Origin of the sequence: Streptomyces sp. Inha503, assembly GCF_047215865.1 — a bacterium.
Lineage (GTDB): Bacteria > Actinomycetota > Actinomycetes > Streptomycetales > Streptomycetaceae > Streptomyces > Streptomyces lycopersici.
Window position 1 is genome coordinate 1,547,181 of record NZ_CP178360.1, and the last position, 57,671, is coordinate 1,604,851.

At 71.2% G+C, this 57,671-nt stretch carries 30 protein-coding genes and 1 pseudogene (2 of these 31 cut by a window edge); 15 read left to right on the forward strand and 16 right to left on the reverse strand.

Going from position 1 to position 57,671, the window contains the following annotated elements; all coding sequences use genetic code 11:
* The 3 genes from ACJX2R_RS06430 to ACJX2R_RS06440 form a co-directional block, all read right to left on the reverse strand.
* Window positions 1–947 carry the start of an SDR family NAD(P)-dependent oxidoreductase gene (locus tag ACJX2R_RS06430; protein ID WP_413105782.1) on the reverse strand. Its footprint begins 4,543 nt before the window's first position, so the window shows 947 of its 5,490 coding nt (coding positions 1–947); it begins with the start codon at window positions 945–947; its stop codon lies beyond the left edge, outside the window.
* A gap of 120 nt (window positions 948–1,067) precedes the next feature.
* Window positions 1,068–7,643: a type I polyketide synthase gene (locus tag ACJX2R_RS06435; RefSeq protein WP_413099203.1), complete on the reverse strand. Its 6,576-nt coding sequence runs from the start codon at window positions 7,641–7,643 to the stop codon at window positions 1,068–1,070.
* 27 nt (window positions 7,644–7,670) lie between these two features.
* Window positions 7,671–24,119: a type I polyketide synthase gene (locus ACJX2R_RS06440; RefSeq protein ID WP_413099204.1), complete on the reverse strand. Its 16,449-nt coding sequence runs from the start codon at window positions 24,117–24,119 to the stop codon at window positions 7,671–7,673.
* Window positions 24,120–24,320: 201 nt separating this feature from the next.
* Between ACJX2R_RS06440 and ACJX2R_RS06445 the strand changes: the two genes are divergently transcribed.
* Window positions 24,321–25,919: a bifunctional 3-(3-hydroxy-phenyl)propionate/3-hydroxycinnamic acid hydroxylase gene (locus ACJX2R_RS06445; RefSeq protein ID WP_413099205.1), complete on the forward strand. Its 1,599-nt coding sequence runs from the start codon at window positions 24,321–24,323 to the stop codon at window positions 25,917–25,919.
* A 17-nt stretch (window positions 25,920–25,936) separates the two neighbouring features.
* Here the strand turns inward: ACJX2R_RS06445 and ACJX2R_RS06450 are convergent, their stop codons facing one another.
* A complete protein-coding gene (locus ACJX2R_RS06450; protein ID WP_413099206.1) occupies window positions 25,937–28,834 on the reverse strand; it encodes a helix-turn-helix transcriptional regulator in 2,898 nt (965 codons plus the stop codon).
* Window positions 28,835–29,470: 636 nt separating this feature from the next.
* On the reverse strand, window positions 29,471–30,100 hold the full coding sequence (locus ACJX2R_RS06455; protein ID WP_262700152.1) for a malonic semialdehyde reductase: 630 nt from the start codon (window positions 30,098–30,100) through the stop codon (window positions 29,471–29,473).
* Between the two features lie 242 nt (window positions 30,101–30,342).
* Here ACJX2R_RS06455 and ACJX2R_RS06460 point away from each other — a divergent pair, with 242 nt between their 5' ends.
* Entirely contained in the window at window positions 30,343–31,317 is a 975-nt protein-coding gene (locus ACJX2R_RS06460) for a zinc-dependent alcohol dehydrogenase (RefSeq protein ID WP_413099207.1), read from the forward strand.
* A gap of 46 nt (window positions 31,318–31,363) precedes the next feature.
* Here ACJX2R_RS06460 and ACJX2R_RS06465 read toward each other — a convergent pair whose 3' ends face one another.
* The 3 genes from ACJX2R_RS06465 to ACJX2R_RS06475 all read right to left on the reverse strand — a co-directional run bounded on the left by ACJX2R_RS06465 (window position 31,364) and on the right by ACJX2R_RS06475 (window position 37,428).
* The gene (locus ACJX2R_RS06465) at window positions 31,364–33,805 is read right to left on the reverse strand and encodes an Orn/Lys/Arg decarboxylase N-terminal domain-containing protein (RefSeq protein WP_413099208.1); all 2,442 of its coding nucleotides are present in this window, start codon (window positions 33,803–33,805) and stop codon (window positions 31,364–31,366) included.
* Between the two features lie 131 nt (window positions 33,806–33,936).
* A complete protein-coding gene (locus tag ACJX2R_RS06470) occupies window positions 33,937–35,544 on the reverse strand; it encodes a hypothetical protein (RefSeq protein WP_413099209.1) in 1,608 nt (535 codons plus the stop codon).
* 57 nt (window positions 35,545–35,601) lie between these two features.
* A complete protein-coding gene (locus tag ACJX2R_RS06475; protein ID WP_413099210.1) occupies window positions 35,602–37,428 on the reverse strand; it encodes a flavin-containing monooxygenase in 1,827 nt (608 codons plus the stop codon).
* A 232-nt stretch (window positions 37,429–37,660) separates the two neighbouring features.
* On the opposite strand from ACJX2R_RS06475, the gene ACJX2R_RS06480 reads away from it, so the two are divergent.
* The 5 genes from ACJX2R_RS06480 to ACJX2R_RS06500 all read left to right on the forward strand — a co-directional run bounded on the left by ACJX2R_RS06480 (window position 37,661) and on the right by ACJX2R_RS06500 (window position 42,459).
* Entirely contained in the window at window positions 37,661–38,242 is a 582-nt protein-coding gene (locus tag ACJX2R_RS06480; RefSeq protein WP_413099211.1) for a TetR/AcrR family transcriptional regulator, read from the forward strand.
* 135 nt (window positions 38,243–38,377) lie between these two features.
* Complete coding sequence (locus ACJX2R_RS06485; protein ID WP_413099212.1) at window positions 38,378–39,106, forward strand: succinate dehydrogenase; 729 nt, start codon at window positions 38,378–38,380, stop codon at window positions 39,104–39,106.
* Between the two features lie 2 nt (window positions 39,107–39,108).
* Window positions 39,109–41,076 (forward strand): fumarate reductase/succinate dehydrogenase flavoprotein subunit, encoded by a 1,968-nt coding sequence (locus tag ACJX2R_RS06490; RefSeq protein ID WP_413099213.1) that lies wholly within the window; start codon window positions 39,109–39,111, stop codon window positions 41,074–41,076.
* Complete coding sequence (locus tag ACJX2R_RS06495) at window positions 41,073–41,819, forward strand: succinate dehydrogenase/fumarate reductase iron-sulfur subunit (RefSeq protein ID WP_413099214.1); 747 nt, start codon at window positions 41,073–41,075, stop codon at window positions 41,817–41,819. The genes ACJX2R_RS06490 and ACJX2R_RS06495 overlap by 4 nt, the downstream gene beginning before the upstream one ends.
* Window positions 41,820–41,985: 166 nt before the next feature.
* Window positions 41,986–42,459 carry an SRPBCC domain-containing protein gene (locus tag ACJX2R_RS06500; RefSeq protein ID WP_413099215.1) on the forward strand — a complete coding sequence of 158 codons (474 nt, stop codon included), beginning with the start codon at window positions 41,986–41,988 and terminating at the stop codon, window positions 42,457–42,459.
* Between the two features lie 12 nt (window positions 42,460–42,471).
* Here ACJX2R_RS06500 and ACJX2R_RS06505 read toward each other — a convergent pair whose 3' ends face one another.
* Window positions 42,472–43,176: a TetR/AcrR family transcriptional regulator gene (locus ACJX2R_RS06505; RefSeq protein ID WP_413099216.1), complete on the reverse strand. Its 705-nt coding sequence runs from the start codon at window positions 43,174–43,176 to the stop codon at window positions 42,472–42,474.
* Window positions 43,177–43,283: 107 nt separating this feature from the next.
* On the opposite strand from ACJX2R_RS06505, the gene ACJX2R_RS06510 reads away from it, so the two are divergent.
* Entirely contained in the window at window positions 43,284–44,765 is a 1,482-nt protein-coding gene (locus ACJX2R_RS06510) for an FAD-dependent oxidoreductase (RefSeq protein WP_413099217.1), read from the forward strand.
* Between the two features lie 58 nt (window positions 44,766–44,823).
* Here the strand turns inward: ACJX2R_RS06510 and ACJX2R_RS06515 are convergent, their stop codons facing one another.
* Entirely contained in the window at window positions 44,824–45,336 is a 513-nt protein-coding gene (locus ACJX2R_RS06515) for a MarR family winged helix-turn-helix transcriptional regulator (protein ID WP_413099218.1), read from the reverse strand.
* Window positions 45,337–45,488: 152 nt separating this feature from the next.
* Here ACJX2R_RS06515 and ACJX2R_RS06520 point away from each other — a divergent pair, with 152 nt between their 5' ends.
* Window positions 45,489–46,697: an FAD-dependent monooxygenase gene (locus ACJX2R_RS06520; RefSeq protein WP_413105783.1), complete on the forward strand. Its 1,209-nt coding sequence runs from the start codon at window positions 45,489–45,491 to the stop codon at window positions 46,695–46,697.
* Window positions 46,698–46,716: 19 nt separating this feature from the next.
* Here the strand turns inward: ACJX2R_RS06520 and ACJX2R_RS06525 are convergent.
* Window positions 46,717–47,778, reverse strand: a pseudogene (locus ACJX2R_RS06525) (pectate lyase family protein); the annotation flags it as partial.
* Between the two features lie 335 nt (window positions 47,779–48,113).
* On the opposite strand from ACJX2R_RS06525, the gene ACJX2R_RS06530 reads away from it, so the two are divergent.
* Both ACJX2R_RS06530 and ACJX2R_RS06535 read left to right on the forward strand, forming a co-directional pair.
* Window positions 48,114–49,823, forward strand: a complete 1,710-nt coding sequence (locus ACJX2R_RS06530) for a glycoside hydrolase 43 family protein (protein ID WP_413105784.1) — start codon at window positions 48,114–48,116, stop codon at window positions 49,821–49,823.
* A 105-nt stretch (window positions 49,824–49,928) separates the two neighbouring features.
* Window positions 49,929–50,324 (forward strand): hypothetical protein, encoded by a 396-nt coding sequence (locus tag ACJX2R_RS06535; protein ID WP_262700167.1) that lies wholly within the window; start codon window positions 49,929–49,931, stop codon window positions 50,322–50,324.
* 40 nt (window positions 50,325–50,364) lie between these two features.
* On the opposite strand, the gene ACJX2R_RS06540 is transcribed toward ACJX2R_RS06535, so the two are convergent.
* Window positions 50,365–51,219 (reverse strand): hypothetical protein, encoded by an 855-nt coding sequence (locus ACJX2R_RS06540; protein ID WP_413099219.1) that lies wholly within the window; start codon window positions 51,217–51,219, stop codon window positions 50,365–50,367.
* A gap of 36 nt (window positions 51,220–51,255) precedes the next feature.
* Window positions 51,256–52,155: a LysR family transcriptional regulator gene (locus ACJX2R_RS06545; protein WP_413099220.1), complete on the reverse strand. Its 900-nt coding sequence runs from the start codon at window positions 52,153–52,155 to the stop codon at window positions 51,256–51,258.
* Between the two features lie 70 nt (window positions 52,156–52,225).
* Here ACJX2R_RS06545 and ACJX2R_RS06550 point away from each other — a divergent pair, with 70 nt between their 5' ends.
* Together ACJX2R_RS06550 and ACJX2R_RS06555 are read left to right on the forward strand one after the other, a co-directional pair.
* A complete protein-coding gene (locus ACJX2R_RS06550) occupies window positions 52,226–52,543 on the forward strand; it encodes a hypothetical protein (protein ID WP_413099221.1) in 318 nt (105 codons plus the stop codon).
* Window positions 52,540–53,286, forward strand: coding sequence for an SDR family NAD(P)-dependent oxidoreductase (locus tag ACJX2R_RS06555; RefSeq protein ID WP_413099222.1), 747 nt, complete (start codon window positions 52,540–52,542; stop codon window positions 53,284–53,286). Before ACJX2R_RS06550 ends, ACJX2R_RS06555 begins: the two co-directional genes overlap by 4 nt.
* Window positions 53,287–53,421: 135 nt before the next feature.
* Here ACJX2R_RS06555 and ACJX2R_RS06560 read toward each other — a convergent pair whose 3' ends face one another.
* The gene (locus ACJX2R_RS06560; RefSeq protein WP_262700172.1) at window positions 53,422–54,159 is read right to left on the reverse strand and encodes a class I SAM-dependent methyltransferase; all 738 of its coding nucleotides are present in this window, start codon (window positions 54,157–54,159) and stop codon (window positions 53,422–53,424) included.
* A 197-nt stretch (window positions 54,160–54,356) separates the two neighbouring features.
* Between ACJX2R_RS06560 and ACJX2R_RS06565 the strand changes: the two genes are divergently transcribed.
* Window positions 54,357–54,812: a DUF6010 family protein gene (locus tag ACJX2R_RS06565; RefSeq protein ID WP_413105785.1), complete on the forward strand. Its 456-nt coding sequence runs from the start codon at window positions 54,357–54,359 to the stop codon at window positions 54,810–54,812.
* Window positions 54,813–54,861: 49 nt separating this feature from the next.
* On the opposite strand, the gene ACJX2R_RS06570 is transcribed toward ACJX2R_RS06565, so the two are convergent.
* Together ACJX2R_RS06570 and ACJX2R_RS06575 are read right to left on the reverse strand one after the other, a co-directional pair.
* Entirely contained in the window at window positions 54,862–56,373 is a 1,512-nt protein-coding gene (locus ACJX2R_RS06570; protein WP_413099223.1) for an FAD-dependent oxidoreductase, read from the reverse strand.
* The gene (locus tag ACJX2R_RS06575) at window positions 56,370–56,870 is read right to left on the reverse strand and encodes a hypothetical protein (RefSeq protein WP_413099224.1); all 501 of its coding nucleotides are present in this window, start codon (window positions 56,868–56,870) and stop codon (window positions 56,370–56,372) included. Before ACJX2R_RS06575 ends, ACJX2R_RS06570 begins: the two co-directional genes overlap by 4 nt.
* A 150-nt stretch (window positions 56,871–57,020) precedes the next feature.
* Here ACJX2R_RS06575 and ACJX2R_RS06580 point away from each other — a divergent pair, with 150 nt between their 5' ends.
* Window positions 57,021–57,671: the 5' portion of a LysR substrate-binding domain-containing protein gene (locus tag ACJX2R_RS06580; RefSeq protein ID WP_413099225.1), read on the forward strand. The gene runs 267 nt beyond the window's last position; 651 of the gene's 918 nt are visible here — the first part of the coding sequence; it begins with the start codon at window positions 57,021–57,023; its stop codon lies beyond the right edge, outside the window.

Here is a 57,671-nt window from a genome sequence, read left to right on the forward strand (position 1 = left end):
CGCGCATGGGCCAGTGCCTGCCGGATGACACGCTGCTGCGACGGACCGTTCGGGGCGGTCAACCCATTCGAGGCGCCGTCCTGGTTCACCGCGCTGCCCCGCACCACCGCCAACACCCGATGGCCACGCCGCTCCGCGTCCGACAGCCGCTCCAGCAGCAGCACCCCCGCGCCCTCGGAGAATCCGGTGCCGTCCGCCGCCGCGGCGAATGCCTTGCAGCGGGCGTCGGCGGCGAGTCCGCGCTGGCGCGAGAAGCCGATGAAAGCCCGGGGTGTGCCCAGGACGGTGACGCCACCGGCCAGCGCCATCGAGCAGTCCCCCGCCCGGAGGGCGCGCGCCGCCAGGTGGAGTGCCACCAGGGACGCGGAACACGCGGTGTCGACCGTGACGGCGGGGCCCTCGAATCCGAAGGTGTAGGAGATCCGGCCGGAGAGCACACTTCCGGCGTCGGAGGTCATCAGATAGCTCTCCAGGGCCTCGGGCAGCTCCGGCAGCCCGGCCCCGTAGTCGCTGCCCGCGAACCCGGAGAAGACACCGACGTCCTTGCCGCGCCACGCGGTCGGGTCGATCCCCGCCCGTTCGAACGCCTCCCAGGAGAGCTCGAGCATGATGCGCTGCTGCGGATCCATGGTGACCGCCTCGCGCGGGGAGATTCCGAAGAACCCCGCGTCGAACTCCCCGGCGTCATGCAGGAATCCGCCCTCGCGGACATAGCTGGTGCCCCGGTGGTCGGGGTCCGGATGAAACAGACCCCCCAAATCCCAACCACGGTTCACGGGGAAGCCGGTGATCCCGTCCCGCCCGTGCAGCACCAGCTCCCACAGCTGCTCCGGGGACGACACCCCGCCCGGAAGCCGGCAGGCCATCGCGAGGATCGCGATCGGCTCCGTCTTCTCGGCCTCCAGCTCGCGGACCCGCTTCTGGGAGCGGCGGGCGTCCGCCAGCACGCGCTTGAGGTAGTCGCGCAGCTTCCCGTCATCTGCCATGAGTGTTCACTCCCGAAGGAAACGGTGGCGTCTGCTGGAGGGTCGGCGGCGTGTGGTGTGTCGTCGCGCGGGGCCGGGCGGTCACGAGGTACCGAACTCCCGGTCGATGAGCTCGAACATGGCCTCGTCGGTCGCGGTGTCCACGTCGAACTCCTCGTCCTGGTCGGCGGTTGTGGCGCCTGCCGCGGTCTCCCACTGCTCGACCAGCAGATGGAGGCGGGCCAGCACCGTGGCGTGGGTCGTGGCGTCGGGGGTCACCTCGGCCAGGGTCGTGGCCACGGTGTCGAGCTCGGCCATCAGCACCTCCGAGGTGTCGACCTCCTGGCCCAGTTCGGCCAGGAGGTGGCGGGCGAGGGACGCGGGGGCGGGGTGGTCGAAGATGAGCGTTGCGGGCAGCCGTACCCCGGCCCGGCGGGAGAGCCGGTTGCGCAGCTCCACGGCGGTCAGCGAGTCGAAGCCGATCTCCTTGAAGGGCTGGTCGGGTTCGATCAGATCGGCCGAGGCGTGGCCCAGGACGGCGGCGGCTTCCTGCTGGACCAGGTCGAGCAGGATCTTCTCCTGCTGGCCGGCGGTTGCCCTGACCAGCCTGCTCACCAGGTCGTCCGGGTCCGCCGCCGCGTTGTCGACGGCCCGGCGCGGGGTGCGGACGAGGGCGCGAAGCAGTGCGGGCAGCGAGCCGGAGGCGGCCAGGGTGCGCAGGGCGGCGAAGTCCATGTGCGCGGGGACCAGTACGGTGTCGGGGCCGCGCAACGCGGTGTCGAACAGCTCCATGCCCTCGGGTACGGAGAGTGCGAGCATGCCGCCCTGGGCCATGCGCCGCTGGTCGGAGTCGTCCAGGTGCGCGCTCATGTCGGTCACCTGCCCCCACAGGCCCCAGGCGAGGGAGGTGGCGGGCAGCCCGTTGGCATGGCGGTGGCGGGCGAGCGCGTCGAGGAAGGCGTTGGCGGCGGAGTAGTTGCCCTGGCCCGGGGAGTCGAAGGTGCCCGCCCCGGAGGAGAAGAGGACGAACGCGGCGAGGTCGAGGTCGCGGGTCAGCTCGTGGAGGTTGAGCACCGCGTCCACCTTGGGGCGGAACACCGTGTCCAGGCGTTCCGGAGTCAGGGTGGTGATCACGCCGTCGTCCAGCAGTCCGGCGGTGTGCACCACGGCGGTCAGCGGGGCGTCCTGGGGGATCGAGCCGAGCAGTGCGGCCACCGCCTCGCGGTCGGCGAGGTCGCAGGCCACCGTGCGCACGGTGGCGCCCAGCGCGCCGAGCTCGTCCTCCAGTTCGGGGATCCCCGTGGCGTCCCTGCCACGCCGTCCGGCCAGGACGACGTTGCGCATTCCGTGTTCGGTGACCATGCGCCGGGCCACCAGGCGGCCCAGCGAGCCGGTGCCGCCGGTGACCAGGAGGGTGCCGGTGGCGTCGGGGGTGCGGGGCAGGGTGAACACGTTCTTGCCGATGTGCCGTCCCTGGCTCATGTGGCGGAAGGCGGCCGGGGCGTGGCGTACGTCCCAGGTGTTCAGCGGCAGCGGGTGCAGCGCTCCTCGGTCGAACAGCTCGACCAGTTCGCTCAGCATCTCCCCGATGCGGTCGTTGCCCGCCTCGTAGAGGGAGAACGCCTGGTAGGAGACGCCGGGGTGAGTGGTCGCGACCTCTTCGGGGCTTCGCAGGTCGGCCTTGCCCATCTCCAGGAACCGGCCTCCTCGGGGCAGCAGCCGCAGTGACGCGTCCACGAACTCCCCGGCGAGGCTGTCCAGCACCACATCGACGCCCCGGCCCCGGGTGGCGGCCAGGAAGTGGGATTCGAAGTCCACGGTGCGCGAGTTGCCGAGCCGGTCCGCGCTGATTCCGGTGGCGCGTATGGCGTCCCATTTGGCGGGGGCGGCGGTGGCGAACACCTCGGCGCCCCAGTGGCGGGCGAGCTGCGCGGCGGCCATGCCGACGCCGCCGGCGGCGGCGTGGATCAGTACGGACTCACCGGATCGCAGACCGGCGAGGTCGCGCAGCCCGTAGTAGGCGGTGAGGAACGCCATGGGCACGGTGGCGGCCTGCTGGAAGGACCAGTCGTGCGGGATCCTGACCACGGTGCGGTGGTCGGCCACGGCCAGCGGGCCGACGGCGTCGGGGAACAGCCCCATCACCCGGTCGCCCACGGTGAGCCCGGCCACTCCGGGGCCGATCTCGGTGACCACTCCGGAGCCCTCGTTGCCGATGGTGGCATCGACCCGGTTCATGTCCAGCGCCACCAGGACGTCCAGGAAGTTCAGCCCCGCGGCCCGGACCTCGATCCGGACCTGACCGGCCGCCAGGGGTTCCAGCGCGGCGGGTGCGGGGCGCAGCGCCAGACCTTCGAGGGTGCCGTCGGTGCCGGGTTCGAGCCGCCAGGCCGCCACGCCCGCGGGTGGGGCCAGTGCGCCCGTGGTGTCCGCGCGGGTGAGGCGGCGGGCGTAGCGGATGCCGTCGCGGAGGGCGAGTTGCGGCTCCCCGCCGGTGAACACGCCGGGCAGCAGGGCCAGGGACGCCTGGGCCCGGTCGGTGTCCACCAGGGTGATCCGTCCGGGGTTCTCGGCCTGGGCGGACCGGAGCAGACCGCATACGGCGGCGGCGCTGGGGTCAGAGAGCTCGCGGTCGTGGTGCACGGCCACCGCGCCGTGGGTGAGTACGAGCAGCCGGGTGTCCTCGAGTTCGGGTGCGGCCAGCCAGGCCTGGAGCAGTTCCAGTACCCGGCCGGTCACCTCCCGTACGCCGCTCGCGCTCGGCTCCTGGCCGCCGGCGGCCAGGTCCAGGAGCAGCGCGTCGGGCACGCCCAGGTCTGCCGTCTCGGCCAGTTCGCGGATGTCCTCGGCGGTCGCCACCGGTACGGGGTGGAGGGTGTCCGGTGCGGTGTCGGCCGAAGGTGCCGATAGCTCGTCCCAGCCGACGCGGAACATCCACTCCCGGGTGGGGCCGACGCCGGTTTCCAGCAGTTCGGTGGCCACCGGCCGGGACACCACGGAGCCGACGGTGGCGACGGCCGCGCCGCCGGTGTCCGCCAGGTGGAGTGCCACCTCCTCGGGGCCGTTCGGTGCGATGCGGACGCGTAGCGCGGACGCCCCGGCGGCGTACAGGGCGACATCGCGGTAGGCGAACGGCAGCGCCAGCGTGGCCTGGGCGGCGCCGAGGTCGCGGAAGGCGATCGCGTGCATGGCGGAGTCGAGCAGCACCGGGTGCAGTCCGAAGCCGTCCGCCGAGAGCCCCTGGCCGTCGGCCAGGGCGACCTCGGCGAACACCTCCTCGCCCCGGGTCCACACCGCGCGCAGCCCCCGGAAGGCCGGTCCGTAGCCGTAACCGGCGGCGGCCATGTCCTCGTACGCCTCGGCCACGCGCTCGGTGTCCACCGCGACCGCCCCGGCCGGTGGCCACTGGGTGAGGCCGGTGTCGGGCGGGGTGGCGACGGCGGCCGGGGCCAGGACACCCGTGGCGTGCCGTGTCCAGGCCGCCCCGGGGCCGCTTCCCTCCGCGCGGGAGCGCACGGAGAGCGGGCGCCGCCCGGAGTCGCCCGCCTCGCCCACGAACACCTGGAGGCGCGCGCCGTCGCCCTCGGCCAGGGTGAGCGGTGCCTCGATGACGAGCTCCTCGACGACACCGCAGCCCACCTCGTCACCGGCGCGCACCGCCAGCTCCACGAACGCCGCCCCGGGCAGCAGCACCGTGCCCGCCGCCGCGTGGTCGGCCAGCCACGGGTGCGTACGCAGCGACAGCCGGGAGGTGAACAACACCCCGCCGGACTCGGGGACTTCGGCGACCGCGCCCAGCAGGGGGTGCTGGGCCGGTTCGAGGCCGAGCCCGGACGCGTCACCGACGGCGTCGGTCGACTCCAGCCAGTAGTGGTGCCGTTGGAAGGCGTACGTGGGCAGATCGATCCGGCGCGGGTCCGAACCGGCGAACACCGTCGCCCAGTCCACCGGCAGCCCGCCCACATGGCCCTCGGCGAGGGAGGCCAGGAACCGCCGCGCACCGCCCTCTTCGCGCCGCAGGGAACCCACGGCCACCGCGTCGGCCCCGGCGTCCTCGAACATCTGCTGCATGGCCGTCACCAGCACGGGATGGGCGCTGGACTCGACGAAGAAGCCGAATCCGTCGGCGAGCAGTTCATGGACGGCGCCCTCGAAGTCGACCGGCCGGCGCGCGTTGCGGAACCAGTACTCGGCGTCCAGTTCGCCGGTGTCCAGCACACCACCGGTGACCGTCGAGTAGAACGGGATGTGGCCGCGGCGCGGGGTGATGTCGGCGAACATCGCGAGGATGCGGTCCCGCAACGGATCGACCTGGGCGCAGTGCGAGGCCACCGTCGAGCCCACGACCTGCGCCCGGATCCCGTCGGCCTTGCACCCGGCCACGAACTCCTCCAACGCGGCCACCTCGCCCGCGACGGTCACCGCCGAGGGGCCGTTGCGTCCGGCGATCACCAGTCGCTCGCCCCAGTCCGCCAGCCGCTTCTCCACGGCGTCGGGCGACACCGCCACGGAGGCCACCGCGCCCCTGCCCACCAGTTCCTCGGCGAACAGTGCGCTGCGCAGGACCACGATCCTGGCCGCGTCCTCCAGCGACAGCGCCCCTGCCACGTACGCCGCCGCGATCTCCCCTTGGCTGTGGCCGACCACCGCCGCGGGTTCGACCCCGGCCGCCGCCCACACCGCCGCCAGGGACACATGCACCGCGAACAGCGCGGGTTGCAGGATCTCGATCCGGTCCAGGGAAGGCGCGCCCTCCGCCCCCTGGATCACATCGGTGACCGACCAGTCCAGGTGGCGGCCCAGCGCGTCGTCACATTCGGCGAACCGGTCGGCGAACGCCGGTGAGGAGGCGAGCAGTTCGGCCGCCATGCCCTGCCACTGCGAGCCCTGGCCGGGGAAGACGAAGGCGATATGCCCGGTGGCCGGGCCGGTGCCGCGGATCACATCGGGCGCGGGGGCGTTCTGGGCCAGTGCGGCCAGGCCACGCAGCGCCGCCTCCCGGTCGGTGGCCAGCACCACGCCGCGTTGTTCCAGCGCGGCGCGCCCGGAGGCCAGCGACCAGCCCAGGTCCGGTAGGGCCACGTCGGGGCGTTCGTCCAGGAACGACAGCAGGCGCTGGGCCTGAGCGCGCAGCCCCGACTCGCCCCTCCCGGACACCAGAAGCGGCACCGGGGCGCCGTCGAGCACCGGGGCGTCGTCCAGGACCGGTGGTGACGACGGAGCCGGTTCGGTGGCGGCGGTGCCGGTTTCCGCGGTGGCACCGGTCGCGGAGCCGGGTTCACCGGGCCGGCGGGCCGGGGCCTCTTCGAGGATCACATGGGCGTTGGTGCCGCTGATGCCGAAGCCCGATACGGCGGCCCGGCGCGGCCGTCCCGTCTCCGGCCACGGCTGCTCGCCGGTCAGGAGTTCCACGGCACCGGCCGACCAGTCCACCTGGGGCGTGGGCGCGTCCACATGCAGCGTCTTCGGCAGTACGCCATGCCGCAGCGCCATCACCATCTTGATCACACCGGCCGCACCGGCGGCGGCCTGGGTGTGACCGATGTTGGACTTCACCGACCCCAGCCACAGCGGACGGTCGCGGTCCCGGCCGTACGTGGCCAGCAGGGCCTGCGCCTCGATGGGGTCGCCCAGCGCCGTACCCGTGCCGTGTGCCTCCACCACGTCCACATCGGCGCCCGTCAGCCGTGCGCTGCTCAGCGCCCGGCGGATGACCCGCCGTTGTGAGGGGCCGTTGGGCGCGGTGAGGCCGTTGGAGGCACCGTCCTGGTTCACCGCCGAGCCGCGCACCACCGCCAGGACCGGGTGCCCCGCGTCAACGGCGTCGGACAGGCGCTCCAGCAGAAGCACACCCGCGCCCTCGGAGAACCCGGTGCCGTCCGCCGAGGCCGCGAATGCCTTGCACCGGCCGTCGGGGGCCAGGCCGCGCTGGCGGGAGAAGCCCACGAAGGCGTCGGAGGCCGCCATCACGGTGACGCCACCGGCCAGCGCCATCGAGCACTCACCCGCCCGCAGCGCCTGCGCCGCCAGATGCAGCGCCACCAGCGACGAGGAGCACGCCGTGTCGATCGTCACGGCCGGGCCTTCGAGGCCGAGTGCGTAGGAGACCCGTCCGGACAGCACACTTCCCGCGCCACCGGTGAGGATGAAGCCCTCCAGCCCTTCGGGGACCTCGGCGAGACCGGAGCCGTAGTCGTGGAACGCGATACCGGAGTAGACGCCGACGTCCTTGCCCCGTTTGCTGGTCGGGTCGATCCCGGCGCGCTCGAACACCTCCCAGGACAGCTCCAGCATGATCCGCTGCTGGGGGTCCATCGCCACGGCCTCCCGGGGCGAGATGCCGAAGAAGCCCGCGTCGAACTCCCCCGCGTCGTGCAGGAACCCTCCTTCCGTGGCATAGCTGGTGCCGGGGTGGTCCGGATCGGGGTGGAAGAGGTTGTCCAGGTCCCAACCGCGGTTCACCGGAAAGCCGGAGATGCCGTCACCGCCGGTGGACACCAGCTCCCACAGGTCTTCCGGGGTGCTCACCCCGCCCGGCAGCCGGCAGGCCATCCCGACGATCGCGATGGGGGCGGAGGTGGCCGCGACCGCCTTGTCGTACTCGTGCTTCAGCCGGGCGTTGTCCTTCAGCGAGGCGCGCAGGGCGTCGACGATCTGTTCGCTCTGGCTACTGCTCATGGCTGCCTCCCACCGCGTCGAGTGCGTTCACAACTGGGTTCCGTCGAACGCCCGTTGGACCAGTCCGGCGATATCCATTCCATCGATCAGGTCGAGCTCCTCATCAGCGGACGGCCGACTGCCATCCCGTGCGGCCGCTTCGGTCCTGGCCAGCGACCGCAGCGCATCGAGCACTCCGGCCTCGCGGAACCGGCTGAACGGCACGGCGGCCAGTACGCGGCGGATCTCCTCCTCATCGGCCTCGGTGGCCTCGTCGTCGCCCTGGTCTCCCAGGAGCTCGGTGCGCAGGTACTCCACCAGCGCGGTGGGCGTGGGGTAGTCGAAGACGAGAGTGGCCGGCAGCCGGGTGCCCAGTGCGGCGCCGAGGGTGTTGCGCAGGTTCACGGCCGCGAGGGAGTCGAAACCCATCTCCTGGAAGGCCCGTTGCGGTTTGACGGCCTCGACACCGCTGTGGCCCAGCGCGATGGCCGCGTTCTCGCGCACCACCTTCATCAGGGCGCGTTCCCGCTCGGCGTCGGAGCCCGCGGCCAGTTCGCGCAGGAACTCCGAGGCGGATTCGTCGGTGGCATCGTCCGTACGAAGGCTGTCGACGATCTCCTGAACGCCCGGCAGATCGCCGATCAGCGGGCTGGGCCGCAGTGAGGTGAAGGCCGGAACGAACGCCGACCAGTCGATGTCCACCACGGCCACGAGCGTGTCGTCATGGCGGACGGCGTGCGTCAGGGCCGCCATGGCCGCCTCCGGTGCCATGGGCAGCACACCACGGCGGCGCAGTTGCTCCTGGGCCGTGGCATCGGCGGCCACGCCAAAGCCGTCGATCACACCCCAGGCCACCGAGGTGGCCACCAGCCCTCTGGCGCGGCGCCGCTCGATCAGGGCGTCGAGCTGGGCGTTGGCCGCGCCGATCAGCCCCTGGCCGCCACCGCCCCAGACGCTCGCGACCGACGAGAAGACCACGAACAGATCCAGCTCCCGGTCGGCGAGGAGCGTGTCGAGATGCAGCAGGCCGTCGACCTTGGCCGCCAGCGTCTCCGCAAGTTCATCCGCGCCGGTGGCATCGGTCTGGGCGATCCGCGCCAGGTCGGCGGTGTGAACGACACCGGAGAGCTCGGGATACGCGGCGGGGCCGGTGAGCAGCCGCTCCACCGCGTCCCGGTCGGTGAGGTCCGTCGGGCACACCGTCACCTTCGCACCCAGACCGCTCAGCTCGTCGCGCAGGGCCACCACGTGCGGTGCTTCATGCGGCGCCTCCGGATCGGAGCCGACGGTCAGCACCAGGTGCTCGGCACCGGCACCGGCCAGCCAGCGCGCGGCATGCCTGCCGAGACCCTCCGTACCGCCGGTGACCAGGACGGTGCCACGCGGCCGCCACTCCGGCTTCGTCGCGCCGGTGGGCAGGGGATGGCCCCGCAGCCTGCGTACGAAAGCCCCCGTGGCGCGGATCGCGAGCTGATCCTCATCGCCAGGATCGGCCAGCGCGGCGAGGAGGGTCCGGGCGGCCCGGTCGTCGAACACGTCCGGGAGGTCCACCAGCGCCCCCCATCGGTCCGGCTGCTCCAGCGCCACGGCCAGGCCGAGCCCCCACACCGCCGCCTGTTCCGGGGCACTGAGCCGGTCCGTCGCGCCGACGGTCACCGCGCCTCGGGTGGCGCAGTAGAGGCGATGCCCCGAGCCCGCTGAACCCGCCGGGCCCAGGTCGCCGAGGGCCTGCACCAGCGCCAACGTGGCCGCGGTCCCCTCGGTGAGCGTCGCGGAGCCGGGACGTACGCGCTGGTCGAGAGCGAGCAGGGAGAGCACACCGGCGATGTCGTCGTGGTCCGCCAGCGCGCCGCGCAGCATCTCGGCGAAGGCGGCGCGGTCGGGTGATTCCGGTCCGTCGGGCCGCAGGGTCGTGGTGCGCAGACCCTGGCGATTCAGCACCGGGGCCACCCGGGCCGCGTACTCCTCGTCCTGGCAGCCGTACGGCAGGACGACCAGCCAGGTGCCGGTGGGTACGCCGGAGGTGGCGCCGGGGAGTGGCTTCCAGGTGACCTGGTAGCGCAGCCGGTCCGCCGCGGACTTCTCACCACGCTTGCGCCGCCAGTCCGACAGCACGCCCAGCGCACCGCCCATGGCGTCCAGAGCGGCACGGTTCTCGTCGGCGTCGGCCAGGTCAAGCGCTTCGGCCACCGAGCCGAGGTCGCCGCGTTCGACCGCGGCCCAGAACCGGGCGTCGATGGCGTCGGTGCCGCCGGAGGCACCGGCGGGGCTCTGGTCAGAGGCGGGCCGGGTGCCGTGGAGCCAGTAGTGGGCGCGCTGGAAGGCGTACGTGGGCAGATCGGGGAGGTGGACGGGCGGAACGGCGCCGCCGAACAGAGCGCTGAAGTCGATGCGTACGCCTGCCACATGCAGGTGAGCGACGGCGGACATCAGCGCCCGGGGTTCGTCGCCCTCCCGCCGTAGCGACGGCACCACCACGGGCTGTTCGGCCGCCTCTTCCGGCACGCAGTCCCCAACCATCGCGGACAGCACGGCATCCGGCCCCAGTTCGAGATAGGTGCTCACACCGTGGTCGGCAAGCGCCCGTACTCCGTCCGCGAAGCGCACGGCGGCACGCACATGCTCCACCCAGTACTCGGGGGAACACACCGTCTCCGTGTCCGCCAGTCGGCCCGTCACATTGGAGACCAGGGGGATCAGTGGTGCGGTGAAGGACAGATCGGCGATCGCCTCCCGGAACTCCTGAAGCATGGGCTCCATACGTGCGGAGTGGAACGCGTGCGAGACCGCCAGACGCCTCGTCCGGCACCCCTGCTCCGACAGCTCCCGCGCCACCCGCAGCACCGGCTCCTCATCACCGGAGAGCACCACCGCCGCAGGACCGTTCACCGCCGCGATATCCACCCCCGACACCAGCAACGGACGCACCCGCTCCTCACCCGCCCCCACCGCCACCATCGCGCCACCCTCCGGCAACGCCTCCATCAACCGACCCCGCGCCGCCACCAACACCGCCGCGTCCCCCAACGACAACACACCCGCCACATGCGCCGCCGTCACCTCACCGATCGAATGCCCACCGACGACATCCGGCACCACACCCCACGACTCCACCAACCGGAACAACGCCGTCTCCAGCGCAAACAACCCCGCCTGAGCAAACACCGTCCGCTCCAACAACTCACCATCCCCGAACACCACCTCCCGCACCGAACCCGACACCCCACCCGCACCCAACTCCCCATCCAGCACCTCACACACCACATCGAACGCATCCCGGAACACCGGGAACGCCTCATACAACCCACGCCCCATCCCCACCCGCTGACACCCCTGACCAGCGAACAACACCCCCAACCGACCACGCACCACCGAACCCGACACCACCCCCGCAGCCGACTCACCCCGCGCCACCGCACCCAACCCCGCCAACGCCTCCTCACGATCCCCCGCCACCACCACCGCACGATCCGACAACCCCGCCCGACCACAGCCCAACGCAACAGCGAACTCGCCGAGATCCTGGTCAGGTCGATGGTCCAGGAAGGACGACAGCCGCTGTGCCTGCGCCCGCAGGGCGCTCTCGCCTCGCGCGGATACCGGAAGAAGAGCCAGGCCGCCCGGCGGCCGCGGTGCGAGCGGAGCCAGGTCAGGGATGTCCGAGGGCTGTTCCAGGATGACGTGGGCATTGGTGCCGCTGACGCCGAACGCGGACACCCCGGCCCGGCGCGGACGCGCCACTTCCGGCCACGCCCGCTGCTCAGTCAGCAACTCCACCGCGCCCGACGACCAATCCACCTGCGGCGACGGCTCATCCACATGCAACGTCTTCGGCAATACCCCATACCGCAACGCCAATACCATCTTGATCACACCAGCCACACCCGCAGCCGCCTGCGCATGACCAATATTCGACTTCAACGAGCCCATCAGCAGAGGCCGGTCACGATCCTGGCCATACGTGGCCAGCACCGCCTGCGCCTCAATCGGATCACCCAGCGGCGTCCCCGTGCCATGCGCCTCCACCGCGTCCACATCACCCGCCACCAGCCCCGCACCCGCCAACGCCCGCCGGATCACCCGCTGCTGCGACGGACCATTCGGCGCCGTCAACCCATTCGACGCACCGTCCTGATTCACCGCGCTGCCCCGCACCACCGCCAACACCCGATGGCCACGCCGCTGGGCGTCCGACAACCGCTCCACCAGCAGCACACCCGCGCCCTCGGCCCATCCCGTGCCGTCCGCCGAGGCCGCGAACGACTTGGACCGGCCGTCGGGGGCGAGCCCGCGCTGGCGGGAGAACTCCACAAAGGCATCCGGTCCGGCCATCACCGTCACCCCACCGGCCAGCGCCATCGAGCACTCCCCCGCCCGCAACGCCTGACCCGCCAGATGCAACGCCACCAACGACGACGAACACGCCGTGTCCACCGTGACCGCAGGACCCTCGAACCCCAGCACATACGACACCCGACCCGACAGCACACTGCCCGCGCCGCCGGTCATGAGGTAGCCCTCGGAGCCGTCGGGGGCCGTGTCGAGGCGGCTGGTGTAGTCGTAGTTGACCATTCCGGCGAAGACACCGATGTCCTGGCCACGGAGCGAGACCGGGTCGAGCCCCGCGCGCTCCAACGCCTCCCATGACGTTTCCAGCAGCAGCCGCTGCTGCGGGTCCATCGCCAGCGCCTCGCGCGGCGAGATCCCGAAGAAGTCCGCGTCGAATTCGGCCGCGTCGTAGAGGAAACCACCTCGTCGCGCGTAGCTGGTCCCCGGGTGGTCCGGGTCCGGGTCGAACAGGTTCTCCAGGTCCCAGCCTCGGTCCACCGGGAACTCCCCGATGCCCTCGGCCTCCACCAGGACCAGTTCCCACAAGTCCTCCGGCGAGGCGACACCACCCGGCAACCGGCAGGCCATCCCCACGATCGCGATTGGCTCCGTGGGATCGCCAGCCGCCCACACCGATTCGGTCCGTCCGGCGTCCTGTCCGAGCAGCCGGGCGTGCAGGAATGACGCGAGCGCGGCCGGTGTCGGATGGTCGAAGGCGAGCGTGGTGGGCAGCTCGGCGCCGGTCAGGTCGCGCAGGCGGTTGCGGAGCCGGACCACGTTCAGGGAGTCGAAGCCGAGATCCTGGAAGGGCCGTTCGCCGTCGATCGCCGACGCGTCGTCGTGCCCCAGCACTGCGGCCACGCTGGTCAGCACCAGGTCAAGGACCAGCCGGTGCCGCTCGGCCTCGGTGCCGGACCTCAGCCGCTCGACGAAGGTCGTGGCGTTGGCTTCCTGTGGCGCTGTGGGCTCCGGCAGCGGCCGAGGACCCGGCCCACCCACCGCGGAGGCGTCCGATACGGGGGCGTCCGGCCAGTACCGCCGGTGCTGGAAGGCGTACGTCGGCAAGTCGACCCTGGGTCGCGAGGTTCCCGGGAGCAGCGCGGTCCAGTCGACCGGGACACCACGGACATGCAGTCGAGCGAGCGCGGCCACAGCGGCGACCGGATCGGGCTGGTCGCCGCCGTGCAACGTGGGGACGAACATGGCCGGGTCGGCGCCGTCGCCCAGCGCTTCCTGCGCCATGGCGGTGAGGACACCACCGGGGCCGAGTTCGAGGAAGGTCGTGACATTCTGGGCGTGGAGTGCGGTGACGCCATCGAGGAAACGGACGGTCCTGCGCGCGTGCTCGACCCAGTACTCCGGGGAGCACAGCTGGTCGGGGGTGGCCAACTCGCCCGTGGCGTTGGAGACGATCGGCACCGCCGGAGGCGCGTACGACAGACCGGCGGCGATTCCGTGGAACTCGTCGAGCATGCCGTCCATATGCGCGGAGTGGAAGGCATGGCTCACCCGCAGCCGCTTGGTCCGGTACCCCTTGCCCGCGCATATCCGCTCGATGGCCACCACGGCGTCCTGGCCGCCGGAGACGACGACGGAGACGGGCCCGTTGACCGCGGCGATGTCCACGGCACCCGGCACGTCGGCCAGCAGAGAGCGAGCCACCGGCTCGGAGACGTTGAGCGCGACCATCGCGCCACCGGGCAGGGCCTGCATCAGCCGCCCCCGGGCGGCCAGCAACGCGGCCGCGTCCTCAAGGGACAGCACGCCCGCCACATGGGCGGCGGTCAGCTCACCCACGGAGTGGCCGGCGAGGAAGTCGGGGCGCACTCCCCAGGACTCGTACAGCCTGAACAGCGCGGTCTCCAGCGCGAACAGCCCCGCCTGAGCGAACAGGGTGTGGTCGAGCGACTCCGCCTCAGGGGTGCCTGGCTGGGCGAACACGACGTCCCGGACGGGGTGCGGGGCATGCCCGGCGTCGACCAGATGGCGGTCCAGTCGCGCGCAGGCCGCGTCGAAGGCATCGCGGAACACGGGATGGCGTGCGTGCAGTTCCCGGCCCATCCCTGGGTGCTGGCTGCCCTGCCCGGTGAACAGCACCGCGAGCCTGCCGGGGCTCGCCACACCTCGCGCCACGGGGCCATCGCCCGGCCCGGCGATGGCATCCAGTCCGCTCAGCAACTCCGCACGCCCCGTGCCCACGACCACGGCCCGGTGGTCGAATGTGGCCCGTGCGGTGATCAGGGAGTGTGCGATGTCGCCCGGGCCGAGCTCCTGGTGGCCGCGGGCGAATTCCGCGAGCCGGGCCGCCTGGCCGTACAGCGCGTCGGCGCTCCTGGCCGAGATCACCCACGGTATGGCGGGGATCGCTTCCGGGTCCTGTGTGGCGGGCTCGGCGGCGGTGGCCGGTGCCTGCTCCACGATCACATGGGCATTGGTGCCGCTGACGCCGAACGCGGACACCCCGGCCCGGCGCGGACGCCCCGTCTCCGGCCACGCACGCTCCTCGGTCAGCAGCTCCACCGAGCCCGCCGACCAGTCCACCTCCGGGGTGGGGGCGTCGACGTGCAGTGTCCGCGGCAGGACACCGTGCCGCATCGCCATGACCACCTTGATCACACCGGCCACGCCCGCGGCGGCCTGGGCATGGCCGATGTTGGACTTCACCGAGCCCAGCCACAGCGGCCGTTCGCGGTCCTGGCCGTAGGTGGCGAGGATGGCCTGCGCCTCGATGGGATCGCCCAGTGCCGTACCCGTGCCATGGGCCTCGACCACGTCCACCTCGGCGGCCGACACACCCGCTCCGGCCAGCGCCTGCCGGATGACACGCTGCTGCGACGGGCCATTCGGCGCCGCCAGACCGTTGGACGCGCCGTCCTGGTTCACCGCACTGCCCCGCACCACCGCCAGCACCTGGTGACCGTTCCGCTCCGCGTCCGACAGCCGCTCCAGGAGCAGCACACCGACACCTTCGGCCCACCCCGTGCCATCGGCCGAGGCGGCGAAGGGCTTGCACCGGCCGTCGACCGACAGTCCGCGCTGACGGGAGAAGTCCACGAAGGCATCGGGCCCGGCCATCACCGTCACCCCACCGGCCAGCGCCATCGAGCACTCCCCCGCCCGCAACGCCTGACCCGCCAAATGCAACGCCACCAACGACGACGAACACGCCGTGTCCACCGTCACCGCGGGACCCTCCAGGCCCAGGGTGTAGGCCACGCGCCCGGACAGGACGGCCGCGGAGACGCCGGTGATCCGGTGCCCTTCGACCTCGTCCGGAACCTGGCGCAGACGGATCGCGTAGTCCTGGGTGTTCATTCCGGTGAACACTCCGATGCCGCTGCCGCCCAACGTAGTCGGGTCGATCCCGGCCCGCTCGAACACCTCCCATGAGGTCTCCAGCAGCAGCCGCTGCTGTGGATCCATCGCCAGCGCCTCGCGCGGCGAGATGCCGAAGAACTCGGCGTCGAACCCGGCGGCATCGGGCAGGAAGGCGCCGTGCCGTACGTAGGAGGTGCCGGGGTGGTCCGGGTCGCGGTCGTAGAGCGCGGACAGATCCCAGCCACGGTCGTCCGGGAAGTCGCCGACGGCGTCACCGCCTTCGCTGATCAGCCGCCAGAAGTCCTCGGGGCTGTTCGCGCCGCCCGGGAACCGGCAGCTCATCGCCACAATCGCGATGCCATCCTCCGAGGGCTCGGTTGCGGGTACCGGGGTAGCGGGGGCGCTCGGCGACCCCAGCAGCTCGGTGTGCAGATACCGGGTGAGCGCCCGTGGGCTGGGGTGGTCGTAGAGCAGGGTCGAAGGCAGCCGGAGGCCGGTGGCCGTGTTGAGCCGGTTGCGCAGTTCCACGGACGTCAGCGAGTCGAACCCCAGCTCCCGGAAGGCCCGTTCGGCGGCGATGCCGTCCGTCGACGAGTGTCCGAGCACATGGGCGGCATGGTGTGTGACCAGGTCCAGCAGCGTGTGCTCCCGCTCGGCGGGGTCCAACGACTCCAGCCGCCGTACGAGGTCGGTACGCGGCGTTGCCGTACGGCTCACGGCCCGGCGGCCGGGTGGCACCAGCTTGTGCAGCAGAGGGACGACCGGAGTGGCGGCCGCCGCGTCGGCGCGGAGTCCCGCGAGGTCCAGGCGGGCCGCCACCAGCGCGGGCGTGGCGGTGCGCAAACCGGCGTCGAACAGCGCCAGACCGGTCTCCTCCGACAGGGCGCTCATGCCGAAGCGCCGGGTGTGCTGCCGCAGGTCGGCCGCGGTGAGATGGGCGGTCATCTCGCTGCTGAGCGCCCAGTGGCCCCAGGCGAGGGAGGTGGCCGGTAGACCTTCCGCCCTGCGCCGCTGAGCGAGGGCGTCCAGGAAGGCGTTGGCCGCGGCGTAGTTGGCCTGTCCGGGGTTGCCGAAGACGCCCGCGGCCGAGGAGAACATCACGAAGGCGGCGAGCTCCATGTCGCGCGTGAGCTCGTGCAGGATGAGGGCCGCGTCCGCCTTGGGACGGAGGACTGTGTCCAGCCTCTCGGGTGTCATGGTGCTGACCACGCCGTCGTCCAGGACCCCGGCGGTGTGGACGACCGCCGTGAGGGGCGCTTCGGCGGGGAGCGAGGCCAACAGGTCCGCCACCGCGGTCCGGTCTGCGATGTCGCAGGCCACGGTGCGTGCGGACGCGCCCAGCGCGCCGAGTTCGGACTCCAGCTCCGCCGCGCCTTCGGCCGCACCGCCACGTCGGCTGACCAGCAGGAGGTTACGTACACCGCGCTCGGCAGCGAGGTGCCGGGCGAACAGCCGACCCAGCGCACCGGTGCCACCGGTGATGAGCACCGTGCCGGTCGGGTCCAGCGGCCGTCGTGGCTCTTCCTCGTTCGGCGTGGCGCGCACCAGCCTCGGTACGGATGCCACCCCGGCGGTGACGGCGATCTGCGGTTCGCCGGTGGCCAGGGCGGCGGGCAGCAGCGCGCCGGAGGCGTCGTCCTCGTCCATCGCCACCAGGACCAGCCGGTCCGGGGCCTCGGACTGTGCCGAACGCACCAGCCCCCAGACGGCCGCGCGGATCGGGTCGGTGACCTCACGCGTGACGATGACCAGCCGCGCATCCGTCTCCGGTGCGGCCAGCCAAGCCTGGACCCACTCCAGCGCCTGCGCGGTGAGCGCCCGAAGGCCGTGCGTGGTGTCCGTCAGGTCCACGCGTACGAAGGGTGGTACGTCGCCGTGATCGGCCAACGTTGTCAACTCGGCCGGACTCGCCACCGTCACCATCGCCGGATCCGAAGTGGCCGAGGGAACAGGGAGGGGGAACCACTCCACCTCGAACAGCGCGTCCCGCGGAGCCGTTCCGGCTGCCGACACCAATACGTCGGCCGGGAGCGGCCGCGACGTCACCGAGCCCACGGACCCGACCGCCCTCCCTGCGGAATCCGCCAGTTGCAGCGTCACACCGCCCTGACGGTCGGGGCCGATGCGGGCGCGCAGCGCGGTCGCGCCGGTCGCGGACAGGGACACCGCACGGTAGGCGACGGCCAGCGCCGATGTCCCGGCGTGCGTGTCGGCGTGGCATACGGCTTCCAGCAGGGCGGGGTGCAGTGTGTAACGCGAGGCTTCGGCCTGCTGCTCGTCGGCCAGTTCCACCTCGGCGAACACATCGGCGCCACGTTCCCACGCCGAACGCAGCACACGGAGCGCCGGGCCGATGCCACGTCCGCCCCTTGCCAGATCGTCGTACAGCTGGTCCACGTCGATGGGGGTGGCTCCGGGTGGCGGCCACGTCGCGAGGTCGATGTCGGGCGCGGTGGTGGACTGGGCGAGCGTGCCCGTGGCGTGTCGGGTCCAGTCCGTACCGCGCGACCCCGACCGGTTGCCTTGCTGACGGGAGTGGACGGTGAGGCGTCGTCGGCCGGTCCCATCCGCCCCACCGACGACGACCTGGAGCTGCACACTCATGCCCGTCGTGAGCACGAGCGGGGCCTCGATCCGCAATTCGTCGACGGTGCCGCAGCCGACCTCGTCACCGGCGCGCACCGCCAGCTCCACAAGGGCCGATCCGGGGAGGACGGCCGTGCCCGCCACCGTGTGATCGGCCAGCCACGAGTGGGTGCTCAGCGACAGCCGGGAAGTGAACAACACCCCGCCCGTGTCCGGCAGTTCCACCCAAGCGCCCAGCAGAGGATGCTGAGCACCGGCGAGGCCGATGGCGGTCACCTCACCGGTCCGGGGGCCGCTCTTCAGCCAGTAGTGCTCGTGTTGGAAGGCGTAGGTCGGCAGGTCACACGCGGTGTGCACGGGGGCCTTGCCGAGCAGGGCGGACCAGTCGACGGGGACGCCGCGTACGTATGCCTCGGCCAGGGAGGTGAGCACGCGGCGCATCCCGCCCTCGTCCCGGCGGAGTGTCCCGGTCACCACGACCGGTCCGGCGTCCGCTTGCTCCGCCGCCGCCTCAATGCTCATCGTCAGCACCGGATGCGCACTCACCTCAACGAAAGCCCGGAAGTCCTCTTCCAGCAGGCGCTCGATGGACGGGGCGAAGCGGACGGTGCTGCGCAGATTGCGGTACCAGTACCCGGCATCCAACTCGGCCGTATCCACCCACTCCCCCTCCACCGTGGAGAAGAACGGGATACGTGAGGACACCGGCCGCACCTGCGACAACGACCGGGCCAGCTCCTCCTCGACCGCCTCCACCTGCGCCGTATGCGAGGCGTAATCCACATCAACCCACCGCGCCCGCACCCCCACCCCCTCGCACTCCCCCACCAACTCCCGCAACGCCTCCCGCTCACCAGCCACCACCACCGACAACGGCCCATTCACCGCCGCCACCCCAACCCGACCCGACCACCCCTCAACCAACAACTCCGCCTCACCCACACCCACAGCCAGCGACACCATCCCGCCACGACCCGACAACCCAGCCGCGATCGCCCGACTACGCAACACCACCACCCGCGCCGCATCCTCCAACGACAACCCACCCGCCACACACGCCGCCGCAATCTCCCCCTGCGAATGACCCACCACCACCGACGGCACCACACCAGCCGCCAACCACACCCGCGCCAACCCCACCATCACCGCAAACGACACCGGCTGCACCACATCCACCCGCTCCAACGACACACCACCCCCCACACCCCGCACCACATCCACCAACGACCACCCCGTCAACGGATCCAACACCCCCGCACACTCCGCCAAACACTCCGCGAAGACCTCCGACTCTCCCAACAACTCCGCACCCATCCCCACCCACTGCGCCCCCTGACCAGGAAAGACAAACGCCACCCGGCCCTGGACATCGGCCCCGTCTGCCTCCCCGCCCTCCGCCACCGCCGCCAGCCCCGCCAGGGCCTCCTCGCGGTCCCCCGCCACCACCACCGCACGATCCGACAACGCGGCCCGACCAGAAACCAGCGCCGCCCCCAGCTCCCCAACGCCCAGCCCCGGACGAACCCGCACATACTCCAGCAACCTCCGCGCCTGCCCCCGCAACCCCGCACCACCACGCCCCGACACCACCAACGGAACCACACCACCCGGAACCTCCGGCACGACGTCAACCGCCGCCTCCGGCGCCTGCTCCAAAATCACATGAGCGTTCGTCCCGCTCACCCCGAACCCCGACACCCCCACCCGACGCGGACGCCCCACCTCAGGCCACACCCGCTGCTCAGTCAGCAACTCCACCGCACCCGACGACCAATCCACCTGCCGCGACGGCTCATCCACGTGCAGCGTGCGCGGCAGCACCCCATGCCGCATCGCCAACACCATCTTGATCACACCCGCCACACCCGCAGCCGCCTGCGCATGACCAATATTCGACTTCAACGAGCCCATCAGCAGAGGCCGGTCACGATCCTGGCCATACGTGGCCAGCACCGCCTGCGCCTCAATCGGATCACCCAGCGGCGTACCCGTCCCATGTGCCTCCACGACATCCACATCACCCGCCACCAGCCCCGCACCCGCCAACGCCCGCCGAATGACACGCTGCTGCGACGGACCATTCGGCGCCGTCAAACCATTCGACGCACCGTCCTGATTCACCGCACTACCCCGCACCACAGCCAACACCCGATGCCCGAGCCGCTCCGCATCCGACAACCGCTCCACAACCACCACACCCACACCCTCAGCCCACCCCGTACCATCCGCCGACGCCGCGAACGACTTGCACCGCCCATCGGCGGCGAGCCCACGCTGACGGGAGAACTCCACAAAGGAGTCCGGCCCGGCCATCACCGTCACCCCACCGGCCAGCGCCATCGAGCACTCCCCCGCCCGCAACGCCTGACCCGCCAAATGCAACGCCACCAACGACGACGAACACGCCGTGTCCACCGTCACCGCGGGACCCTCCAACCCCAGCACATACGACACCCGACCCGACACCACGCTCGCCGAGGTGCCGGTCATCAGATGGCCTTCCAGACCGGCTGGAGCATCCGCTCCATCGGTGGAGCCGACTCCGTAGTCCTGATGCATCATCCCGGCGAAGACACCCACGTCCTGACCCCGCAACGAGACCGGATCGATTCCGGCCCGCTCCAACGCCTCCCATGACGTCTCCAACAGCAACCGCTGCTGCGGATCCATCGCCAGCGCCTCACGTGGCGAGATCCCGAAGAAACCGGCGTCGAACTCCCCCGCGTCATACAGAAACCCGCCCCGACGCGCATAGCTCGTCCCCGCGTGATCCGGATCCGGATCGAACAGGTTCTCCAGATCCCACCCCCGATCCGCCGGGAACTCCCCAATGCCCTCACCGCCTGCCAGAACCAGCTCCCACAACTCCTCCGGCGACCTCACCCCTCCCGGCAACCGGCAGGCCATCCCCACGATCGCGATCGGGTCATCGGCCAGACCCGCCCCGGCGACCACAGTCGAAGCCGGGACCGAGGCCGGGGCCGAAGCCAGGACCGAATCCGGGGCCGAATCCGGAGCCAAGTCCGGGAAACCGGTCGGCACTCCCCTACCGCCGAGCAGTTCCCGCCGCAGCAGGCTCCCCAACGCCAGCGGTGTGGGGTGGTCGAAGGCGGAGGTGGCGGGCAGGCGGAGCCCGGTGGCCTCGCTCAGCCGGTTGCGCAGTTCCACCACCGTGACCGAGGTCAGGCCCAGGTCGGTGAAGGCCCGCTCGGGCTCGACGGTCTGCTTGTCGGCCAGGCCCAGCAGGTCGGCCAGGTGTTCGCGGACGAGATCGGTGAGCAGCCGGCCCCGGTCGGCCTCCTGCGTGTCCATCAGCCGCTCCCGCAGTGCGACCGTGACCGCCTCGTCCACGGTGGCGGTACGGGCCGGGACGTCGATCAGGTCCTGGAGCAACGGGGAGGTCGTCCCGGTCGGCACGGCGGTCGGATCGAGCTTCATGGCGACGAGTTGGGCATGGTCCACGCCCAGGGCGGCGTCCAGCGCGGCAAGCGCCTCCCTGGCGCTCAGGGCGCCGGTCGCCTCGTCGGTCTCCCCCTCCCACGGCCCCCAGGCGATGGACTGAGCCGGTACCCCTCGCACACGCAGATGCTGGGCATAGGCATCGAGGAAGGCGGCGGAGGCGGCCTCCGTGGTTTCCCCTGCCGCGCCCAGCAGCCCCTTGGTCGAGGAGGACAGCACGAACGCGGTGAGATCGGCGTTCCGGGTGAGCTCGTACAGCGTCCTGGCCTCGGCGGCCACGCGTCCGTCCGACGGCTCGTCCACGGCCTCCCATGCGTGGACGACCACGCTCAAGGGGCTGGTGGCCTTGGCCAGCGCCCGCCTGAGTTTTGTGCGGTTGTCCAGTTCGCATTCGACCAGTCGGACATCGGCTCCGGCATCGATGAGCTGGGTACGGAGCTCGTCAGCCCGGCCGCCCTGCCCCGGTGGAGCGATCAGCAACAGTTGGCGGACGCCGTAACCGGTCACCAGATGCCGGGCGATCGCGGCGCCGCGCGTGGTGTCCACTCCGGTGACGACCGCGGTGCCGTGGGGGTCGAAGGCCACGGCCGCATCCCGCTGGGCATCCGGCCCCATGCCCAGACCCACGTCCAGGGCCACCCGTTCAAGCCGTGGCAGCAGCACGACGCCCGAGCGCACCGCGCTCTGGGGCTCGCCCGACGCCACCGCCGCCAACAGCCCACCCACACACGTCTCGTCATCGGGCGCGTCGAGGTCGACGATGGCGATACGGCCGGGATGATCGGCCTGCGTGGAGCGCACCAGCCCCCATAGCGCGGCCTGTTCCGGGTTCGGCACATCCTCGCCCGGGGTCGTCGCCACGGCGCCTTGCGTGACCACCACCAGCAGGCCATCGGACAGCTCCGCGGAGGCCAGCCACGTCTCGACGTCCCTCAGGACGCCCTCGGTGGTGTCCGCGGGGACCGAAAGCAGAGCCACGGCGGGCGGGGGACTTCCGGCGGCCACCGCCGCTCTCAGGTCGGCCGTGTCGATGTGCTCGCCCAGCTCGGCACCGCCCGAGGCCCGCAGCAGGCCGACGAGCCCGGGTGCATGCCGTCCGAGCAGGACCCAACGGTCGGGCCGAGGCCGTGGGGCGGACAGCTGAGGGGCCGACGGCGGTGAGGCAGACGGCTGTGAGGCAGACAACGCCGACAACTGCGTGGCCGACGGCTGTGGGACCCACCTCGTACGGAAGAGCGCGTCATGGTAGGCGTTGCCCACCGCGCGCAGCCGTGCCGGGCCGTCCAGCAGCCGGTGCCGGGTGACCTTGCCGGTCGCGGTGCGCGGGATCCGCTCGATCTCGTACAGCTCCTCGGGCACCTTGAAGTACGAGAGTCGCTCCCGGCACAGGGCGAGCGCCTGGGCCGGGTCGAAGCCGCCTGGTGCGGGGACGATGAAGGCCACCGGGACTTCGCCGAATACGTCGTGCGGCTTGCCGACCACGGCGGCGTCGGCCACGCCGGGCGCCATCCGCAGGACGTCCTCCACCTCGACGGGGTGGATGTTCTCCCCGGCGCGGATGATGAGTTCCTTGAGCCGCCCGGTGACCGTCAGATAGCCGTCCCGGTCGCGGCGGGCGAGGTCGCCGGTGTGGAACCAACCGTCCCGCAGCGCCTCGGCGGTGGCTTCGGGTTGGTCGTGGTAGCCCGCCATGATGTTCGGGCCGCGGACCCACACCTCGCCCTCGGTCCCGTCGGGCACGTCCAGGCCGGTGCGGTGGTCGACCACCCGCAGGGCCAGGCCGGGGACGGGCAGTCCGCAGGAGCCCTCGACCCTGGGCCCGGTGGGCCAGTTGATGGCGATGGAGCCGGAGGTCTCGGTGCTGCCGTACGCGTCGATGAGCGGGGCCCCGAAGGCGTCCTCGACCGAGCGCCGCAGCGCCGCCGTGGTCACGGCGCCACCGACCAGACCCACCCGTAGCTCCGGGGCGGTGAACCCGGGCGCCTTGGAGGCGCGGACGAGGTAGTGGTACAGCGTGGGGACTCCGGCGATGACCGTGGAGCGCTCCTGGCCCCACTGCTCCAGCACGTCCTCGGCGGAGTGTCCGTCGGTGATCCGGGCGGTCGCTCCGACGGCGGTCACGGCCAGCACGCACACGATGTGGGAAAGGCTGTGGAACAGGGGCAGCGGCCAGAGCACACGGTCCTCGGCGGTGAGCCCCAGCGCGGGTACGTACGACGCGGCGACCGACCAGAGGCAGTTGCGCTGGGTGGCGAGCACACCCTTGGGCTTGCTGGTGGTGCCGGAGGTGAAGAGCATCCAGGCGATGTCGTCGAGGCCGTGGTCGTCGCGGGCGGGTGTGTCCGGCTCGGTGGTGGCGTACCGCTCGTAGGACAGGCAGCCCGCGGGGACCGGGTCCTCCCCCACCACCAGCACGGTCAGCGGACTCGCTGCGGGGTCGAGCCGGCGCAGCAGCGGCAGGTGGGCGGAGTCGGTGATGACGACCTGACTGCCGCTGGCAGTGAGCAGATGTTCCAGTTCGGCCTGGGAGACATGCGGATTGACCGGGACGCCGATCCCCCCGGCGCGGACGACGGCGAAGTAGCTCTCCACCATCTCGACGCGGTTGCCGAGGTACATGGCCACGCGGTCGCCCGGCAACAGGCTCAGTCCGGCCAGATGGCCGGCGAGCCGGCGGGTGCGCGCCTCCAGCTCGGCGTAGCTGATGGCGCGCCGGGCGTCGGCGTAAGCGGTCTTGGCGCCGAAGCGGCGACTCTGTTCGGTGAGGAGGTCCTGGATCGGGCGGATCAGTTCGGTGCGCAGCATGCCACCTCTACCCTCCCTGCGGTCAGGGTTCCAGGTGACGCGTCAGCGGCTTCACCCACTCCAGCTTCACACCGGAAAACTAGGAGAATCCCCTGATTCACCCCCCTCATCCCCCCTTACTTCGTGATCGTCAAGCCCCCTTTGTCCCAGTCCGTTCGGCCTCCGCTGATAGCTTCGCGGCACCGGAGGAGGGAGGCGCGGATGTGCTCTGCGGGCTCTGGCAGGGGGCCGGAAACCCCGGATGCGGATGTGCTCATCGTCGGCTACGGACCCATCGGTCAGGTGCTGTCCATCCTGCTGGCCACCCGGGGGTGGCGGGTGTTGGTCGTGGAGCGGTGGGAAGACCCGTACACACTGCCGCGGGCGACCAGCTTCGACGGTGAGACGGCCCGGACCCTGGCGTCGCTGGGGGCGGCCGGGTCGTATCCGGAGATCGGCCTGCCGGCCGACGCCTACGACTGGCGCAACGCCGAGGGCAGGTCGCTGCTGCGGGTCGAGCTCGCCGAGCGCGGTGCGCACGGCTGGCCGGAGACGACCACGATGCACCAGCCCGCGCTGGAGGCGGTGCTGTGCGCCCGTGCCGAGGGGCTGCCCAATCTGCGGGTGCTGCGCGGTTACGAGGCGACGGAGCTGGTGGACGACGGTACCGGGGTTGAGCTCACCGCGATGGACACGGCGGGCGAGCGGCTGCGGTGCGGCGCCTCATGGGTGGTCGGATGCGACGGGGCGAACAGCTTCGTCCGCGACCACATCGGGGTGCGCCGGACGGATCTCGGCTTCTCCTTCGACTGGCTGCTGTGCGATGTGGTGCTCCACGAACCGCGGGTCTTCTCCCCGCTCAATGTGCAGCACTGCGATCCGGCCCGGCCCACGACGGCGGTGGGCAGCGGACCGGGGCGCAGGCGCTGGGAGTTCATGCGGCTGCCCGGGGAGAGCGTGGCCGAGCTGAACCGGGCGGAGACGGCCTGGCGGCTGCTGGAGCGCTTCGATGTCACCCCGGAGAACGCCACCCTGCACCGGCACACCGTCTACAGCTTCCAGGCCGTCTGGGCGGACGAGTGGCGGCGGGGGCGAGTGCTGCTGGCGGGGGACGCCGCCCATCTGATGCCGCCGTTCACCGGTCAGGGCATGTGCGCGGGCATCCGGGATGTGCTCAATCTGTCCTGGAAGCTGGATCTGGTGCTGCGCGGCGCCGCCGGTGAGGGGCTGCTGGACACCTATCCGCGGGAGCGCGTCGGCCATGTGCGGGAGGCCATCGACACGGCGGTGCGGCTGGGCGGAGTGCTGTGTGTGACCGACGCCGCCACCGCCGCGAGCCGGGACGCCTCGCTGCTCGCGGGCGGCGCCGACACCGGCCGGGGCGGGCAGCACGGCGCCGCGGGTCCGCCACTGCGGACCGGCCTGCTGTACACCGGCATCGGCACGGCGCCGGTGCCACCGGCCGGGGAGGTGATGCCCCAGGGCCGGGTGCGGTACGAGGGCGTGACCGGGCTGTTCGACGAGGTGGTGGGCACCGGCCCGGTGCTGCTGGGGTCGGTGGATCCGGCCGTGGCGTTGGAGGAGTCGGAGCTCACCTTCCTCACCGGGCTCGGTACGCGTATGGCGCATATGGTGGCGGAGGGCGCCGAGGCGGCACCGGGCGCCGTCATCGACGTCGACGAGGTGTATCTGCCGTTTCTGCGGGCGGCACGGGCACGGTTCCTGCTGGTGCGCCCGGATCACCACGTCTACGGCGCGGCCCGCACCTCACGTGAACTCACCGCGCTGGTCGATCAGTTCAGGTCCGGGCTGTCGAAGTGACCGGACTGAGAGGGAGGTTAGAGGAAGTGCGGCAGATCCTGCCGCCGCTTGACGTTGACTTTACGGAACACCCGGGTGAGGTGCTGCTCGACCGTGCTGGCGGTGATGTAGAGCTTGGCGGCGATCTCGCGATTGGTGTAGCCCTTGGCCGCCAGTAGCGCGATCCTCCGCTCCTGTGTGGTGAGCGCGGACAGCCCGTCCTGGCGGTGATGCGCGGACATCGCGGCCTCGGGGTCGATGGGGTCGAGCGCGGCCTCCCGGCACAGGTGCTCGGCCCCGGTCTGCTTCGCCAGGTGCCAGGCGCGATGGGCCACCCGGCGCGCGTTGCGCTGGTCCCCGGTGTCCTTGAAGGCGGTGCTGAGGTCGATCAGCGCACGGGCCAGCTCGTAGTCGTCACCGCTGTCCTTGAGCATGTCGACGGCCTCGGTGAGCAGTTGCGGGCGGCGGGTGACCCGGCTGACCGCCGCCAGGGTGCGCAGAGACAGCCCGCGGGCCCGCGAGGGGCCCGGGAGCAGCCGGGCCATCTGCTCCCGTACCAGACGTTTGGCCTGCTCCTGGTCGTCCTGTGCCAGCCATGCCTCGGCCGCGCTGGTGCGCCACGGGACCACGTCGGCGCCGGGCGCCTGCCAGGTCTCGGCGAATCTGCCGCAGGCCAGGAAGTCCGCGAGCGCGGCCTGAGGGTGGTGGGTGGCCAGCCGGTAGTGGCCCCGGGCGTGCAGATAGTGCGCGCCGTGATGGCTGTGCAGGGCCTGCTCGGGGACCGGCTGCGCCACGTACTTCTCCGCCTGCTCCAGCCTGCCGGAGCGGGTGGCGGCCAGGATGGCGCAGCCCAGCACCTCGGCCAGGCCGACTCCCCAGCCCTGCGGCGGTACGAGGGTCATGGCGCGGGCCGCCAGGTCATGGGCGGAGATCAGGTGCCCCTGTCGCAGATGGGCCTCGGCGCGGAGGGCGAGGAACTTCCCCTGCCAGGCGACGGCCTGGTGGGCGGCGGCCTCGGTCTCGAGCTTTTCGCACCAGACCACGACCTCGTCCAGGCGGCCCGCGTGGAGCAGCGCGCGCAGGGCGAGCGCTCCGGACTCGGCGCTCCACAGCGAGCCGTGGTCGAGGTGGAAGGTGCGCAGCAGCAGTTCGGCGCGGTGTGCCAGCTGGTCGTCGCGTCCGCGGACCAGATCGTCGGCCAGGGTGACCGCCGAGGGCAGCCATGGGTCGTGGCAGGGGGCGGCGTCCGGGGTGGCGGCGGCCACCGAGTGGGCCAGTTTCCGCAGTCCGGTGTGGAGGGGGTATGCCATCGCCGCCCAGTTCGTCAGGGGGCGGATGTCCTCGGTTCCGGGGCCGGCGCCCCGGTGGGCGCGGGTGCGCAGGGTGTCCAGCAGGGCGGTGAGCTCATCGAGCGCACCGGCCCGGGCCAGGCCCAGCACCAGTTCGGAGACTTCCCGGCGGTCCAGGTGGCCCGCGGTGAAGTCGCGTAGCTGGGGGCGGAGATGACGGACGGCGACCTGCGGCTTCAGCTGCCACTCCAGCCTGCTGAGCCGGGCGCGGATGCGTGCCGCGGTGGGGTCGTCGGCCCGGGTGTGCTGGGCGAGGTCCAAACAGCTGAGCGCGGTGCCCACATCGCCGGTCGCCAGCGCCTCGTCGGAGGCCGTGACCAGCACCTCGGTGGCGCTGTCGGCGCCGGGGCCCCCGGCGCTCAGCAACTGCCCGGCCACCGTCAGCGCGGGTGCCCCGGCCTCGTGCAGCAGCTCGGCGGCCGCGCGGTGCAGTGCGGCCCGGCTGTCGGCGGGCATGTCGTCCAGTACGGCGGTGGCGGCCACCGGATGGCGGAACGCCTGGCCCTTGGTGAGCAGTCCGGCGCTGACCAGGGCGTTCAGGGCCCAGCCGGTCACCGTGGCGTCCACCCCGGCCAGCCGGGCCACGTCCGCCGCCGGTGCCGCACCGCCGAGCGCGGCGAGGGCGCGCACCACGGACAGCATCGACGGCCGGGAGTGCGCCACGAGCTCGAGCAGCGCCCGGCCGTAACCCTCGGGATAGCAGGCACCGCCCGCCTGCTGATCGATGATCAGGGCCTGCACGGCCAGGGGGTTGCCGCCGCTGATGCGGTGGAACTCCGCGGTGAGCCGGGGGGACGCGGTGTGCGGGCCGAGCAGCCGGACGGCCAGGGCGTCGACTCCGCCACGGCTCAGGGGCCGTACGGCGATCCGGTGGGCGTTGGGGCTCTGCGAGAGCAGTCCGGCCAGCAGGGGCGAACGCGGCCACCGCAGAGTGTGGTCATCGGTGAGGAGCACCAGGATGCGGGCGGAATGCAGCCAGGGGACGAGGCCGGCGAGGAAGTGCAGCGAGGGCGGGTCCAGGTAGTGGGCGTTGTCGACGCAGATCACCAAGGGGGTGGTCTCGGCCAGATGGGCCAGCTCCATGGTGAGCTTCTGGAAGACATCGACGACCTGAGTCTCCCAGCCGCCCCCGGCTAACCGCCCATCGGTGACGGTGTGTTCGACCGCCGAGGCGAGCAGCCCGCGCACCCGGTCCCGGCTGGGCGGCGGAATCGTCATGCCGTGGAAGAGCTGGGTCACCACGCCGAACGGCAGAAGGTGCTCGCGGAGCGAGGCGGTGGCCCTCAGCACGCGGGCGCCGTCCGGTTCGAGGGATTCGAGGAACTCGTGCACCAGCCTGCTCTTGCCACTTCCCAGCGGCCCGTCCACGACGGCCAGCTGCCCCTTGCCTCTTGTGGCATCGGCGAGCAGCCGGCCCAGGGCGACCAGGATGTCATCGCGCTCGACCAGATCGGGGAGCGCCCCGCCGGGCGCTCGGCCCCCCTCGTCTCCCCGGTCCTCCTGGTCCGTCCGGTCCTTCCGGAAACCGATCGCCGACCGACCGGCGCCAACCGTGGAATCGTGGCACTCCAACAAGCTCACAGGCACCCCGCTTTCTGACATTCCTCCATCCGCGCGGCCGCTCATGGGGCGTGCCCGCGCGAAAGCGCATGACGAGCAGGCAGAACTCCTCAGTGGCACAGGTGCGTTGTCCACCCTTGATGCCCGTGGCCTACCGCCAGGGGGAGAGAAATGGATGAGGGAAAGACGCGAGCCGGCCGGAGTCTTGTTCTTCAACAGCATGCGAACAGCGTGTGGTGGCTGTGACATGCACCGAGTAGGGGCGACGACATGCACCGGGTAGGGGGCACTTTCGGGTCCTATGCGTAGGTCCCGGCGCACCGCGCTGTCAAGCGAATGAGTTGTATATCACGAAACGATCACGCCGCACTTTTCGGCCGATGCTACGTGGTCCTCGTCGCCGTGGGAAGGCACCGTACGGGCGGTGTGGGCGACGGGATGGGGGTCGGTGATTGGGCCGAAAATCGACGGTGCTTGATGGGTTCCTCGTACGGGGCTCGGCGTGCCGCCGCCGAGCGGGGCGGACACCCGCGAGGGGGTGCTACGCCCGGCGCCGAAGCCAGGTGGAGGCCCCGGCGAAGGCCAGGCGCGAAGGGGGGTCAGGCCACCGTGGCCAGCGGCCTGACCCCGTGGAGGTGGGCGCCTCACATCAGTCCGCTGAGGTCAGACGAGCTGGACCGCCTGCTCGTACGAGGGGCGCGGAAGCCGGTCCCGGAAGGCTTCGGGGCTCGGGTAGCCGATGTTGACCAGCAGGAGCGAGCGCCACCGGCCATCGGGGAAGAACTCCTTGTCCACCGCCTCGGCGTTGAATCCCTTCATCGGCCCGGCGGCGAGCCCCGCCGCGCGGACGGCCAGCACGAAGTAGCCTGCCTGGAGTACCGCGTTGAAGTCCATGTGGGTCTCGCGCAGTTCCTGGTTGGCCTCCAGCATCTGCTGTAACTGCGGGTTGGACGGAGCGAGGAACGGCACATACTCCGGGTAACGGGTGTCCGCGGCCAGCACCGCGGTGACCGGGGCCGAGGCGGTCTGCTCCTGATTGGGCTGCGCCACCCCGGGCAGCAGCCGCTGCTTTCCTTCCTCGGTGCGTACGTACAGAATGCGCAGCGGATTGATATTCGCCGACGTCGGGGCCCATTTGAACAGTTCGTAGATGGCCCGCAGACGGTCGTCGCCCACCGGCTTGTCGCTGAAGTCATAGGCCGTCTTGGCCTCGGTGAAGAGAAGTTTCCGACCCTCGGGTGAGAGTGCGTACAGGGCCTGATCGATATCGGGGGCCAGGGTGCTGTCCGACATGGCCGTTCCAACTCCTAACTCGGGTAAGTCGATTGCGCCCACAGCGTACGCGTACGAGATGTGCGGTGGCCGGGGACTCGGTCAGGTGGGCCGGTGGCGTGGGCGGCTGGCGGGTGGCGTGGGCGGGTGGCGGGTGGCGGGTGGCGGGTGGCGGGTGATGTGGTCTATCGCCGCGCGGATCATGTGTGGCACGCTCTTGGCATGATGCCGACGGCGCGTCCCATCGGAAAGCAGGCGTTCCCTTGAGGGCCGCCGTGCTGACCGAGCCCGGCGCGCTGTCCGTGGTGTCCGTGCCGGAGCCGTCCTGCGGCCCGGGGGATGTGCTGATCCGTATGCGGGGCACGGGGCTGTGCGGCTCCGATCTCGCGGTGCACGCGGGACGCCGACGGCCACCGAGCCTGCCCTGGATCCTGGGCCACGAGGGGACGGGGCGGATCGTCGAGCTGGGCGATGAGGTCAGCGGTCTGCGCATCGGCCAGGACGTGGTCATCGAACCGGACTACTGCTGTCTGATGTGCGATCCCTGCCGCGCCGGGCGCACATCGGCCTGTGCCGGACGGGCCGCCGTGGGACTGACCGTCCCCGGTCTGCTGAGTGACTACGTGGTCGCTCCGGCCGCGTTCGTATGGCCGGTCGCCCCGCGTCTGCCCGTCGAGGATCTGGTCTGTGTGGAACCCGCGACGGTGGCACGGGCGGCGATGCGGCGCTCGGGGATCGCACCGGGGCAGAGCTGTCTGGTGATCGGGGCCGGCTCCCAAGGGCTGCTGCTGTGCCAGGCGCTGGTCGACCACGGAGTGACGGTGTTCGTCCAGGAGCCCAACGAGGCCCGGCTCGACCGTGCGTGCTCCCTCGGCGCGACGCCCCTGCCGACGGACGCGGCCGGACTCCCCTGTCTCTTCGAGACCTCCGGAGCCCCCGGCGTGGTCGAGCAGGGGCTGCGACGGCTCGCCAAACTCGGCACCGCCGTGCTGATCGGGATGGACACCGCCCCGCTCGGGGTCTCACCGCGCGATCTGGTGGCGGGCCAGATCACCCTCATCGGCAGCATGATCTACGACCATCCGGTGGACTTCGCACAGACCGTCAGCGCCCTTGAGTCCCGGACCCCACCCCGGCTCGGCGCGGTGGTCAGCGACGGTTACCCCCTCGACGACGTCCAGGAGGCGTTCACCGCGGCGTACACCGCGTCGGGAAAGGTGTGGGTCGACCTGTCCTGAGGCGTCGGAGCGGTGACCGCCCTGGCGGCGGGCGCGGCCGACGGACTCAGGGGCGCTCCGCCGGGGCTGCGGCCGGAGCCGTCGCGGGAGCCGGGACAGCGAGCCCGCGCGCATCGCCCAGGGCCGCTCCGGAAGCCTCCTCGCCCCGGGACAGACACTCGATCAGGTAGTCGCCGGTTTCCGGGTCGAGGGTCACGCCATGGGTCTCACTGCGGAATCCGGGAAACCGCCGGTCGAACGTCTCCAACGCGGTCAGATAGCGCAGCAGTGGACCGTCGGGCGTGCCGATGCCCTCACCGGGCATCAGCACCGGGATACCGGGTGGTGTGACGGTGACCATGGCCGCGGCCACCCGCCCCGCCGCCTCGGAAAGCCGCACCCGCTCGGTGCCGCCGCGGATGAGTCGCTGGTAGCAGAGCTGTGGCGGAACGACCGGCTCCGGCAGCTCCTGAAAGGCGGTGTCCAGCAGCTGGACCAGGCTCACCTCACGTAGCTGGTCGTGCATCTCCTGACACAGCTCACTCAGGGTCCGGCCGGTGTACCGGCCGGGGTACGCGGCGACCAGTTCGGGCAGGACGCGGTCCAGCGGCGCGTCCTCGTCGTAGAGGGCTTTGAAGTCCATCAGGGCGTCCAGCAGGGTCCCCCATTTGCCCTTGGTGATGCCCATGGAGAACAGGACCAGGGTGGTGTAGCTGTCCGTCTTCTCGACCACCACGTGCCGGGTCGCCAGATAGGAGGTGAGGACCCGGGCGGGGATGCCCCAATCGGCCGTCCGGCCACTTGCGTCGATCCCCGGGCAGGTCACGGTGACCTTGAGCGGATCGAGCATGCAGTAGCCCTGGCTGAGCCCCGGGAAACCGTGCCACTCGGCGTCCGGTTCCAGCTCCCAGCACGAGGGGTCCGTACGCAGCAGTTCGGCCGGGGCCTCGTCGAAGGGCAGCCGCTCACCGCTGGCCGGGTCGGTCACGGTCTCCGGCTGCCAGATCCCGAAGAACCAGCCGGGGCGGTCCCCGGCGGCCTTGATACGGCGCCCGATCCGCACCACCGACTGACGGAAGCGGACCGCCTCGGCCACCGCCTCGTCGATCAGCCAGCGGCCCTGAGGCCCGTCCATCATCGCGGTGGCGACATCCAAGGAGGCGATCATCGGATACAACGGCGAGGTGGTGCCGTGCATCATGAACGCCTCGTTGAACCGGTCGTGCTCCACCGGGGCCCGGGGCGCGGGCTTGATGTGCACCATGGCGCTCTGCGAGAGCGCGGCCAGCAGCTTATGGGTGGACTGGGTGGCGAAGACAGTGGGCCGGTCGGGCCCGGGGAAGGTGTCGGGCCCCACCGACATGCCGTAGCGCCCGGCGTAGAGGGGGTGGAAACGGGCGTAGGCGAACCATGCCTCGTCGAAGTGGACGCGCGGGGTGCTGGCCGCGAGCCCTCGGACGGCCCGCACGGCGTCGTAACAGAGCCCGTCGTAGGTGGAGTTGGTGAAGACCGCGTACTGGGCCTCGGCGGAGAGCGCGCCGCGCGTCAGCGGGTTTCCCGCGATCCGGGCGGCCACCGTGGCCGCCCGGATCTCATCCGGGGGCAGCGGCCCGGACAGTCCGTAGCCATTGCGGGTGGGGATCAGATAGACCGGACGGGCGCCGGAGACGACCAGACCGTGCAGCACCGACTTGTGACAGTTCCGGTCCACCAGCGCGATCTCGTCCCGGGTGACGCTGAAGTGGCCGACCAGGCGGTCACAGGTGGAGTCGCCGTGGAGGACGAAGTAAGTGAGGTCGGCGCCGAAGACCCGGGCGGCGTTCCGCTCCGCGTCGCCGATCGGGCCCGTGTGCTCGAACAGCGAACCGAGCGCCTCGACCGAGATCGACAGATCGCTGCGGAAGAGCCGCTCCCCGAAGTAGTCGTGGAAGGCCCGGCCCACCGGTGACTTCAGAAAGGCGACACCGCCGGAGTGGGCCGGGGTGTGCCATGAGTACTCATGCGTATCGTCGAAGCGGCGCAGCGCCTTGAAGAACGGCGGCAGAACGGCCTCGCGGTAGGCGCGGGCGGCGCTGGAGATCCGCCCCGCGATGAAGGCGGCGGTGTCCTCCGTGGGCCAGACATAGCCGACCACGGTCTCCGACACCCACAGCGGCAGTTCCTCAAGGCTCTCATCGGCGGCGATCAGGAAGACCGGCAGATTCTGGAACCGCCGTCCGACCTGCCGCAGCACCGCGGCGCCACCCAACTCGCCATCAGGTTCGCCGCGCGGTGGGCCGCCCGGTCCACCGTCCGCGCCGCCGCACGGGTCGAGTCCCCAGTCGACCAGCGCGGCGGCCAGACCGGCCTCGGTGCGCAGCACCGTCCGGGCGTCGGCGCCGGTGTCGGCCCACCGCACCGCGAACCCGCCGGCTTCCAGCTCCTTGCGGATCCTGCGCAACTGCTCGGCTCCGACCGTGTCGTCCCCGGGGTGCTCCCGCACCGCGAACAGAACCGTGTCGCCCGCCATATCCCCCTCCTCGGCGTGCCTCCCCTGTCCGTCCAGTGTTCAGGAACAGACCGGCACATGGGGACATGTACCTGGAAGATCACACGAAGGAGGGAAAATCACCCCGGATGGGATCCTGGAGCCGCGGCGGCTCACTCGGCACACGCGTCCAGGCGCAGCACACTCCCCTCCCCGTTGGCCGATACGAGGAGGGCCCCGTCCGGTGCGACGGCGAGCCCGGCGAACTGGCGCGGGCGGCCGGGGACTCCGGGAGTCGGCTCGGGTTCGGTGCGGGTGATTCCGGGCGGCAGGCCGACCGCCAGATCCTCCGCGTCGGTCCTGCTCTCGCCCGTGACGAGCGAGATCGCCCGCAGCCGCCGGTGCGCGACCTCCACCGTGAACAGCTCGTCGCCGCGCACGGCCAGCCCCTGCGGTTCGCCGAGCCCGTCCGCGACGACCACCGCCTCGCCGTCCTCCAGTCGCAGCACCGCGCCGCGCCGGTCGTCGCTGACATAGCAGCGCCCCCGGCCGTCGAAGGCGATGTCCAGAGGGTGGTCCAGTCCCTCGGCGAGCACGCTGACCGTGTCGGTGTCATCGATGCGCACGATACGGCCGGACCCGGTCTCGGCGACCACGAGGGAGCCGTCCGGTGCGACGGCGATTCCGGTGGGCTGGTCCAGCCCGGTCGCGCGCACTCGCGTGGTCCTGTCCACGGGGTCGTGGGTGCGCACATCGCCGAGTTGTGAGGTGAGGTGCAGCAGGTCGTCGTCGGCGGTGACGTTGTGCACGGCGTACATCAGCTCATGGGTGACGACACCGGGCTCCTGTCCGTCGTGGCCGGTGGCATCCGGGTTCGCCAGCCGGAAGTGGTCGGCCGCGTACACCGTGCCACCGAGGTCGACCGTGATGCCGAAGGGCCCGTCGAACCCCTGCGGGACCACCACCCGGGTCCGGCCGTCGGCGTCGACCTCCGCGATCCCGCCACTGGCGAAGCTGGACACGAACATCCGGTTCTCGTGGTCGAACGCGGCGTTGTCCAGCCCCACGACGCCGGTGGCGACGACCGACCGGGCCCCGGTGTTCAGATCGATACGGGTCACCACCCCGGCCCTGCCACGGGAGAGGACGACGAGGACGCCGCCACGGTCGAACCGCACCGCGACCGGGTCGTCCACCTCCTCGGCCACCAGCTCGGGCACCCCGCCGTCGGGCGGGATCCGCCAGACCTCGTTGCGCATCATCTGCGGGTAGTACAGACAGCCGTCCGGGCCGAGTTGCATCGCGTTGCCCAGGGCCAGTCCGTCGGTCAGCACCGCCGGGTCGCCACCGCCCGGGAACAGCTCCATCAGGCGGCCGTTCATCTTCATCTCGTTGACGAAGAGGCGGTCGCCGACGCAGGTGATGCCGTTGGGCACCGACACCTGGTCGGAGACGAGCGTGTACTCGCCCTCGGTGCCGCGCCGCCACACCCGGCCGGGGGTCAGATCGGCGATGTACATCGAACCGTCCGCCCCGAAGGCCAGGTCGTCCGGCGCCTCCACCGGGCCGTCGAGCGGCACCACCACCTCGATGTCACCCGAGGCCGGGTCCACGGCGCTGATCTGCCCGGCGAGGAACTGCGCCACGTACAGCCGCCCGTCGGGGCCGAAGGTGACGCCGTTGGAGCCCCACAGCCGGTTCGCCCGGGTGAGTCGCCGCACCTCCATCCGATCGCTCGTGACCCGCGTACGGCCGGTGTCGTCGAACCGGCTGGGGTGCATCGCCTCTCCTTCCGTACAAGTGGCAGACATCGGTGTCACACGTGGCACACATCGGCGTCAGGGGACCAGCACGTCGTCCATGCCGCCGTCCGCGCGCCATTGCCTGAGCAGTTCGTGGAAGGCGATCGGACCGTCGCCGAAGGACTCGCTGCGCTCCCTCGGCATGCCCTCGTTGTTGTAGTAGCCGGGGGTGCACTCGGCGTGGAAGGCGTACAGGTCCGCCGCCTTCTCACGGATCATGGCGCGCCACGCCGCCTCCGCCTCGGCGGTCGGCTCGACATACCGGGCCCCGCGCTTGCGCGCCTCGGCGAGTACCTCGGCGACATGGATGGCCTGCTCATCGAGGATGTGCACATAGTTGACCGAGCTGGCGTTCTGTAGCGGGCCGAGCTGGAAGAGGTTGGGGAAGCCGTGGCTGTAGAAGCCGTGCAGTGTCTTCGGGCCGCCGCTCCAGGCTTCGGTCAGGGTGATACCGCCCCGGCCGCGCACCGGGAGGAGTCCGGAGGTGATTCCCGAGACGCCGACCTCGAAGCCGGTGGCGAAGATGACACAGTCGACCTCGTACTCGACCCCGCCGACCACGACCGCCTTCTCGGTGATGCGCTCGACTCCCCCGTGGTCGGCCGTGTCCACCAGTGTGACGTTGGGCCGGTTGAAGGTGTCCAGATAGGTGTCGCTGAACGTGGGACGCTTGCACATATAGCGGTACCAGGGCTTGAGGGCCTCGGCCGTCGCCGTGTTCTCGACGATGGAGTCCACTCGGTCGCGGATTCCGTTCATCTTCTGGAAGTCGGCGAGCTCGTAGAGGCGTTCGCGCTCCTCGGGCGGGAGGGCGGCGTAGCTGTCGGTCGGGATGAGCTTCTGCTGTAGCCGGGCGGTGCTCGTCCAACCGTCGTCCACCAGGTCCTCGTCCGCTTGCCCACCGGTGACGATGGTGAGGAAGTTGTCCCTGCGGCGCCGCTGCCAGCCGGGCGTGAGCGATGCGGCCCAGCCCTCGTCGGTGGGGCGGTTGCCGCGCACATCGACCGAGGACGGCGTGCGCTGGAACACATACAGCCGTTCGGCGTCGCGCCCAAGATGTGGGACGGCCTGGATGGCGGTCGCGCCGGTGCCGATGAGGGCCACGCGCTTGTCGGCCAGTTTGTGCAGACCGCCGCTCGCGTCGCCGCCGGTGTAGTCGTAGTCCCAGCGGCTCGTGTGGAACGTATGCCCCTGGAAGGTCTCGATCCCGGGGATGCCGGGGAGTTTCGCCCGGCTGAGTGTTCCGCTGGAGACGACCACATGGCGCGCCCGGATGCGGTCGTCCCGGTCGGTGTGCACGGTCCACTCCAACTCGGTGTCGTCCCAGTGGAGTTCGGTCACCTGGGTCTGGAAGCAGACATCGCGGTAGAGGTCGAAGTGGCGCCCGATCGCCCGTGCGTGCTGTCTGATCTCCTCACCGGGTGCGTAGCGCCACCGCGGTATGTAACCGACCTCCTCGAGCAGGGGCATATAGACGTAGGACTCGATGTCGCACTGGACACCCGGATAGCGGTTCCAGTACCAGGTCCCGCCGAAGTCCCCGCCCTGCTCGATCACGCGGATCTCGCGCACACCGGCCTGCCGCAGCCGCGCTCCGGCGAGAAGACCGCCGAATCCGCCCCCGATGATCAGCACCTCGACCCGGTCGTACAGCGGCTCCCGGGTGAACCCCGGTTCCACATAAGGGTCCTGGGCGTACGAGCCGAACTCCCCGGCGATGCGCCGGTACTGCTTGTTGCCGTCGGGGCGGATCCGGCGGTCGCGCTCGGCCCGGTACTTGGTCCGCAGGGCGTCCGGGTCGAATCCCAGCTCCTCGGTGTCCATGGAGGTGATGGCGGTGGGCGGGCGTTGGGGGGTGGGCATAGGGGGTCCTCGGGCCTCTGGCGTCGGAAGGTGTGCGGGGCTCGGATGCCGTCCGGGGCTCGGATGCCATCCGGGTGGCGTTGACCGGTGGCTGATCGGTCGGCGCCTGATCAGCCGTGGCCGACCGGCTGGCGACTGATCGGCGGCGCGGGCTCAGCCTCACAGAAACATTCCCACTGCGCAAGATTGCCCAATGGGAAAGAATCGGCCTTCTCCCGTATGCTCCTCGGCGATGACTACCGGCCTGCGCGAGCGCAAGAAGGCGGCGACCCGCCAGTCGCTGCACGACGCCGCCGTGCTCCTCGCCGCCGAGCACGGCGTCGAGAGCCTCACGGTGGAGGCCATCGCCGATGCCGCCACCGTCTCCCGGCGCACCTTCTCCAACTACTTCGCCAGCAAGGAGCAGGCGCTGCTGCACCACGACCGGGCGCGTACGGTCCGGCTGGTCGAGCTCATCCGCGCCCGCCCGGCGCGGGAATCCCTGATGGCGGCGGTCATCGGCGCCGCCGAGCAGCACTCCACCGAGTTTTTGGCCGACCCGGAGCAGGAGGAGCGCTACCGGACCCTGCGTCTGCACCCGGCGCTGCTGCCCGAACTGGTCGCCACCTACGCCGCCGCCGAACGCGATCTCGCCGTGGCCGTCGAGGAGCGCCTGCCCGCCGGACCGGACACGCCCCTGCGGGCCCAGATCCTCGCCGCGACCCTCCTCGCCGCCTTCCGCGTCGTCGGGCAGACGGCTCTCGAACGCCGCGAGCGCGATGTCGTGGACCTCCTCCGGCAGGCGCTCGCCATCACCCGCGAGGGCTTCCGCTGACCGGTTTTCCCTGGCCGCGTGGACGACAATGTCAAGCGTGGCCAGATCTGAGCGGCCCTCGATAGGCATCGCCTATCGAGATAATCAGAATCATATCTTGGCCCTTTTGACCCGCCTGGTTCTACCGTCGTGTTCATGGCATTGACAACGCGGCCGGAGCAGCGTCCGGCGCGGGCGGAGCGGCGGCCGTCCATGGCGCTCAACTTCTGGCAATCGACCCTCGGCAAGAAGATCGTCATGGGCGCGACCGGTCTGATCATGATCGGCTACCTCTGCGCCCACCTGCTCGGGAACATGAAGATCTTCTTCGGCCCCGGGGAGTTCAACGCCTACGGACACTGGCTGCGTGTCATGGGAGCCCCCGTTCTGCACCATGAGTGGGGCCTGTGGATCGCCCGGATCGTCCTTCTGGCCGCGGTGGTCCTGCACGCCGTGTCCGCCTACCAGCTGAGTCGGCGCGACATCAAGGCTCGCCCGCAGAAGTACGTCCACACCAAGCCACGGATGAGCTATGCCACCCGGACCATGCGCTGGGGCGGGGTGATCCTGGGTCTGTTCATCGTCTGGCACATCCTGGACCTCACCACCGGCACCACGCACTCCGGCGGATTCCAGGAGGGCCATCCGTACCAGAACGTGGTGGACACCTTCTCCACCTGGTACGGGAACGTCATCTACATCGTGGCGATGCTGGCCATGGGCATGCACGTCCGGCACGGCTTCTGGAGCGCCGCGCAGACCCTCGGCGCGGGCAACCACACCCGTGACCGCGCCCTCAAGGCCATCGCCAACGCCCTGGCCGTCGTTCTCACCGCCGGGTTCATCTCCATACCCGTCGGTGTCATGACCGGAGTGGTGAGCTGACCATGACCTCGTACAGCGAGTACAGCGAATACACCGAGTACACCGTCGGCGAGCCGATCCAGGACGAGCGGGCCCCCTCCGGGCCGGTCAACGAGCGCTGGGACACCCGCCGCTTCGAGGCCAAGCTGGTCAACCCCGCCAACCGCCGCAAGCACACCATCATCGTGGTGGGCACCGGGCTGGCCGGTGGCGCCGCCGGCGCCACCCTGGCCGAGCAGGGCTACCACGTGGTCCAGTTCTGCTACCAGGACTCGCCGCGCCGGGCCCACTCCATCGCCGCCCAGGGCGGGATCAACGCGGCGAAGAACTACCGCAACGACGGCGACTCGATCCACCGGCTGTTCTACGACACCGTCAAGGGCGGCGACTTCCGCGCCCGCGAGTCCAACGTCCACCGCCTGGCGCAGATCTCGGTGGAGATCATCGACCAGTGTGTGGCCCAGGGCGTGCCCTTCGCCCGCGAGTACGGCGGTCTGCTGGACACCCGCTCCTTCGGTGGTGTGCAGGTCTCCCGCACCTTCTACGCCCGCGGCCAGACGGGCCAGCAGCTGCTGCTCGGCGCCTACCAGGCGCTATCCCGCCAGATCGCGGCGGGCAATGTGGAGATGCACGCCCGCACCGAGATGCTGGATCTGATCGTGGTCGACGGGCGGGCGCGTGGCATCGTCGCCCGCGATCTGGTGACCGGCGAGATCTCCACGTACTTCGCCGACGCGGTGGTGCTGGCCAGCGGTGGCTACGGAAACGTCTTCTATCTGTCGACGAACGCCATGAACTCCAACGCGACCGCCATCTGGCGGGCGCACCGGCGCGGCGCGTACTTCGCCAACCCCTGCTTCACCCAGATCCACCCGACCTGCATCCCGCGCTCCGGGGACCACCAGTCCAAGCTGACCCTGATGAGCGAGTCGCTGCGCAACGACGGCCGGATCTGGGTGCCCAAGGCGAAGGGCGACACCCGTCCGCCCGCCGAGATCCCCGAGGACGAGCGCGACTACTACCTGGAGCGGATCTATCCGTCGTTCGGCAATCTGGTGCCGCGCGACATCGCCTCCCGCGCCGCGAAGAACGTCTGCGACGAGGGCCGTGGCGTCGGCCCCGGTGGCCAGGGCGTGTATCTGGACTTCGCCGACGCCATCGCCCGGATGGGGCGCAAGGCGGTCGAGGAGAAGTACGGCAACCTCTTCGACATGTACGAGCGGATCACGGCGGAGAACCCGTACGAGGTCCCGATGCGCATCTACCCCGCGATCCACTACACGATGGGCGGGCTGTGGGTCGACTACGACCTCCAGACCACCGTGCCGGGGCTGTTCGCGATCGGCGAGGCCAACTTCTCCGACCACGGCGCCAACCGGCTCGGCGCCTCGGCGCTGATGCAGGGCCTGGCCGACGGCTACTTCGTCCTGCCCTCGACCATCAACGACTATCTGGCCCGCAACCCGCACAAGGACGAGGTGGACGCCTCGCACCCGGCGGCCGTCGAGGCCGTGCGGGAGACCGAGGACCGGCTGGCCAGGCTGCTGGCCGTGGACGGCGACCGCACCCCCGACTCCTTCCATCGTGAGATCGGCGAGCTGGTCTGGGAGTTCTGCGGTATGGCCCGCACCGACGAGGGGCTGCGCAAGACGCTGGACCGCATCCCGCAGATTCGTGAGGAGTTCTGGCGGCGGCTCAAGGTGCCCGGCACCGGTGAGGAGTTCAACCAGTCGCTGGAGAAGGCCAACCGGATCGTGGACTATCTGGAGCTGGCCGAGCTGATGTGCCTGGACGCCCTGCACCGGGCCGAGTCCTGCGGTGGCCACTTCCGCGAGGAGTCCCAGACCCCCGACGGTGAGGCGGCCCGCCGGGACGAGGAGTTCTCCTACGCCGCGGCCTGGGAGTTCACCGACACCGGCGCCGCCCCCGTGCTCCACAAGGAGCAGCTGACCTTCGAATACGTCCACCCCACTCAGCGGAGCTACGCATGAAGCTCACCCTGCGCGTCTGGCGCCAGAAGAACCCCGACACCCCCGGTGCCATGGCCACCTACGAGCTCGACGGCGTCTCCCGGGACATGTCCTTCCTGGAGATGCTCGACGTCCTCAACGAGGAGCTCATCGTCAAGGGCGAGGAGCCGGTGGCCTTCGACCACGACTGCCGTGAGGGCATCTGTGGTGCGTGCAGCCTGGTGATCAACGGTGACGCCCACGGTCCGGAGCGCACCACCACCTGCCAGCTCCACATGCGGTCCTTCCAGGACGGCGACACCATCGACATCGAGCCGTGGCGTGCCTCCGCCTTCCCGGTCATCAAGGACCTGGTGGTGGACCGCTCCGCGTTCGACCGGGTGATCCAGGCCGGTGGCTACATCACCGCGCCGACCGGCTCCGCGCCGGAGGCACACGCCACTCCGGTGCCCAAGGCGGACGCGGACTACGCGTTCGAGCACGCCGAGTGCATCGGCTGCGGCGCCTGCGTGGCGGCCTGCCCCAACGGCGCGGCCATGCTGTTCACCTCGGCCAAGGTCAACCATCTCAATGTGCTGCCCCAGGGCTCTCCGGAGCGGGAGACCCGGGTGCTGGACATGGTGGCCCAGATGGACGCCGAGGGCTTCGGCGGCTGCACCCTCACCGGTGAGTGCGCCACGGCCTGCCCCAAGGGCATCCCGCTGTTCTCCATCACCGCGATGAACAAGGAGTGGCTGCGGGCGACCCGCAAGGTCAAGCGCTGACCCCGCTCCCCCAGAACGGCACCCCTCGACAACGCTCCGTGGATGGGGTGTCCCGGCGGCGGAGGTCTTTCCGGACGCTAGACCTCCGCCGCCGCCCGCACATCCGGGGCGGTGGCTCCGGTGCCATCGGATCACATGCCCGCCACCGGGCCGCTAGGTTGGGCGCATGTACTCCATGCGACTCTCCCGGCGGGTGAACGCTCCGCGCTCCGCCGTCTACCGGGCGCTCCTGGACGCGAGCGCCGTCGCGGCCTGGCGGGTGCCCGAGGGCATGACCAGCCGGGTGCATGAGTTCGACCCCCGCGAAGGGGGCGCCTTCCGTGTCTCCCTCGTCTACGACGACCCGGCGAGCACCGGCAAGTCGGGCGGCCATACGGACACCTACCACGGCCGCTTCACCCGGCTGGTGCCGGATGAGCAGGTGGTCGAGGTGCTCGAGTTCGAGACCGCGGACCCGGCGCTGCGCTCCACGATGACGATGACGACCACGCTCACCGACGCGGAGGGCGGCGGCACCGACGTCCACCTCCTGCACGAGGGGATCCCCGACGCGGTTCCGGCCGCCGACAACGAGCTGGGGCAGCGCATGGCCCTGGACAAGCTGGCCGAGCTCGTCGAGACGGGCGGGACCCCTCGGTAAGAGGTCCCGCGGCTACCGCCGGCCGCGCTCGAAGTACGCCTGGGCCAGGCCGTCGAGCACATGGCCCAGGCGGCGGTCGAAGGCGTCCCGCGGATCGGTGGGCGGGGTGGCCTCCAGCAGGGCGCGCGTGGAGAGCGGGTACTCGCCGCTCTCGGCGGTCTTGTCCAGGAACGACGGCCCGGGCGCGCCGGTCTCGCTCTTGTCGGCTCGGCGCTGTCGGGCCTCGTGCCGACGGGCCTCGGCGAAGGCATGGCCCTGGACGAAGGCGAGCAGGGTCCGCCAGGCGTCGAGCATGTCGCCGGTGTCCAGCCCATGGCCGTCCAGAAGGGCCAGGGTGGACTCCGTCATCGCCAGTGTGCCCGGCCCGAAGTCCTCGGCGTTGAGAGCGTGTCGGGCCAGCCAGGGGTGGCGCAGGGTCACCTGGCGGATCCGATGGGCCGCTTCGGCGAGGTCGGCACGCCAGTCGCCGGTCGGGGTCGGGGCGATGGCCTCGGCACTGACCCGGTCGACCATGAGCGTGATCAGGTCGTCGCGGCTATCGACATAGCGATAGAGGGACATGGCGCCCGCGCCGATGTGCTCGGCGACCTTCCGCATGGTCACCGCGTCGAGCCCTTGGCCGTCCGCGACCTCGATGGCGGCGGTCGCGATGGCCCCGTAGGACAGGGCGGCCCGTGGCGCCTTCGCCGGTTGCGCGGCCTTCTCCCAGTTCACCATGGGTAGTGATCGTACGCTAGCGTACGCCGTACTCGTCGCGTACAAGGTACGCGACAGCGTCTCGCGCCCGCCACGACTCGCGCCGTCCCGACATCTGGAGCGCCACCATGGACACCACCACCCCCGCCGCCGACTGCGATGTGCTGATCGTGGGCGCCGGTCCGACCGGCCTCACCGCCGCCTGCGAACTCGCCCGACGCGGTGTCGGCGTCCGCGTCGTCGACAGGGCGGCGGCCCCCTTCAACGGCTCGCGCGGCAAGGGTCTGCAACCACGCACCCTGGAAGTCCTGGACAACCTCGGGGTGACGGGGCGCCTGGTCACCCTTGGTCGTTTCCGCACACCGGTCCGGTTCCACGATGCCGACGGCACCTTCCGGGACGTGGACCTCAGCGGCGGCGCCGAGCCGACGCCCGACAGCCCGTACGCCCGCACCCTGCTGATCCCGCAGTGGGGGGTGGAGGAGACCCTGCGCGAGCGCCTGGACCAGCTGGGCACCACTGCGGAGTGGAACAGTCCGGTCGCCGATCTCGTGCGGCGCAGCGGCCATGTCGAGGTGGTGTTCGCCGACGGTGCGCGCGCCACGGCCCGCTATGTGATCGGCGCCGACGGCGGCTCCGGGGCGGTCCGGCGCCTGCTGGGTGTCGCGTTCCTCGGCGAGACCGACGAGGACGAGCAGATGCTGCTCGGCGATGTCCGGCTGGACGGCCTGGACCGTGACCACTGGCACATCTGGCAGGGTCCCCAGGGCGGTTCGGTCGCGCTGTGCCCGCTGCCGGCCACCGACACGTTTCAGATCCAGGCGCCCGTCGCCCCGGGCGACACCGGCGAACCGACCCTCGAGACCTTCCAGCGCCTCGTGGACACGCTGATCGGACCGGACACGATACGGCTGCGCCAGGCCACATGGCTCTCGCGCTGGCGGCTGAACGTCCGCATGGTCGACCGCTACCGCGTGGGCCGGGTCTTCCTCGCCGGGGACGCAGCACACGTCCACTCCCCCGCCGGCGGCCAGGGCATGAACACCGGCATCCAGGACGCCGTCAATATCGGCTGGAAGCTGGCCGCCGTGCTCCAGGGCGCCGACGAGTCACTCCTGGACACCTACCAGGCCGAGCGGCTTCCGGTGGCGGCGGCCGTGCTGGGCCTGTCCTCCCGCCTCATGGGACAGGGCATCGACGAGCACGGCGAGGACACCGAGCGGATGCTACAGATGGGCCACACCTACCGTGGCGGACCGCTGGCCCCTGCCGGGCCCGTCGACGCGGAGGGGCCGAGCGCCGGTGACCGCGCACCGGACGCTCCCTGCCACCGGGCCGACGGGCGGCGGGTGCGGCTGTTCGACCTCCAACGCGGCGGTCACTGGATGCTCTACGGATTCGGGGTACGGCCCCGGCCACCGCACCCCACGGTCCGCGCCGTGGCCATCGACGGCGAGATCACCGACACCGGCGGCCACGCCCGGCGGGCGTACGGCGCCACCGACGGGGAGTGCGTCCTGGTCCGCCCCGACGGGCACATCGCCATCCGCACCCACGATCAGGCGGCCATCGACGCCTACCTGCGCCCCGTCCTGCCCTCTTTCTCGTAGGCCAATGCGGGCAGCTTTCTCATAGGCCGTGCGGGCAGCGCGGACCGCCCTGGTCAGCTCATGCGGGCCGGTCGTCGTCGAAGGAGTTCAGGTGGGCGGTGAGGTCGTCGACGAAGCGCGCGAGCAGACGGCCGAAGACCTCGCGGTCCTGGGGGCTCCAGGCGGCGAGGGCGTCGCTGAACCAGCCGAGGACGGTCCGCATATAGCGGTCGGTCGCGGCAGCTCCCTCGGCGGTCGGTTCGATGAGCCGGGCGCGCTGATCGTCCGGATCGGTGACCCGGCGGACCAGCCCCCGCCGCGCCAACTCGTTGATCTGCCGGGTGACATGGGGCCCGACGACCTGCATCCGCTCGGCGATCTCCCCCACGCGCAATGGGGTGCCCGCCACGTGCAGGACGACCAGCACCGACATCGCCGGGCGGTCCACGGAAACGCCGGCGGCCTCCATGGCGCGCTCGGTCACCCGCCCCCGGTTCACGGCGCCGCTGAGCTGTGTCATACGGGGCAGCATGGCCAGCAGATCGTGTTCACCGTCGCCGCCCTGCCCGGCCTCCGGTCCCTCGGCGGTCATACCCGCCTCCACATCTACCTAAGTTAGGTATATAGTCTTCTCATCAACCCCGCGCCTCCGGGGCTTTTCACGCCATGAAAAAGGATACCTGAGTTAGGTATGTGACCGGGCCCTCCCCGTGGGAGGGCCGGAGAGGAGCGCCCATGGGCGCCATGAACATCACGCCGCGGCGAACGGTCCTGGTCTCCGGCGCCAGCATCGCCGGTCCCGCGCTGGCCCACTGGCTCCGCCGGTACGGCTTCGCGGTCACCCTCGTCGAGAAGGCGGCCGCACTGCGCGGTGGCGGCTACCCCATCGACATCCGCGGCACCGCGGTCGAGGTCGTCCGGCGGATGGGGGTGCTCCCCCCGCTCCGGGACGCCCACGTCGGCATCCGCCGGATCGCCTTCCTCGACGAGCGGGGCGATCCGATAGCCGCCATCCGGCCCGAGGCCATCTCCGGCGGCGAGGAGGGCCATGACCTGGAGATCCCGCGCGGAGATCTGGCCGAGATCCTCTACGGCGCCATCCGCGACGACGTCGAGATCCTCTTCAACGACTCCATCGCCACCCTCCACGACCACGACGGCGGGGTGGACGTGACCTTCCGCGGCGGCGCCCGGCGCACCTTCGACCTGGTCATCGGCGCCGATGGCATCCACTCGCACACCAGGAGCCTGGCCTTCGGCCCCGAGGAGGGCTACCACCGCTACCTCGACCACTGCTTCGCCGGATTCACCATGCCCAACCACCTGGGGCTGGCGCACGAGGGGCTGACCTGGAACGTCCCGGGCCGGACCGCCGTGCTCTACGCGCCCCGCGACGACGACCGGGTCCACGCCTTCCTCAACTTCCTGCGCCCCGAACCGCCCTTCAACGCCTTCCGCGACCCCGCCGCCCAGCGCGACCTCGTGGCCGAGGTGTTCTCCGGATACGGATGGGAGGTCCCGCGCATGGTCGCCGCCATGCGCGACAGCGACGACCTCTTCTTCGACGTGGTCAGCCAGATCCATATGCCACGGTGGTCCACGGGCCGGGTCGCCCTGGTCGGCGACGCCGCCTACGCGCCGTCGTTCTTCTCCGGCCAGGGCTCGAGTCTGGCGCTGGTCGGCGCGTACGTACTCGCCGGTGAACTGGCCGCACACGCCCACCACGACGACGCCTTCGAGGGGTACGAGCGCGTCCTGCGGTCGTTCGCCGAGCGGAACCAGGCCCTCGCCGGTGAAGGAAGCGCCGGCGTCTCCCCCCGCACCGCCGAGGACCTGGCCCGGCGCAACGAGGCGCTGCGCGAGCCGTCCGCCGTGCTCAGCAGCGCCGACACCGGCCGGGACGTGCATTCGGCGCTGGCCCTCCCGGGCTACGACGGCTCCGACGCCCCGTGAGGACGGCGCCGCGTCAGCCGGTGGCGCCGATGGCCGGGGTGGGGCCCGAGCCGGAGCTCACGATGGACGGCACCCGGTCGGCGGGGTCGAGGGAGTAGGAGTAGTACGCCTTCGGGTCGAACGCGGTGCCACCGCTCTCGTTGCGGCCGGAGGTGTTGACGAAGACGTTGCCGCGCTGGACCAGGGTGGCGGTGGCGTCCTTGATGACGGGGTTCTTGAAGCCCTGGAAGTAGCTGTTCTCCAGCACCATCCTGGTGTTCCCCCGGGCGTAGTTGCCGTAGGAGGAGTTGATGTCCGTACCGGGGTCGTCCTGAAGGTAGTTGTTGTACAGATGTGCGTGGGCGATGTTGTCGGCGGACGGATTGCGCTGCTCGCTCTCGCGGAACCAGTTGTGGTGGATCGTGATGTCGGCCGTGGTGTTCTCCGTCCAGCCGATCCCGAAGCTCTTGTTGTTCTGCTGGAGCCGGTTCCAGGACACCGTGAGGTAGGTGGTGTCCTTACGGCTGTCGATCAGCCCGTCGGCCATATGCCGCAGATCGTTGTGATCGATCCACACATGGTGGGCGCCGTCCATCTGAATGGCGTCCCAGTCGTGCTCCTTGTCGTTCCAGGTGCCCTCGTAGGAATCGCGGATCGTCAGGTTCCTGAGGATGACGTTGTGTACGCCCTGCCCCAGGAAGAAGCCACCGCCCACGATCTGGCCCGACGTGCCCGAGCCCACGATCGTCTTGTCCGAGGCGACCTTGATCTCCTTGCCCTTGGGGTCCATGGTGATCGCCGCGGCCACGACGATGACGTACGGCTCGGGCGCGGTCGCGTACTTCTCGAGATCGGCGAGTGTGCGCACGGTGACCGTACGGCCGTCCCGGCCCCCGTACGTACCGTTCTGCCCGAGCGCGTTGACCGACGCGAAACCGTCGGCGACATCGGCCTTCCAGGACGCGGCGGCCGTTCCCCGCCCGCCCTCGGCGAACGCCCCCTGCCCCGGCAGGGCGACCGCACCGGCCAAGGCCAGAGCTCCGGCGGCCACCCCGAGCACACGACGCCTGCCGCGCCCCACCCCTCGACGTTCGGTTTCCATGGCCCTCACTTCCACTGCTCGACGACTCCTGCCGTGCGACTGTCGCCACCGCGCACCAGGAGGTTGCCGGGGCGGGTCAAACGTCCGGTGGCGGATTCTCACCGTCTTGCCCACGCCACGACGCGCTGACAGACTCCGGCAGCAAGCGCTTACCGGCAGACGCACAACACCCATGAGTCGCCCCGGAGGGAACAGTGAGCGAACACGGTCGCAGGCAGGTGCTACGGACCGGCCTCGGCGCGGTCGCCGGATCGACGGTGCTCGGCGCCGTCGGCGGCGCCACCGCGGCCTCGGCAACACCACGGCGCGACGGGCCACTTGGGGCAGGTGGCGCGGTGACGCGAGGCGAGCCGGGACCGGCCCGTGCGGACCTGCCATGGGTGGCCGACCTGGGAGACGGCCGGTATCAGAACCCGGTGCTCAACGCCGACTGGTCCGACCCCGACGCGATCCGGGTGGGCCGGTATTTCTATCTGGTGGCCTCCACCTTCAACCGCGTTCCCGGACTGCCCGTGCTGCGGTCGGCCGACCTGGTCAACTGGACCGTCATCGGACACGCCCTCACCGAGCTGCTGCCCAAGGACCACTTCAGTGAGCCCCGGCACGGCGAAGGGGTGTGGGCCCCGGCGCTGCGCCATCACGACGGCAAGTTCTGGATCTTCTACCCCGATCCCGACTTCGGGATCTTCATGGTGACCGCCACCGACCCGCGAGGACCGTGGAGCACATCGCGTCCGGTCAAGCCGGGCAAGGGACTGATCGACCCGTGTCCGCTGTGGGACGACGACGGGCAGGCGTATCTGGTCCACGCGTGGGCGAAGAGCCGCAGCGGCATCAACAACCGGCTCACCCTGCACCGTATGAGCCCGGACGGGACCACTCTGCTCGACGAGGGCCGGATCGTCATCAACGGCGATGACCTCCCCGGTTACACCACGCTGGAGGGCCCGAAACTCTACAAGCGGGACGGCTGGTACTGGATCTTCGCTCCGGCCGGAGGCGTCACCAACGGCTGGCAGTCGGCGTTCCGCTCCCGCTCCATCTGGGGCCCGTACGAGGACCGTATCGTGCTCGCCCAGGGCGACACCCCCGTCAACGGGCCGCACCAGGGCGCATGGGTGACCACCGAGAGCGGCGAGGACTGGTTCCTGCACTTCCAGGACCGCGGGCCCTACGGACGGGTGGTGCACCTCCAGCCGATGCGGTGGCGCGCGGACGGCTGGCCGGTGATGGGCACCGACGACGGCAGCGGCCGGGGCGCGCCGGTGCTGGTGCACACCAAACCGCGGGTGCACGGGCGGACGGAGGTGACCGCACCGGCCACCAGCGATGACTTCACCGGGACGGAGCTGGGGAAGCAGTGGATGTGGCAGGCGAACGCCGACCCGGCGTGGTGGTCGCCGCGCCGCTTCCCGAGTGGGCTCGCGCTGGTCTGCCGTCCGAGCCCGGTCGCCCATGACCTCCGACTGCTGCCCAATGTGCTGGGACAGCGGCTGCCCGCCGAGTCGTTCACCGCGACGACTTCGATGAAACTGTCCACCGCGACGGCGGGGTCCCGGGCCGGGCTGGTGGTCCTGGGCGAGACCTACGCCTGGGCGGGCCTGCGCCACGACGGTGACCGGACCGTCCTCGTATGCCGCACCGCGGCGCGGGACGCCGCCGAGGTGGACGCCGTCACGCCGGTGCCGCTGCGGAGGGGGCGCTCGGCCGTACGGCTCCGGGTGAGTGTGCGGCCGGGTGCGGTGTGCCAGTTCGCGGCCGATGTGGACGGGCGGGGGTTCAGGCCGCTCGGGGCGCCGTTTCCGGCGACGGCGGGCAAGTGGATCGGGGCGACGCTGGGGCTCTTCGCCACCGGGCCGGCGACGGGCGCCACGGGTGGCGTGACGACCATCCGCACGAGCGATGTGACGACCGGCGGCACGAGCGATGTGGCGGCCGGGGGCAGGAGCGATGTGGCGACCGGGGGCGCGCGTGTCGTGGCGGCCAGTGACACGGACGGTGCGGCGGAGTTCGACTGGTTCCGGGTGGGTCCGTTTTCCTCGTAGATGGCCGATGACGAGCGCTTCGGGACCAGTCCCCGCGGATTGTGGTGCCCTGTCCGCCGGAAGGGGCGCCCAGGAGGGCGCCCCACGGAAGCCGGGAGGAACACCATGCACCAGCGCCTCGCCGCCACGGCAGCCATGTCCGCGGCCCTCGTCGCCGTACTCGCCAGTGCGCCCACCGCGTCGGCCGAGCCCAGTCCGCCCGACTGCCCCTCGGGGAACGTCTGCGTGTTCGACAGCAACACGTCCACCGACGGTCCGGCCGTGATCAAGACGACCGGCAACTGGAGGGGTTCCCACCAGACCGGCATCGTCGGCAGCACCATCTTCAACAACGGCACCCGCCAGCCGGGCCACGATCACATCCAGGCCACCTGGGTCTTCAACGGACGGACGTACGACAGGTGCCTCCACTTCAACCCCGGCCCCGGCGACTACAAGTTGATCATCGGTGACAAGGCCACCATCACCAGCCTCAGCTGGCGCGGCGAATGCGACTTCTGAGCGGGCCGACTTCCCCTGCCCGGCCGGGCAGGGGAAGCGCTCAGAGGCCGTAGCGGTTCTTCAGATGGCGCCAGAAGTCACGGAGCATCCACTTGTCGAACTCCGTGATCTGCGTGGCGCTGCCCGCCTTCATGAGGAAGCAGCACTGGCCGGTCGGGGTCCAGTCGTAGAAGTCGTCGAGGCCGAAGGTGTGGCCGACCTCATGCAGATAGATGTGGATGTTCTCCTGGTTCAGCGCACCGGTGAAGTACTCCTGTCCCACGCGCTGGCCCCAGTCCCCGCCGGCCCCGCCCTGGAACCCCTTCGTCAGCCACAGCGACTGGTCGTAGTGGCGGGCCGCACCGCCGGGGCAGCGCGAGTAGTTGCCGTCCTGGTGGAAGAAGCGGCCGCAGTCGGGGGAACACTGCGGGGCGCCGCCGCTGTCGAGGTTCCCGGCGTAGATGTCGACCGAGTTGTCGTTCCACTGGAGCGTCGAGCGGTTCTTCACCGCCCAGCCGACGATGTTGACCGGGACGTTGGTGTACGGCCAGGCGTTGTGGCCCTTGCCGTTCTCCACCATGGCCGCCATCCACTTGGCGAACTGCTTCCTCAGCGCGGCGTGGATCTGGTCGCGCAGCGCGGCGCTGACCGGGGCGTCGGACTCCCAGCGGACGCAGTAGTTGACGCTTCCCCTGTTGGCCATGACCTGGTCCCAGCCGTAGTTGCGGAAGCCGTAGAGGTCCGGGTAGGTCGACTCGACGTGGTTCCATACCTCGCCCAGCGGCTGTACGAGGTTCGCGGGCGGGTTCCAGTCGTCGGCGACCCGCGACGGGGCGGCCGCCGCGACACCGGGCGCGGCGACCAGCGCGGCCAGGGCGGCCAGCACGGTGGCCAGGCGCGCGAGGAATGAGCGCACTGTGAACTCCCTCGGATAGCTGACAGGTTGTCAGCCTCAGGTCGCCGCCACCGCCGCATCGGTTGCCGTCGTGTGTGGCCCTCGGGGAGCATCGGAACGGACCTGAGCGGTGAGCGCGGCGGCCACGAACGACGCGACCAGCGGCCGCCGGTCCCGCTCGTTCCAGGCGAGCACGAGGCGGCTGGGCGGCGCGTCGATCACCGGGACGCAGACCAGGTCGTCCGGGGCCGGTTCGACCAGCGAGCGGGGCAGCACCCCGATCATCCGGCTCACCGTGATCATGTGGAGCATCTGGACCACGTCGGCGACCTCGGGCCCGGTGCCGTCGCCTCCGGGGACCCCTTTCCAGCGCGGCAGCGTCTCGCCCTCCAGATCGGACAGGTGTACCGCGGCGCGCCCGGCCAGCCGGTGCCCCGACGGGAGGACGACCACGCGATCCTCGGTATACAGCGTCTCGTGGGCCAGGCCGTCGAGATCGTCGAACGGCGCGTAGAGCAGGCCGACGTCGGCCCGGCCGTCGCGCAGGAAGTCGGAGCGGTCGGCTGGGCCGCTGAACAGGATGTCCACCCGGCGGGCGTCGGGCTGGTGGGCGTACCCGGCCAGGATCCCGGACAGCAGACCGGCGTCGCCACCGGGCTTGATCACGAGCCGCAGATGGGCCTGGGTGTCCGCGGCCCGCCGGGCGTTCCGGACGGCGGCGCCGACCGCGTTGAGCGCATGCCGCCCGTGCTCCCGCAACGCCTCCCCGGCCGGGGTGAGCTCGACGCGCCGGCTGGAACGGAGGAACAGCGGGACACCGAGCCGGGTCTCGATCCGCCGGATCGCCTTCGACAGCGCCGGCTGGGCGATCGAGAGCCGCACGGCGGCCCGGCCGAAGTGCAGTTCGTCGGCGACCGCCAGGAAGTACTCGAGCTCGCGGGTCTCCAGTTCGATCATGCCTTCAGGTTATCGCCGGATTCCGAACCGGTCTTGGACACCGTCGGCGTACGACCCCAAGAATCGAGGCATGATCTACCACACGATGATCGTCTCCTTCGATCAGCCGCCGCACGAAACCGAACTCGACCAATACCTCAGGGACATCGAACGAGTCATGCTCGACTCCGGTCTCGTACGGTCGGTGGTGACCCGGCGCCACCTTCCCGTCCCCGGCGAGGAGGCCATTCCGGCGCTGATCGCGTCCGCGATCGTGCAGGTGGCCGTGGCCGACACCGAGGCGCTGGCGAAGGCGTTCACCGCGCCCGGTATGCACGAGGTCATCGAGCACTGGCAGTCGCGGCACCCGTACAAGGTCGCCTGGGCGAACCACGAGCCGCTGGTATGAGCGACATGACCCGGAAGGTGGGCCTGGTCACCGGCGCCGGAAGTGGGATCGGCCGCGCGACGGCGCTGGAGTTCGCCCGGTCCGGCGCCGCGGTCGCCGTGCTCGACATCGACGAGGGCACGGCGGCCGAGACCACCGAAATGATCAAGAAGGACGGCGGGACGGCACTGTCCGTCGCCGTCGACATCGCCGACGAACACTCCGTGCGGACGGCGGTCGAGCGCACGGTCGCGGCCTACGGTGGACTCCATTTCGCCGTGAACAACGCCGGTCTGGCCTCGCACCACCGGCAGCTCGACCGGATGCCCCTGGACGAGTTCGAGCGCGTGGTCCACGTCAACCTGGCCGGTACCTTCCTGTGCATGAAGTACGAGCTGCCACTGCTCGAAGGCGGCGGCGCGATCGTCAACATCGCCTCCAACGGCGGCCTGTACGCGATCCCGACCGCTCCCGCCTACGTGGCCGCCAAGCACGGCATCGTCGGGCTCACCAAGGTCGCCGCGGTCGACTACGCGCCGCGCGGCATCCGGGTCAACGCCGTCTGCCCCGGCCCGACCCGCACTCCCGGGTTCGAGAGGGTGGCGGAGGGCACCGTCATGCTCGCCACGCAGGAGGCGAGCACACCGCTCGGCCGACTGGCCACCCCTCAGGAGGCCGCGGCCGCGGCGGTCTGGCTCTGCTCGGACGCCGCGTCCTACGTCACCGGGATCGCGCTGTCGGTCGACGGCGGGCGGCGGGCATAGGAGTCGTCCCGGCCGAGGCCGAGGAGCACATGGCCACCGGGGCGTTCGCGCGCGCCGTGCGGGGGCATGGACGTCGCGCCGGACCACGGCTCCCGCACCGCGGGGACGTCTACGGCTATGTGGCGTGCGGTGCGCTCACACCGGCCGGGTGGCCACCACCAACCGGCAGCGCGGGCTGCCGTCCGCCCGGCGGCCGAGGCTCTCCAGCGGGCGCAGTTCGACCTCGAACCCGGCCCCGATCAGCTCCTTCCACACATCCCCGAGCCGGAAGGTCCGGTAGTACATCACAAAGCGCGGCCACCACACCGCGTTGCGCACCCGCATCGCGGTGTCGAACGCCAGGAGCGACCAGTAGGGCCGGGATCCCGGGCGGGCCGGTGCCACGATCGGGAAGGCGAACCGGCCGCCCGGGCGGAGCACGGAGTGGACCTGGGCGAAGAGCCCGGGCCGCTCGCGCGGCAGGAAGTGGCCGAACGCCCCGAAGCTCACCGCCAGGTCGAAGACCGGCCCGAACGGGAGGGCGCGCGCGTCGGCGCGCACCCAGTCCGTGCGCGGAGCGTCCGGCACCGCCCGAGCGCGGGCCCGCCCCACGGCCAGCATGCCCGCGCTGAAGTCGACGCCGGTGATCCGCTCCCGGCACACCTGGCGCAGCACACCCATGCCCGCGCCGGTTCCGCAGCAGACGTCGAGGCCGCTGCCGAAGGGCCCGAGCGGGCGCAGGGCGCCGGTCACGGAGTCCAGCACCGAGGCCGATGTCCGGTACGCGGTGTGGTCGAACTTCGGGGACAGCAGATCGTAGCCGCGCTCGACGGAGGACAGCGCCTGGACGACGAGTTCACGGAAGCTGGGGCCCTGGCCCTGAGGTGCGGACATCGTGCCCAGCATAGAGCCCACCGAGGTCAACGGCCGGGCGGAGGCCGTGGCCCCGGTGGTGATCCGGACCCGGCGATTATCCGTTGGGACGTGTCGGGAATGGCCCTGTGGGGCGGCCGGGGGCGGATCTAGCGTGATGAACCGCCGCCGCGCCGGGCGGCCAACGTTCCCGTCACCTCAGGAAGTTCCTCCGCATGATCCAGTACATCGCTCCCGTCTTCATCGGTGTCCTCTACGCGCTCCTGATGTCCCTGATCCGCGAACCCCACCGCCAGCGCTTCAACGCGATCATGGTGGGCGGAGCGGGTGCCGCCTACCTCAGCGGTGGCGGCCTGGGCGGCTGGGAGTTCGCCTTCACCGTGGTCGCCACCTATGTGGCCTACCGTGGTCTGGAGTCGTGGACCTTCATCGGCATCGGCTGGCTGCTGCACACCGCGTGGGACATCGTGCATCACATCAAGGGCAACCCCATCGTCCCCTTCGCCCACGGCTCGTCGCTGGGCTGTGCGATCTGCGATCCGGTCATCGCGCTGTGGTGCTTCCGGGGCGGCCCGTCGCTGCTCCGGTTCTTCCGCAAGGGACCGCGCGAGGAACCGGCCGCCACTGCCCTGCCCGACGCCCTGTCCGCCGGGCGGGCGGCGGGGAACGGATGAGGGCAGCGGCGCCGGGCCGCCCGCCCGGCGCCATCCCTCCAACCCCTGTTCAGCCCCCGGCGCGGACCGCCTCGGCGGCCGGGCCGGTCCAGGCCCGCCATGTGGTGTGCCAGCCGTCGGGGCCGTGCCCACGGACACCGGGCCCCGCCCAGGCGATATAGCCGTCGGGGCGTACCAGCAGGGCGGGGCCCGAGTCGGTGCGCTCGGCCTGGGCCACCGTGGTTTCGACGCGCGACGCGCCCCTCTCGCGGATCAGCAGAAAGCCACCGGTCCGCTGTAGTTCGGTCAACCGGCCCTCGGCGAGGGGGACTTCGGTGGCGCGGGTGCCCACCAGCGCGTGCCGGCGCCGTCCGCGCGGATAGCGCAGGGTGACGCCGGTGAAGCTTCCGGCGATGGTGTCGCGCACCCGGCCGACGCCCAGCAGGGCCGGGGCCACATGGTCGCGCAGCCACCGCGCCGGGCGCGGCCCGAGGGTGACGGCGCGCATCATGGCACCGCTCTGGAGCAGGACGCGGCGGCCGACGGGGTGGCGCTCCCGGTGGTAGGTGTCCAGGATGGCGGGGTCGGCGCCGCCGAGGGCGAGGTCGAGCTTCCAGGCGAGGTTGGCCGCGTCCTGGATGCCGGTGTTCATGCCCTGGCCGCCCATCGGGGAGTGCACGTGGGCGGCGTCCCCGGCGAGGAAGACCCGGCCGTGCCGGTACGAGCGGACCTGGCGTTCCTCGCAGTGGAACCGGGAGTGCCAGCCGATCTCACGGACCCCGACGTCACGTCCCATGGCCTCGGCCAGTACCCGGGTGACCTCCGCCTCCTCCACGGCGGCGCTGTCGGGCAGTTGGTGGCGGCGGTCCCAGGTCATCGACCGGTACCAGCCGGGACGCGCCTTCCCGTACGGCACGAGGAAGCCGAAGACCCCGGGGGTGTTGCCGAGGGTGAGCCCGTTTCCCGCCGGGCCGTCGGTGAGGCGGACATCGGCCAGTACCACGGAGGTCAGGACCGTCTTGCCGGGGAAGTCGGCGCCGAGGAGGTCGCGGACGGTGCTGTGTGCCCCGTCCGCCCCCACGACGTACCGGGCTCGCCACGTGGCCGCGGGTCCGCCGCCGTAGGGGCGCGCGGTGACGGTGACCGCGTCCGCGTCCTGTACGAGGCCGGTGACCTCGGTGCCGCGCAGCACCTGGGCGCCCTGGTCGCGGGCGTAGCGTTCGAGCGCCTGGTCCACATTGGTCTGCGGGGTGATCATCCCGTAGCGGTGGCGGGAGGGCAGATGTGTCAGGTCGAGCGTGGCGCCCGCGAACAGGTGCACGGCTTCGGTGGTGTTCGCCTCGGCCAGGAGGCCGTCGGCCAGACCTCGGCTGTCGAGGACTTCCAGGGTGCGGGGCATGGTGACGAAGGCACGGCTGGACGGATGGATCGCCGGCCGGCGTTCCAGCACGGTGACCGCGCGTCCGGCCCGGGCCAGATCCCCGGCCAGGGTCATTCCGGTCGGCCCACCGCCGACGACGAGCACATCCGTGGGGTGGGGCTCCGGGTTCGCCTCCTCGCCGGGCCGGGCCGGGGCCGTCACCGCGTCTCCCTCGGGCCGTGGGCGGCTTCGGGGCGGGCGGCGTTCCCGGGGTTCTTCATCGCGGCCTCCTCGAGGTCGCGGGGGATGTCGAGGGGCACGGCGGAGACCGGGTCGGGGTAGTGGCGGCGGATGTCGTCGGGGGTGGCCGCGGCGGAGTGGTTGAAGATGAACCGCGCCTGGGGCAGTGCGGTGTGGACGAGGTTGACGATGGATTCGAAGAGCAGCGTGTTGCCCGCGGTGAGCCGTATCCCGGCGCCGATGAGGACCGCGTCGTAGCGCTTGCGGCCGAGCATGGCGCGGATGGTGTCGAGGGCGGTCTCCCCGAAGTCGATCTGACATCCGTCCGCCTCGTATCCGGCGTCGCGCAGCAGGGCGAGGTTGTCGTCGTTGGCCGCGCGCAGCCTCTCCCGAGTCAGACCGGCGAAGGCGGCGAACTCCGGCGCCTCGTAGTCGATGGCATCGGGGTGGAGCCCGATCTGGATGGCTGAGACGCTCATGACGATGGATGCCTTCCGTGGTGAAGTGCGTTGGCGCAGGGGGAAGTTGGAGGTACGCGGCGCCGAGCCGGGCCGTTCGGCCGGGGCGTTCCGCTTCCCCTCCACGGTGGCGGGCCCATGGGTATCGTGTCCAACGATGATGTGTGCTGTGTGGCATCGCGAATGGAGATGACGGTGGAGCTCCGGCAGCTGGCGTACTTCGTCGCGGTGGCCGAGGAGCGCAGCTTCACCCGCGGCGCCCAGCGGGAACACGTCGTCCAGTCGGCGGCCTCCGCCGCCGTGGCCCGGTTGGAGCAGGAGTTCCAGACCGCGCTCTTCGACCGCTCGCACCGCACCCTGGAGCTGACCACCGCGGGGCGCACGTTGCTGGCGCGGGCCCGGATCCTGCTCGCGGAGGCGCAGCGGGCGCGCGATGACATGGGCCGTCTCACCGGGGGGCTGAGCGGTACGGTCACGCTCGGGACGGTCCTGTCCACCGGCTCGTTCGACCTGATCGGGGCGCTGAGCACGTTTCAGGCCGAGCATCCCGATGTCGTGGTGCGGCTGCGCCACTCGACCGGTCCGCTGGCCGGACACGCCACCGCCCTGCGCGAGGGCAGGTTCGACCTCATGCTGCTGCCCGTACCCCCGCACGGGCCCGCCGTCCTCGGCCCGGATCTGATCATCGATGATGTGTCGCGGATACGCCTCGGCCTGGCCTGCCGCGCCGACGACCCCCTCGCCGAGGCCCATGGCGTGACCTACGCCGACCTCGCCGACCGCCGCTTCATCGACTTCCCCACGGGGTGGGGCGACCGCACC

What these genes read in the sequence shown, in the direction of transcription:
- ACJX2R_RS06435 (WP_413099203.1), bottom strand. Translation starts at nt 7,643, where the DNA reads ATGAGCAGTAGCCAGAGCGAACAGATCGTCGACGCCCTGCGCGCCTCG.
- ACJX2R_RS06440 (WP_413099204.1), bottom strand. Translation starts at nt 24,119, where the DNA reads ATGCTGCGCACCGAACTGATCCGCCCGATCCAGGACCTCCTCACCGAA.
- ACJX2R_RS06445 (WP_413099205.1), top strand. Translation starts at nt 24,321, where the DNA reads ATGTGCTCTGCGGGCTCTGGCAGGGGGCCGGAAACCCCGGATGCGGAT.
- ACJX2R_RS06455 (WP_262700152.1), bottom strand. Translation starts at nt 30,100, where the DNA reads ATGTCGGACAGCACCCTGGCCCCCGATATCGATCAGGCCCTGTACGCA.
- ACJX2R_RS06465 (WP_413099208.1), bottom strand. Translation starts at nt 33,805, where the DNA reads ATGGCGGGCGACACGGTTCTGTTCGCGGTGCGGGAGCACCCCGGGGAC.
- ACJX2R_RS06470 (WP_413099209.1), bottom strand. Translation starts at nt 35,544, where the DNA reads ATGCACCCCAGCCGGTTCGACGACACCGGCCGTACGCGGGTCACGAGC.
- ACJX2R_RS06475 (WP_413099210.1), bottom strand. Translation starts at nt 37,428, where the DNA reads ATGCCCACCCCCCAACGCCCGCCCACCGCCATCACCTCCATGGACACC.
- ACJX2R_RS06480 (WP_413099211.1), top strand. Translation starts at nt 37,661, where the DNA reads ATGACTACCGGCCTGCGCGAGCGCAAGAAGGCGGCGACCCGCCAGTCG.
- ACJX2R_RS06485 (WP_413099212.1), top strand. Translation starts at nt 38,378, where the DNA reads ATGGCATTGACAACGCGGCCGGAGCAGCGTCCGGCGCGGGCGGAGCGG.
- ACJX2R_RS06490 (WP_413099213.1), top strand. Translation starts at nt 39,109, where the DNA reads ATGACCTCGTACAGCGAGTACAGCGAATACACCGAGTACACCGTCGGC.
- ACJX2R_RS06495 (WP_413099214.1), top strand. Translation starts at nt 41,073, where the DNA reads ATGAAGCTCACCCTGCGCGTCTGGCGCCAGAAGAACCCCGACACCCCC.
- ACJX2R_RS06500 (WP_413099215.1), top strand. Translation starts at nt 41,986, where the DNA reads ATGTACTCCATGCGACTCTCCCGGCGGGTGAACGCTCCGCGCTCCGCC.
- ACJX2R_RS06505 (WP_413099216.1), bottom strand. Translation starts at nt 43,176, where the DNA reads ATGGTGAACTGGGAGAAGGCCGCGCAACCGGCGAAGGCGCCACGGGCC.
- ACJX2R_RS06510 (WP_413099217.1), top strand. Translation starts at nt 43,284, where the DNA reads ATGGACACCACCACCCCCGCCGCCGACTGCGATGTGCTGATCGTGGGC.
- ACJX2R_RS06515 (WP_413099218.1), bottom strand. Translation starts at nt 45,336, where the DNA reads ATGACCGCCGAGGGACCGGAGGCCGGGCAGGGCGGCGACGGTGAACAC.
- ACJX2R_RS06520 (WP_413105783.1), top strand. Translation starts at nt 45,489, where the DNA reads ATGAACATCACGCCGCGGCGAACGGTCCTGGTCTCCGGCGCCAGCATC.
- ACJX2R_RS06535 (WP_262700167.1), top strand. Translation starts at nt 49,929, where the DNA reads ATGCACCAGCGCCTCGCCGCCACGGCAGCCATGTCCGCGGCCCTCGTC.
- ACJX2R_RS06545 (WP_413099220.1), bottom strand. Translation starts at nt 52,155, where the DNA reads ATGATCGAACTGGAGACCCGCGAGCTCGAGTACTTCCTGGCGGTCGCC.
- ACJX2R_RS06550 (WP_413099221.1), top strand. Translation starts at nt 52,226, where the DNA reads ATGATCTACCACACGATGATCGTCTCCTTCGATCAGCCGCCGCACGAA.
- ACJX2R_RS06555 (WP_413099222.1), top strand. Translation starts at nt 52,540, where the DNA reads ATGAGCGACATGACCCGGAAGGTGGGCCTGGTCACCGGCGCCGGAAGT.
- ACJX2R_RS06560 (WP_262700172.1), bottom strand. Translation starts at nt 54,159, where the DNA reads ATGTCCGCACCTCAGGGCCAGGGCCCCAGCTTCCGTGAACTCGTCGTC.
- ACJX2R_RS06575 (WP_413099224.1), bottom strand. Translation starts at nt 56,870, where the DNA reads ATGAGCGTCTCAGCCATCCAGATCGGGCTCCACCCCGATGCCATCGAC.